General features: G+C 48.1%; 46 protein-coding genes and 2 tRNA genes. 19 read left to right on the top strand and 29 right to left on the bottom strand.

The window, feature by feature from the left end:
• Positions 1–249: 249 nt before the first annotated feature.
• Both hemB and R6242_RS17810 read right to left on the bottom strand, forming a co-directional pair.
• Positions 250–1,254, bottom strand: a complete 1,005-nt coding sequence (gene hemB / locus R6242_RS17815; protein ID WP_318429408.1) for a porphobilinogen synthase — start codon at positions 1,252–1,254, stop codon at positions 250–252.
• Between the two features lie 175 nt (positions 1,255–1,429).
• Entirely contained in the window at positions 1,430–2,683 is a 1,254-nt protein-coding gene (locus R6242_RS17810; protein WP_318429405.1) for a D-amino acid dehydrogenase, read from the bottom strand.
• A gap of 315 nt (positions 2,684–2,998) precedes the next feature.
• On the opposite strand from R6242_RS17810, the gene R6242_RS17805 reads away from it, so the two are divergent.
• Together R6242_RS17805 and R6242_RS17800 are read left to right on the top strand one after the other, a co-directional pair.
• Complete coding sequence (locus tag R6242_RS17805) at positions 2,999–3,547, top strand: TetR/AcrR family transcriptional regulator (RefSeq protein WP_318429402.1); 549 nt, start codon at positions 2,999–3,001, stop codon at positions 3,545–3,547.
• A gap of 71 nt (positions 3,548–3,618) precedes the next feature.
• Positions 3,619–4,092 (top strand): HPP family protein, encoded by a 474-nt coding sequence (locus tag R6242_RS17800; protein WP_293937422.1) that lies wholly within the window; start codon positions 3,619–3,621, stop codon positions 4,090–4,092.
• Here R6242_RS17800 and R6242_RS17795 read toward each other — a convergent pair.
• Positions 4,089–4,544, bottom strand: coding sequence for a GNAT family N-acetyltransferase (locus R6242_RS17795; RefSeq protein ID WP_318429399.1), 456 nt, complete (start codon positions 4,542–4,544; stop codon positions 4,089–4,091). The two genes, R6242_RS17800 and R6242_RS17795, sit on opposite strands and share 4 nt — an antisense overlap.
• 109 nt (positions 4,545–4,653) lie before the next feature.
• Positions 4,654–6,042, bottom strand: coding sequence for an argininosuccinate lyase (gene argH / locus R6242_RS17790; RefSeq protein ID WP_293937418.1), 1,389 nt, complete (start codon positions 6,040–6,042; stop codon positions 4,654–4,656).
• Between the two features lie 493 nt (positions 6,043–6,535).
• Here argH and R6242_RS17785 point away from each other — a divergent pair, with 493 nt between their 5' ends.
• The 3 genes from R6242_RS17785 to ltaE all read left to right on the top strand — a co-directional run bounded on the left by R6242_RS17785 (position 6,536) and on the right by ltaE (position 9,159).
• The gene (locus tag R6242_RS17785) at positions 6,536–7,192 is read left to right on the top strand and encodes an SPOR domain-containing protein (RefSeq protein ID WP_293937416.1); all 657 of its coding nucleotides are present in this window, start codon (positions 6,536–6,538) and stop codon (positions 7,190–7,192) included.
• A gap of 116 nt (positions 7,193–7,308) precedes the next feature.
• Positions 7,309–7,959: a thiol:disulfide interchange protein DsbA/DsbL gene (locus R6242_RS17780; protein WP_318429391.1), complete on the top strand. Its 651-nt coding sequence runs from the start codon at positions 7,309–7,311 to the stop codon at positions 7,957–7,959.
• Between the two features lie 168 nt (positions 7,960–8,127).
• A complete protein-coding gene (gene ltaE / locus R6242_RS17775) occupies positions 8,128–9,159 on the top strand; it encodes a low-specificity L-threonine aldolase (RefSeq protein ID WP_318429389.1) in 1,032 nt (343 codons plus the stop codon).
• Between the two features lie 48 nt (positions 9,160–9,207).
• Here ltaE and R6242_RS17770 read toward each other — a convergent pair whose 3' ends face one another.
• The 7 genes from R6242_RS17770 to R6242_RS17740 form a co-directional block, all read right to left on the bottom strand.
• Positions 9,208–10,341 carry a M14-type cytosolic carboxypeptidase gene (locus tag R6242_RS17770; protein ID WP_293937409.1) on the bottom strand — a complete coding sequence of 378 codons (1,134 nt, stop codon included), beginning with the start codon at positions 10,339–10,341 and terminating at the stop codon, positions 9,208–9,210.
• 211 nt (positions 10,342–10,552) lie between these two features.
• A complete protein-coding gene (locus tag R6242_RS17765; protein WP_318429384.1) occupies positions 10,553–11,530 on the bottom strand; it encodes a Gfo/Idh/MocA family oxidoreductase in 978 nt (325 codons plus the stop codon).
• 165 nt (positions 11,531–11,695) lie between these two features.
• On the bottom strand, positions 11,696–12,295 hold the full coding sequence (metW, locus tag R6242_RS17760; protein ID WP_318429382.1) for a methionine biosynthesis protein MetW: 600 nt from the start codon (positions 12,293–12,295) through the stop codon (positions 11,696–11,698).
• Entirely contained in the window at positions 12,292–13,431 is a 1,140-nt protein-coding gene (gene metX, locus R6242_RS17755) for a homoserine O-succinyltransferase MetX (RefSeq protein ID WP_318429380.1), read from the bottom strand. The genes metW and metX overlap by 4 nt, the downstream gene beginning before the upstream one ends.
• Before the next feature lie 178 nt (positions 13,432–13,609).
• Positions 13,610–14,425, bottom strand: a complete 816-nt coding sequence (locus R6242_RS17750; protein ID WP_318429377.1) for a glycosyltransferase family 2 protein — start codon at positions 14,423–14,425, stop codon at positions 13,610–13,612.
• Positions 14,422–15,621 (bottom strand): O-antigen ligase family protein, encoded by a 1,200-nt coding sequence (locus R6242_RS17745; RefSeq protein WP_318429374.1) that lies wholly within the window; start codon positions 15,619–15,621, stop codon positions 14,422–14,424. The genes R6242_RS17750 and R6242_RS17745 overlap by 4 nt, the downstream gene beginning before the upstream one ends.
• Positions 15,618–16,484, bottom strand: coding sequence for a glycosyltransferase family 2 protein (locus R6242_RS17740; RefSeq protein ID WP_318429371.1), 867 nt, complete (start codon positions 16,482–16,484; stop codon positions 15,618–15,620). The genes R6242_RS17745 and R6242_RS17740 overlap by 4 nt, the downstream gene beginning before the upstream one ends.
• Before the next feature lie 139 nt (positions 16,485–16,623).
• Here R6242_RS17740 and R6242_RS17735 point away from each other — a divergent pair, with 139 nt between their 5' ends.
• Positions 16,624–17,376 (top strand): glycosyltransferase family 2 protein, encoded by a 753-nt coding sequence (locus R6242_RS17735; RefSeq protein ID WP_318429368.1) that lies wholly within the window; start codon positions 16,624–16,626, stop codon positions 17,374–17,376.
• A 140-nt stretch (positions 17,377–17,516) separates the two neighbouring features.
• Here R6242_RS17735 and R6242_RS17730 read toward each other — a convergent pair whose 3' ends face one another.
• From R6242_RS17730 to R6242_RS17695, 8 genes are all read right to left on the bottom strand, one after another.
• On the bottom strand, positions 17,517–18,542 hold the full coding sequence (locus tag R6242_RS17730) for a CobW family GTP-binding protein (protein ID WP_318429366.1): 1,026 nt from the start codon (positions 18,540–18,542) through the stop codon (positions 17,517–17,519).
• A 197-nt stretch (positions 18,543–18,739) separates the two neighbouring features.
• Positions 18,740–19,360 (bottom strand): aminoacyl-tRNA hydrolase, encoded by a 621-nt coding sequence (pth, locus tag R6242_RS17725; RefSeq protein ID WP_318429363.1) that lies wholly within the window; start codon positions 19,358–19,360, stop codon positions 18,740–18,742.
• A gap of 315 nt (positions 19,361–19,675) precedes the next feature.
• Complete coding sequence (locus tag R6242_RS17720; RefSeq protein ID WP_318429360.1) at positions 19,676–20,257, bottom strand: 50S ribosomal protein L25/general stress protein Ctc; 582 nt, start codon at positions 20,255–20,257, stop codon at positions 19,676–19,678.
• A gap of 109 nt (positions 20,258–20,366) precedes the next feature.
• Positions 20,367–21,317, bottom strand: a complete 951-nt coding sequence (locus R6242_RS17715) for a ribose-phosphate pyrophosphokinase (protein ID WP_099396806.1) — start codon at positions 21,315–21,317, stop codon at positions 20,367–20,369.
• 64 nt (positions 21,318–21,381) lie between these two features.
• A tRNA-Gln gene (locus R6242_RS17710) sits at positions 21,382–21,458 on the bottom strand.
• A gap of 17 nt (positions 21,459–21,475) precedes the next feature.
• Positions 21,476–22,339, bottom strand: a complete 864-nt coding sequence (gene ispE, locus R6242_RS17705; protein WP_318429352.1) for a 4-(cytidine 5'-diphospho)-2-C-methyl-D-erythritol kinase — start codon at positions 22,337–22,339, stop codon at positions 21,476–21,478.
• Complete coding sequence (gene lolB, locus R6242_RS17700; RefSeq protein ID WP_318429348.1) at positions 22,321–22,845, bottom strand: lipoprotein insertase outer membrane protein LolB; 525 nt, start codon at positions 22,843–22,845, stop codon at positions 22,321–22,323. Before lolB ends, ispE begins: the two co-directional genes overlap by 19 nt.
• Positions 22,845–24,623: a tetratricopeptide repeat protein gene (locus R6242_RS17695; protein WP_318429345.1), complete on the bottom strand. Its 1,779-nt coding sequence runs from the start codon at positions 24,621–24,623 to the stop codon at positions 22,845–22,847. The genes lolB and R6242_RS17695 overlap by 1 nt, the downstream gene beginning before the upstream one ends.
• A gap of 254 nt (positions 24,624–24,877) precedes the next feature.
• On the opposite strand from R6242_RS17695, the gene mutM reads away from it, so the two are divergent.
• The 5 genes from mutM (at position 24,878) to cysN (ending at position 32,173) form a co-directional block, all read left to right on the top strand.
• Positions 24,878–25,693 (top strand): bifunctional DNA-formamidopyrimidine glycosylase/DNA-(apurinic or apyrimidinic site) lyase, encoded by an 816-nt coding sequence (mutM, locus tag R6242_RS17690; RefSeq protein ID WP_318429342.1) that lies wholly within the window; start codon positions 24,878–24,880, stop codon positions 25,691–25,693.
• A gap of 395 nt (positions 25,694–26,088) precedes the next feature.
• Positions 26,089–28,095, top strand: a complete 2,007-nt coding sequence (locus tag R6242_RS17685) for a dynamin family protein (protein WP_318429340.1) — start codon at positions 26,089–26,091, stop codon at positions 28,093–28,095.
• Between the two features lie 202 nt (positions 28,096–28,297).
• Complete coding sequence (locus R6242_RS17680) at positions 28,298–29,035, top strand: copper homeostasis protein CutC (protein ID WP_318429338.1); 738 nt, start codon at positions 28,298–28,300, stop codon at positions 29,033–29,035.
• A gap of 517 nt (positions 29,036–29,552) precedes the next feature.
• Entirely contained in the window at positions 29,553–30,470 is a 918-nt protein-coding gene (gene cysD / locus R6242_RS17675; protein ID WP_318429336.1) for a sulfate adenylyltransferase subunit CysD, read from the top strand.
• Between the two features lie 266 nt (positions 30,471–30,736).
• On the top strand, positions 30,737–32,173 hold the full coding sequence (gene cysN / locus R6242_RS17670; RefSeq protein WP_318429333.1) for a sulfate adenylyltransferase subunit CysN: 1,437 nt from the start codon (positions 30,737–30,739) through the stop codon (positions 32,171–32,173).
• A gap of 235 nt (positions 32,174–32,408) precedes the next feature.
• Here cysN and R6242_RS17665 read toward each other — a convergent pair whose 3' ends face one another.
• From R6242_RS17665 to R6242_RS17650, 4 genes are all read right to left on the bottom strand, one after another.
• Positions 32,409–32,939 carry an REP-associated tyrosine transposase gene (locus R6242_RS17665; RefSeq protein WP_318429330.1) on the bottom strand — a complete coding sequence of 177 codons (531 nt, stop codon included), beginning with the start codon at positions 32,937–32,939 and terminating at the stop codon, positions 32,409–32,411.
• 433 nt (positions 32,940–33,372) lie between these two features.
• Positions 33,373–33,798, bottom strand: coding sequence for a pilin (locus R6242_RS17660; protein WP_318429328.1), 426 nt, complete (start codon positions 33,796–33,798; stop codon positions 33,373–33,375).
• Positions 33,799–34,042: 244 nt separating this feature from the next.
• Complete coding sequence (locus R6242_RS17655) at positions 34,043–34,477, bottom strand: pilin (protein WP_318429325.1); 435 nt, start codon at positions 34,475–34,477, stop codon at positions 34,043–34,045.
• 332 nt (positions 34,478–34,809) lie between these two features.
• Positions 34,810–35,232, bottom strand: a complete 423-nt coding sequence (locus R6242_RS17650) for a pilin (RefSeq protein ID WP_318429323.1) — start codon at positions 35,230–35,232, stop codon at positions 34,810–34,812.
• Between the two features lie 174 nt (positions 35,233–35,406).
• Here R6242_RS17650 and R6242_RS17645 point away from each other — a divergent pair.
• Positions 35,407–35,482, top strand: a tRNA-Thr gene (locus tag R6242_RS17645).
• Positions 35,483–35,677: 195 nt separating this feature from the next.
• Here R6242_RS17645 and R6242_RS17640 read toward each other — a convergent pair.
• From R6242_RS17640 to R6242_RS17630, 3 genes are all read right to left on the bottom strand, one after another.
• Positions 35,678–36,274: a Maf family protein gene (locus R6242_RS17640; protein WP_318429320.1), complete on the bottom strand. Its 597-nt coding sequence runs from the start codon at positions 36,272–36,274 to the stop codon at positions 35,678–35,680.
• Positions 36,275–36,399: 125 nt separating this feature from the next.
• Positions 36,400–36,870 carry a 23S rRNA (pseudouridine(1915)-N(3))-methyltransferase RlmH gene (gene rlmH / locus R6242_RS17635; protein WP_318429317.1) on the bottom strand — a complete coding sequence of 157 codons (471 nt, stop codon included), beginning with the start codon at positions 36,868–36,870 and terminating at the stop codon, positions 36,400–36,402.
• Positions 36,867–38,414 (bottom strand): EAL domain-containing protein, encoded by a 1,548-nt coding sequence (locus tag R6242_RS17630; protein ID WP_318429316.1) that lies wholly within the window; start codon positions 38,412–38,414, stop codon positions 36,867–36,869. Before R6242_RS17630 ends, rlmH begins: the two co-directional genes overlap by 4 nt.
• A 71-nt stretch (positions 38,415–38,485) precedes the next feature.
• Between R6242_RS17630 and R6242_RS17625 the strand changes: the two genes are divergently transcribed.
• Positions 38,486–39,160, top strand: coding sequence for a TIGR01621 family pseudouridine synthase (locus R6242_RS17625; protein ID WP_318429313.1), 675 nt, complete (start codon positions 38,486–38,488; stop codon positions 39,158–39,160).
• 18 nt (positions 39,161–39,178) lie between these two features.
• Here R6242_RS17625 and R6242_RS17620 read toward each other — a convergent pair whose 3' ends face one another.
• Positions 39,179–39,946 carry a LytR/AlgR family response regulator transcription factor gene (locus R6242_RS17620; RefSeq protein ID WP_293931132.1) on the bottom strand — a complete coding sequence of 256 codons (768 nt, stop codon included), beginning with the start codon at positions 39,944–39,946 and terminating at the stop codon, positions 39,179–39,181.
• Positions 39,915–40,958 carry a sensor histidine kinase gene (locus R6242_RS17615; protein WP_318429309.1) on the bottom strand — a complete coding sequence of 348 codons (1,044 nt, stop codon included), beginning with the start codon at positions 40,956–40,958 and terminating at the stop codon, positions 39,915–39,917. The genes R6242_RS17620 and R6242_RS17615 overlap by 32 nt, the downstream gene beginning before the upstream one ends.
• A gap of 106 nt (positions 40,959–41,064) precedes the next feature.
• Between R6242_RS17615 and R6242_RS17610 the strand changes: the two genes are divergently transcribed.
• Entirely contained in the window at positions 41,065–42,561 is a 1,497-nt protein-coding gene (locus R6242_RS17610) for a YifB family Mg chelatase-like AAA ATPase (RefSeq protein WP_318429306.1), read from the top strand.
• Positions 42,562–42,751: 190 nt separating this feature from the next.
• Positions 42,752–44,728, top strand: coding sequence for a DNA topoisomerase IV subunit B (gene parE / locus R6242_RS17605; RefSeq protein ID WP_293931140.1), 1,977 nt, complete (start codon positions 42,752–42,754; stop codon positions 44,726–44,728).
• Between the two features lie 60 nt (positions 44,729–44,788).
• Here the strand turns inward: parE and R6242_RS17600 are convergent, their stop codons facing one another.
• A complete protein-coding gene (locus R6242_RS17600) occupies positions 44,789–46,129 on the bottom strand; it encodes a M48 family metallopeptidase (protein WP_318429304.1) in 1,341 nt (446 codons plus the stop codon).
• 214 nt (positions 46,130–46,343) lie between these two features.
• On the opposite strand from R6242_RS17600, the gene R6242_RS17595 reads away from it, so the two are divergent.
• The 4 genes from R6242_RS17595 (at position 46,344) to R6242_RS17580 (ending at position 49,491) form a co-directional block, all read left to right on the top strand.
• Entirely contained in the window at positions 46,344–46,871 is a 528-nt protein-coding gene (locus R6242_RS17595) for a hemerythrin domain-containing protein (RefSeq protein WP_318429301.1), read from the top strand.
• A complete protein-coding gene (locus tag R6242_RS17590; RefSeq protein WP_318429299.1) occupies positions 46,868–48,052 on the top strand; it encodes an NnrS family protein in 1,185 nt (394 codons plus the stop codon). The genes R6242_RS17595 and R6242_RS17590 overlap by 4 nt, the downstream gene beginning before the upstream one ends.
• An 88-nt stretch (positions 48,053–48,140) precedes the next feature.
• On the top strand, positions 48,141–48,761 hold the full coding sequence (locus R6242_RS17585; protein WP_318429296.1) for a 4'-phosphopantetheinyl transferase family protein: 621 nt from the start codon (positions 48,141–48,143) through the stop codon (positions 48,759–48,761).
• Between the two features lie 265 nt (positions 48,762–49,026).
• On the top strand, positions 49,027–49,491 hold the full coding sequence (locus R6242_RS17580; protein ID WP_293931153.1) for a ProQ/FINO family protein: 465 nt from the start codon (positions 49,027–49,029) through the stop codon (positions 49,489–49,491).
• Positions 49,492–50,008 lie beyond the last annotated feature (517 nt).

Genomic DNA, 50,008 nt, shown 5'->3' with positions numbered 1-50,008 from the left:
CGGCTTGCTTTAAAATCGCCATAATTTGGCTGTCGGAATAGCGTGCTGCTTTCATGTAGAGCTCCTCAAACACTGCGAGAAAATTCTACTTAAAAATGAGCTGGTTTTGTGGGGGGATTACCATTCCTCGCTTCGGCGTGCTTCAAGGGGATTTTTAAGCCCTACGCCAAGATTGTGGATAGTATGTTTTCTTTGTTTGCCAAGAACAAAACAAACCAATTATCTCGTACTGGGCATCCCCCTAAGCAATCACTTCCCCGCCAGCCACCGCGCCGCATCCAATGCAAAGTAAGTCAGAATCCCATCTGCACCAGCGCGTTTAAAGCCCATTAAGCTTTCCAGCACCACAGCTTCTTCATTTAACCAGCCGTTTTGTGCGGCGGCTTTGAGCATGGCGTATTCGCCTGACACTTGATAAACAAAAGTCGGTGCGGCGAATTCGTCTTTTACTCGGCGTACCACATCCAAGTAAGGCATACCCGGCTTCACCATCACCATATCTGCGCCCTCGGCCAGATCCAGCGCCACTTCATGCAAGGCTTCGTTCAGATTAGCTGGGTCCATTTGGTAAGTCTTTTTATCGGCCTTACCCAGATTCGCTGCCGAGCCAACGGCATCGCGGAAAGGGCCATAAAAGGCCGATGCGTACTTAGCCGAGTAGGCCATGATGCGGGTGTGGATAAAATCTTGGGCATCCAAAGCCTTACGAATCGCGCCAATCCGCCCATCCATCATGTCTGACGGCGCAATAATATCGACACCCGCCTCAGCATGGCAAAGTGCTTGCTTAACCAGCGCAGCCACGGTTTCTTCATTTAGAACATAACCATTGGCATCAATAATGCCGTCCTGACCGTGAATGGTATACGGGTCGAGTGCACCATCTGTGATCAGACCCAGCTCCGGAAAACGTGCTTTTAACTCACGCACTACGCGTGGTACCAAGCCATTTGGGCTCCATGCCTCTGCCGCATCCAGTGTTTTTAAGTCTTGCTCAATCACGGGGAACAATGCCAAAGCAGGTACGCCTAGCTTAACCGCCTGCTCAGCCGTATAAAACAGCTGATCCAGACTCTGACGGCTCACACCAGGCATAGATGCAATCGCCTCTGTGCGATTTTCGCCATCTAAAACAAACACCGGCAAAATCAGATTACTGGCAGTGAGATGATTTTCGCGCATCATGCGGCGGGAAAAATCATCGTGTCGCATACGGCGTAAACGGGTAGTAGGGAACGAGCGATTGCTATGCATAAGGCGCCACCAAACAAATAAGTGCGCTTATTTTAGCGAAGATTCAGAAAGGAAGATTGAGCAATGCTGACAAAACATGAAAAAAATACATACTGTAGCGTGAGCACGACCTTGTGCCCACGCATTATTAATCTATGCGTGGGCATAAAAACTTGCCCACCCTACATTTAAATAATCAATACCGTGCTAAAGCCAAACCACTGCTTTCAATCTCAGGGGTTTTCTTAGTAATCAAATCAGCCAGTACGCGGCCAGAGCCGCAGGCCATGGTCCAGCCGAGTGTACCGTGGCCTGTATTCAGCCACAGATTGGGATACCTTGTACCCCCAACCAGCGGCGTGCCATCCGGTGTCATTGGACGTAAACCCGTCCAAGGCTCGCCCTTACTGGTGTCACCGGCATCAGGGAATAGGTCATTGGTGACCATAGCCAGCGTGGCAACGCGGCCCATATCCAGATGCCTATCGTAACCCGCTACTTCAGCCATGCCACCTACACGCAGGCGCGAATCAAAACGGGTCAGCGCAATTTTATAGCTCTCATCCAGCACGGTAGAGCGTGGTGCAGCGTCGGCATTTTTCAAAGGAATAGTGAGTGAATAGCCCTTTACCGGATAAACCGGCAAATCCAAACCAAGTGGCAAGGCCAAGGCGCGTGATGTGCAGCCTGCGGCCAACACCACATGATCAGCATTCAGTACCTCACCACCCTTCAGCTGTACTTGCTTAATCTGCTGATTAGCCGCAATCAGACGCTCAACCGTTACGCCGTAGCGGAACACTACACCCGCTGCTTCACAACGCGCCGCCAGCTTATCGGTAAACATTTTGCAGTCGCCGGTTTCATCATTTGGCAATTGCAAAGCACCCACTAATTTGCTCGGCACCCGTGCCAAGGCTGGCTCTACATTGACTAAGCCTTGTGCATCCAGCAAATGATTTGGCACGCCAATCGCGCTTAAGATATCTGAATCGCGTTGTGCCGCTTCTAACTGCTTAGCGGTGCGAAACACCTGCAAAGTGCCAAGGCTGCGCTGCTCATATTGCAGATCCAGCTCTTCACGTAAATCACGCAAGCAATCACGGCTATATTCTGCCAAGGGCACCATGCGGCCTTTATTACGCTCGTAAGCACTATGTGTGCAATTGGCCAACATTCTTGCCATCCACGACAGCTGAAACAAGCTGCCATCAGGGCGAATTTTGAGCGGGGAATGCGGCTGGGTCAGCCACTTAACAGCTTTCCACGGAATGCCCGGCGCAGCCCAAGGTGCAGCGTATCCAGGGGATACTTGGCCCGCATTGGCAAAGCTCGTTTCGGTTGCAGGCCCGTCTAGTTGTTCTAGTACGGTGACTTCGCATCCTGCTGCGCGCAGGTAGTGCGCAGTTGCTACGCCGACAACGCCAGCTCCGATTACAATGACTTGCATAGTATTTAATCCTTAACCCACTGGGTGATTTCTGTTTGCAGCTTACCGCTGGGGGATAGGTTCAGCGATAGGTGATTCCCCTTGCATAAGTATATTTGGGTATTTATTCCTTAATCAAATAAATAAAGAAACGATAAACCCTATTTTTATACATATCAGCAATTTAATTGCCAATAAAAATGATTAGTTAGCATAAGCTTTACACCTAAACGAGCTTGATCCGTTTATAAAGGCTTTATGCCTATTATCTGCCAATCACTTGCCAAAAATAAAAACATACCGTACGATTGGTTTGTATTTTTAGCAGAGCATCCCATGGCAAAGCCCGTCACTAGGCAACAACTCGTCGAGCAAGCCACCGCCCTTTTTAGGATGAAAGGCTATGCGGCGACCAGCATCGGTGAAATTGTCCAAGCCTGCGGCATTAGCAAAGGCAGTCTCTACCATCACTTTGCCAGCAAAGAAGCACTGGGCTTAGCCACCTTGCTAGAGCTAGAAGCCTATTTTGATGAGCATATCTTTGCCCAAATAAACTCTCATCAGCCAGCCACCAGTCTTGCTGCGTTTAATTTGGCAATTGAGGAGTTTTTTTGGCAGCACCCTAATGGTTGTTTACTCGCCAATTTAAGCTTGGAAATAACTGCGGGGGAAGGGCCTTTTAAGCAGGGTATTCTAGATTTTTTCAGTAAGTGGCAAAGCTGCTACTACCAAGCTTTTAATGCTTTTTACCCTAGCAATAAAGCTAAAGCACTTAGCGAAGATGCGCTCGCCATCGTACAAGGCTGCATTTTAATGTATCGCATTAACGGCAATATCGAGCCACTACAGCGCCAGCAGCAAGCGCTACTAAGGCTCTGTGCTTAAACCCTTGCGGCAAAGCTAATATTTAACTACAAAAAACATACCAATCGTTTGGTATCTTCAAAGTGATAAACATGGATAAACAGACTATAAAGCATGCGCTACTAGCTGGATCAGGTGGATTTTTAGCCATTCTGCTACTCGCTAGCCTTAGCCAATTTGGCATGGCAGCTTTAATCATGGCGCCGTTTGGCGCTTCTTGCGTACTGCTTTTTGCACTGCCAGACGCGCCACTATCGCAGCCGCGAAACGTGATTGGTGGGCATTTAATCAGCGCCAGCCTAGGGTTTATTTTTTATACATTTGCCCCCAACACGCCTTTATTTGCAGCAATGGCCGTTGGGGTTGCCATTGCTGCCATGGTGCTGAGCAAAACCACTCACCCACCCGCAGGGGCCAATCCGCTGCTATTTTTTCTAGCAGCCAAGCCATTAAGTGCGTGGTTTTTACTCACCCCCGTTGCCAGCGGAGCCATTCTACTGGTGCTGATGGCCACGCTTTACCACCGTGCAACAGGGAAGCCTTATCCCACCGTACGTAAAATTTAAGCCGCCGCAATCAGCATATCGATATGCGGAATATCGTCTTCCAAATATTCCTGCCCAATCGTCACAAAGCCAAACAAGGCATAAAAAGCTTGTAAATGCGCTTGCGCACCAATGCGGTGGCCTTGCTGTGGATAAAGCTGGCTAGACATCCGCAAGCCCTCAGCCACCAACTTAGACCCCGTGCCACCACGCCTTGCATCTGGGTGAGTAATCACGCGGCCTATCGATGGCTCGGCATATTTAAGGCCCGGTGGCACTAGGCGCAAGCTGGCTAAAACGCGGCCCTGTTCATCCAAACCGAGTAAATGTTGAGAAACGGCATCGTATTGATCCATATCGGGATACACGCAGTTTTGCTCAACAATAAACACGTCTTGACGCAATTTTAAATAAGCATAAAGAGTCAGCGGATCAAAATCTGCCAAACCAAACCAACGCCATTGCAGTTCCATAATGAACCCCCTAAAAAAAAGGCTGCCGAAGCAGCCTATTTGTACTCATTCCACACAAGTTTTTCCATCAAAAAAACTTCAAACCTGTAGACACAGAGATTAATGAAAACTAGCAGCCTAGTTTTTCACGCCATTTAGCAATTTGCACTAGTACTTGGAATGGCGCAGTGCCGCCCACGTGGTTACGTGCATTTAAAGAGCCTTCTAGCGTCAGCACTTCAAAGATATCTTCACCAATCAGCGGTGAAAAGCTTTGCAGCTCGACCAATTGCAAATCGCCAAGGTCTTTATGCTTTTGCTCGGCATATCGCACGGCCAAAGCCACGGCCTCATGCGCATCACGGAAAGGAATACCACGCTTAACCAGATAATCCGCCAGATCGGTTGCGGTAGAGAAGCCCTGCTTCACCGCACGCACCATCGCTTCTGGTTTTACGGTAATACCGCGCATCATGTCCGCATAAATTCTGAGAGTATCAGTCAAGGTATCTACCGTATCAAACAGCGGTTCTTTATCTTCCTGATTGTCTTTATTGTAAGCCAGTGGCTGGCCTTTCATTAAAGTCAGCAAAGAAATCAAGCTACCATTAACTCGGCCCGTTTTGCCGCGCACCAACTCTGGCACATCGGGGTTTTTCTTTTGCGGCATGATGGAGCTGCCAGTGCAAAAGCGATCGGCAATATCAATAAAGCCATAGCGTGGGCTCATCCACAGAATCAGCTCCTCAGATAAACGCGACAAATGCGTCATCACCAGTGCTGCAGCAGCAGTAAATTCAATCGCAAAATCACGGTCTGATACGGCATCCAGCGAGTTTTGGCAGACTTCATCAAAGCCCAGCAATTTAGCGGTGTATTCCCTATCAATCGGATAAGTAGTACCCGCCAATGCCGCCGAGCCAAGCGGCAGGCGATTCACACGCTTACGCGCATCAATAAAACGCTCGGAGTCGCGGCCCAGCATTTCTACATAAGCCATCATATGGTGGCCAAATGTAACGGGCTGCGCCACTTGCAAATGGGTAAAGCCTGGCATCACGGTAGAGGCGTTTTTTTCAGCCAGATCGATCAGCGATGCTTGTAACTCGTGAATCAAACCCACCAGCAAATCGATAGCGCCGCGCAGATACAGGCGAATATCGGTGGCAACCTGATCATTACGGCTACGGCCAGTGTGCAGGCGTTTACCCGCATCGCCGATCATTTGCGTCAGACGGCGCTCGATATTCATATGCACGTCTTCTAAATCTAGACTCCATTCAAACGTGCCTTCACGGATCTCATTCAGGATATCGGCCATGCCGCCCTGAATGGATTTCAGGTCTTCGATCGATAGCACACCCACTTTATTCAGCATGGTGGCGTGCGCTAAAGAGCCTTGAATATCCACTTCAGCCATGCGTTTATCAAAATCTACTGAGGCGGTATAACGCTTAACGAGTTCGGTAACCGGCTCGTTAAAACGGCCAGACCACATCTTTTTGCCCTGATCTTGCATGTTTGTTTCCTGATTGAATCTAGATTTAGAGCAAATTATATCTGCCCGCATCAACAATACGTAAAATTTCCGTTGAATAAAGGAACGACTCAAATTATTTATCAAGGATGGTATGTAGCGAGCCCAATAAGGAACCTATACTGAGTAAGCAACAGAAGCAAAGTAGATTATTACTTATGCCTTAAGGAATTACCCTGTAACAATGGGAATTAACTTATAAAAAACTAAGCACTACGACTGCTCCAAAAGGCTAAAGGGCCGTATAATCCGCAGCATATAGAAGTAGTGGTATAAAAAATGCTGTATAGATAAAAAAGCCGCGCTTTCATCATAAAAAAGACACTAAAATCTTCAAATAATATTAGCAATGTATCTTGTTAATTTACCCCGTTTAAGAATTGGAACCCGTGCCAAGCGCATAGGCCAATCTGCCCAATCATTATAAACACGGTGCAGCGCCACACCGGAGGCCCTAACAGCAATGTCTAGAGACATGAAAAAAACAACACGCAGCAGCAACAATCCTAACGGCCGCAAAAGCGGCGGTGGTGGATCCTTGCTCACGGGCTTACTCATAGGCTTATTTGGCGGTGTTGCAGTGGCCGTAGCGGTGGCCGTATTTTTAAACCGTAGTGCCAATCCTTTTGCAGGAAAAGCCAGCACAACGCCTGCAGATGCGATCTCCTCTGCGCCGCTCGGTGTTGCACCGCAGCAGCCAGAAGTCCTTTCGCCTGGTGGCAAAAATGATGTGGTGATTGTAACCCCAGTGCCAACCGCATCCGCAGCTAAAAGCGAGAATGGTGAACGATTCGATTTTTATAAGATGCTGCCGGAACTTGCAGACAAAAAACCTGCCGAAGTGGCTAAGCCGGTAGAACCTAAAAAACCAGAAGCCAGCCCACCGGTAAAAGTAGAAGTCCCCAAAGGGGCTTATTTACAAATTGGCGCATTCCAAAATGAGCAAGATGCAGATAATCTTAAGGCCAAGCTGGCATTACTTGGCGTTGAAGCCCGTATCCAAACCAGCGATATTCCAGGCAAAGGAATTTGGCACCGTGTTCGTCTTGGGCCATTTAACTCTAGCAATGAATTAGAAAGCGCCCGCTCACAACTCAAATCCAATGGCGTAGATAGCGCCGTGGTTAAATAATTTCAAAAACAGTTAGCAACGAGAACGACAAGGCAAGCAATACACAGGGCTCACGCTGCGTAGCCATGGAAGTGATCGTTTTTAAATGGTGTTGAAATAACTTTCAGGATCAGTTTATGTTGAATACTTGGCTCAAACGCTTACTTATCTCTACCACTCTTTTGGCAGCCAGCCTTGCGCATGCAGAAATCCGCGAAGGTGTGGAATACAAAAAAATGGCAAAGCCACAGGCAGTTGCAGTGGCTGGCAAAAGCGAAGTTATTGAGTTTTTCTGGTATGGCTGCCCACACTGCTTTACCGTTGCCCCCTATGTAGAAGACTGGGCAGGCAAATTACCCGCTAATGTTAATTTCCGCCGTATCCACGTCGCTTGGCCAGGCCGTAGCGATATGGAAGGCCACACCAAGATCTTTATCGCCCTACAAGCCATGGGCTTGGAAGCTAAGCAGCAGCTTGCGGTAATGACTGCGGTGCAAAAAGATCGTATTGAGCTACGTAAAGAAGATGTGTTATTTGACTGGATCAAAAAACAAGGCATTGATGTTGCAAAGTTCAAAGCTCAATACAACTCATTTAGCAGCAGTGCTCAGCTAAATAAGCTTGCGCAAATGACGCGTGATTACCAAGTAGATGGCGTACCCATGTTTGTAGTGAATGGCAAATACGTCACCAGCCCAGCGATGGTAGGCAAGGAAGACGGCACCATTACTCAAGTGATCGATCAACTGCTTGCGCTAGATAAGCCAGCGGCAGCAAAAAAGAAATAAGCTTGCTAAATACCAAAACGCCCCGAGCTAATTAATCGGGGCGTTTTTTACGCCTTGAATAATCAAATGGCTTGCACCAGATTTCCCTCTCCCCTAGCCCTTTCCCCAAATGGGAGAGGCAGACAAGCAGCGCCTGCGGCGCAATGCTGCTTTATATGGAGCTTTAACATGCAATGGATCGATCTGCGTAGTGATACCGTCACCCAGCCTACAAATGCAATGCGTACCGCCATGATGAATGCAGTGGTGGGCGATGATGTTTATGGCGATGACGAAACCGTGAACGAGCTTGAGCGCCTTGCCGCAGGCATACTGGGCTTTGAGGCGGCGCTATTTGTGCCCACCGGCACCTTTGGTAATCAGCTCGCACTGTTTACCCATTGCGAGCGCGGTGATGAAGTCATTTTAGGCGAAGACAGCCATATTGTTTGGCATGAAGTGGGCGGTGCAGCGGTGATTGCAGGGGTAAATCTGCGCCCTATTCCCACAGTAAATGGTGTGCTGGACGCAAGCCAAGTTCGCCGCCGTATTCGCCCCGAAGGCGATATCCATCTGCCACGCACTCGGCTCATTTGCATGGAAAACGCCCACTCTAGCGGTCGTGTTATTCCACTGGCTGCCATGCAAGAAATCTGGGAAACAGCACAAACATCGGGGCTAAAAGTCCACTTAGACGGCGCTCGGGTCTTTAATGCCGCCACCAGTTTGGGCGTGGATGTAAAGCAAATTACCCAATATGCGGATAGCGTGATGTGCTGCTTATCCAAGGGCTTGGCAGCGCCGGTAGGATCGATCCTAGCTGGGGACAAAACCTTTATTGAAATCGCCCGCAAAAAACGTAAATTACTGGGTGGCGGCTGGCGACAAGCAGGTGTGCTGGCCGCTCCTGCACTATTAGCACTCACAGAAATGACCCAGCGCTTAGGTGAAGACCACGCCAACGCCCAATATCTAGGCAAAAAACTGGCCGAGCTACCTAATGTGCAAGTCTGCACCGATCAGCTGCAAATCAATATGGTGTTTTTTGAGATCACTCAGCCAGTAGATGAAGCCAAAATACTGGCACATCTAAGCGAATGTGGCATTAAATCTAATGGCACAGAAGCGGGCCAATGGCGCTTTGTTTGCCACTGGCAAATCGGCAGGGCAGAGATTGATAGGGTCATTGCGGCCATGAAAGAAGCGCTAGCAGCAGCTTAATATTTCACTTTAAGAAGTGGGCACAATCTTGTGCCCACTTGATCTTAATTACCTTAACTTATCCACAACCGCTAGCAAAGGCAACAATACGCTAGCGCCAAATTGACGGCTACGCTCGCCGTTCCAGCCCACTTCGGGCAATGGGCGTTTTGCGGTGTCTTTAAATGGCATTTCAATGGTGTAAGCCAAGCAATCAAAGGCATCGCCTACCCAGTTAGTACCAATCGTCAGTGTTTCTGGGCCAAACTTGCCTTTTTCGTAGCCAAATTCAGTCTGAAAATCTGGGCAAGTCGCCAGCCATGAGGCTTTAAATGCCGTTTGCAGCGCGTCTTGGTGCTTAGAAAACGATGCGTTATCGTCACAGCCCGCCACAAAATTATGCGGAATCGCCTCATCGCCGTGCACATCCAAAAAGGCATCGATACCGGTTTCCAGCATCATCTGGCGCACCAAGAAGACTTCTGGGCTGCGCTCCATGCTTGGCGTTGACCATTCACGGTTCAAATTGGCCCCCGCCGCATTGGTACGCAAATTACCGCGCACGCTGCCATCTGGGTTCATGTTTGGCACAATATAGAACACGGCTTTTTCCAACAGTACACGGGCTACGCTATTTTCTGGGTCGAGCAGTGTTTCCAGTAGGCCTTCAACAAACCACTCTGCCATTGATTCACCAGGATGCTGGCGCGCCGTAATCCAGATCTTTTTCTTACCTGGCATTTCCACACCAACACGCAGCAAATCCATATCACGGCCATCCAGCGTGCTACCTAAATGCACCAGCTCGCACAGGGGAGAAGCTTCTACCGCCTCGCCAATCAAGCGCATATGGCGCTCCCAAGAGTAAGGCTCAAAGTAAGCGTAGAACACCGATTCACGCTCTGGGCGATGGTGGATGCGCAAAGTTTTGCCATCGTAATCACTGGCCACGCGGAACCAGTTCTCGGTGTCGTAACTGGCCACGGCATTATAATCAGGCCAGCCATCGGGATAAGCGCTGCTGGCTGCATTATCAAAATGAATCACACAGTCTTGGTCTTTAGCCCCAAGCAGCCGAAAGTGAAACCACTGGCTAAATGGCGAAGCATTATCACTACGGATATTCAGATGAATGTTTTGTGCATCAGCAAGGCTGACCACTTCAATCGCGCCAGAATCAAACTGGCTGGAAATTTTTAACATAATGCGATCCTAAAATAGAAAATATTGAAGCTAAAAAAACTCAAATCTTGAAACACGGAGTTAAGGAGAACACAGAGAGCCACGGAGAAAAGCAAACGTGAATGACGATTATTTAGCTTCTTCGTTTGGAATGAAATTGATTGGTTTTCTCCGTGAGACTCCGTGTTCTCTGTGCCCTCCGTGTTTCAAGATTTGGGTTTATTAATAAAGATTAGCGGCCTGTTACTTCAAACGGATAGACTAGGCCTAGCTCGGCTCTGGCTGCGTCCATCATGGCTATCATGGCTCTGGAATGAGCGTAAGGCATTAGCGGGCTTTCGCTTTGGCCTGTGGTCAGTAAATGGCAAAAATGAGCGGTTTCGTATTGCAGGCCCGAGCCTACAAGTGGCGCTTCCAGCCTGACTTTACGGCCATCTTTATAAAAAATGGTCGCGCCTGTCGGGTTCCACCATTTTTCATCCAATACCACATGCCCATCCGGCCCAGCCAGCATGGCCTCACCCGATCCGGCTAGATCCAGACCGCAGTAAAGCTGGCTGATGCCACCGCTGTGCTGACTATTGATGCTGGCAAAAGTATCCACCCCGCCATTCAGCCGCCCCAAAGCCTGCACTTCTTGCACGCCGCCCAGCCAATCTACCGCTAAAAACGCGCCATAAATGCCAATATCCAAAAGGCCACCACCTGCCATTTCGGGCTTGAGCACGGCATGATCTGCGGCCACATTGGGGCTGGCAAAGCCGCAACGCACAAAAGCAATCGGCCCGATCGGATCGTTTAATAAGTGCTCACGCAAACGCTGATACAGAGGATAAAACCCCGGCTTCATTGCCTCCATAAACAACTGGCCGGTTTGCGTCGCCACATCCAGCACGCGTTCCAGCTCGGCAAGGCTGGTCGCCGCAGGCTTCTCGCAAAGCACCGCCTTACCCGCCTTCATCGCAGCCATACTGTACTCAGTATGGCTGGTATGGGGCGTGGCGATATAGACCGCATCGATATCGCTGGCGAGCAAATCATCCACGCTTTGATGCACCACCCCACCGTACTGATCAGCAAAAGCAGCCGCCTTAGCTTGATTGCGGTTCCATACGGCAGCAAGCTGGGCCTCGCCCGAAATCAAAGCCAAACCCTGAGCAAAGCGATGAGCGATATGGCCAGTGCCGATAATCCCAAAACGAATAGTCATTGAGCGCCTTTATTAAGAGATGACACAAACTGTAGGGTGCAATAAGTCTGAGGCTTTATTCAGACGCATTGCACCTTGAGAGCCAAGCCATGCGGCGTAATGCAGCCAAGCAAAAAACGCTTGGCTTTATTAACGCCCTACAATTCTTCAAATCATCCAGCTCATCTATATCATTTTATTAAACCTAACCAAAGCCAAGCTACCTAATAAATTAGGTAAAAACTCAATTTTCTGGCCTTGATTTAATACCAGCTGATGATCAATTTTTAAGCCTAGTTTATTCAATAACTTTGCAAAATCATTCACGGTGCAAAAGTGAATATTAGGTGTGTTATACCACTCGAATGGAATCGTTTCTGATACCGGCATACGGCCCATTAGGATTTGCCAGCGGTTTTCCCAGAAACCAAAATTAGGAAAGGTGACGATACCGGTTTTACCCACCCGCAGCATTTCTTGCAAAATACCTTCAATATTGTGCATAGCCTGAATCGTGAGCGAAAGCACCACATAATCAAAGGAATGATCTTCAAAAGTGGATAAGCCACTTTCCATATCGCTTTGAATCACATTCACGCCATTGGCCACGCAGCCCACTACGCCATTGACATCAATTTCAACGCCATAGCCGCTGACTTGTTTTTTAGCCGCCAGCCAAGCCAGCAATTCACCGTCGCCACAACCTAAATCTAATACTCTGGATTGTTGGGGAATCCAATCGGCAATATATTGCAAATCAGGGCGTAAAGTTTTTAGCTCGCTCATTGGGCAATCTCCTTAGCAATCCGCTGCATATAGTTGCGCATAATCGAATGATAAGGAGCGTCTTCCATCAAAAATGCATCATGGCCGTGTTCTGATTCAATTTCTGCATAAGAAACCTGGCGCTTAGCTGCCAGCAAGGCTTTTACAATTTCTTTAGAGCGGGCAGGAGAAAAACGCCAATCGGTGGTAAATGAAACCACCAAGAATTGCGCCTTGGCTTCACTTAAAGCCGCCACTAAATCATTATTGTAATGACGGGCCGGATCAAAATAATCCAGCGCCTTGGTCATCAATAAATAAGTATTGGCATCAAATACTTCGGCAAATTTATCGCCCTGATAGCGCAAATAGGATTCGATTTCGAATTCCACTTCAAAGCCGTATTTATATTCACCCGAGCGCAATAGGCGGCCAAATTTCTCGCCCATGCCATCGTCGCTTAAATAGGTGATATGGCCCAGCATTCGCGCTAGGCGCAGGCCACGCCGTGGCAGGGTATTGTGCTGATAGTAATCGCCGCCATGAAAATCGGGGTCGGTTAGAATGGCTTGGCGGGCCACATCATTAAAGGCGATATTTTGCGCGGTTAATTTTGGCGCAGAGGCAATCACCAAGCAGTGGCGAATTCGCTCTGGATGAGTAATCGACCAACGCAATGCTTGCATCCCACCCAAGCTGCCGCCAATCACCGCAGCAAATTGCTGGATACCAAGCCGATCAGCCAGTCTTTTTTGCGTTTCTACCCAATCACGCACCAGCACCAGCGGGAAAGTTGAACCATAGGGTTGACCCGTAGCGGGGTTAATCGAGGAAGGCCCGGTTGAGCCATGACAGCCACCCAGATTATTTAAACCAATCACAAAGAATTTATCAGTATCGATGGGCTTACCCGGGCCAATCATGGTATCCCACCAACCTGGATTTTTATCATCAACCGTATAACGGCCAGCTACATGATGATTACCTGACAGGGCGTGGCAAACCAGAATGGCATTCGATGCATCGGCATTCAGCGTGCCATAGGTTTCATAAACCAACTCGTAATACGGCAGGATAGCGCTGGAAGCTAATGTAATTGGCTCGTCAAAAACCGCTTTTTGAGCGGTGACTAAACCAACGCTGCGAGGTAGCTGCATTGTTTTTCCCAAGTCTAAAAAGCCCAAACTACAGGCCACAAACCATAAACCTTCAACATGGAGCACACGGAGAAAGGCAAAAACGAGAGTGAAAAAATATAAATTTCTCTAAAGGTTTTCTCCGTGAAACTCCGTGCTCTCTGTGTGCTCCGTGGTTTAAGATTTGGGTTTTAAGCCCTTATTTATTTAATTGCTGTAATTGCGCCCGCTCAGCCTCGGTCCATTTATCTTCCAGACCAATCAGCTGATCACGGTCAGCAAATGGCGGATAGCCTGCTTTCATGGTGAGGCGAATATAGTGGTGGATAAAAACATCCAAGCAAACATGCATAGCGCGCATATCGCCCTCTTCTTGCTCACGCTTTTTAGTGCGCAAATATAAATCAAAATCTGCGGCCTGAATGCGCTCATCCCACAAGCCAATTTTAGCCAATGCACTACGGGCTATCATTACGGTATTGCCAACAAAACCTTCTTTTACCTGATGCTTAAACCGATTTTGTCTATCCAGACAAAAAGCCTCCCAGTTGCGATACATCAGCTTGTGCATCCAACTGAGCGTGCTGCGGTTAAAGCCAAATAAACCCAATATGTTTTTAATTTTCTGCCAGCGATGCTTTAGTTTTTTGGTGGCCTGGGCATTTTCAATTTGCTCAATTCCGCAAACCGTGGCGACTTCTAAACCATTAGCCTGCATGGATGCAATCAGCTTTGCGTCCCATTGGGGGGATACGATAATGTCATTATTTAGAAAAGCAAGCCAGTCATATTTTGCAATGCCAATCCCCTGATTCTGGCTGTGCGGATAGGCGTAATTAGCGTGATTACGAATCACGGTTGCGCCCACCGAATCAAAGAATTCAGCACTGCCGTCATTTGAGCCATTATCAATAATAATCAGCTCAAAAGGATGCTGGGTATAGCGCTGCAAATGCTCCCAAAATAGCTGATTTACAGCTAGCTGATTATGGATGGCGGTGATAACGCTAATCATAAAGAAACCTTACGCTGAAAACTGGGGCCAGCTAATAAAGCACAAGCCAATAGCACATAGGCTAGGCCCGTAATATTGTCGGTAAAAAATGAATTGGCTAAAGTAGATACGCCGTAAGAGCAAACTAACACCAAGCCCAACCAGCGCTCTGCTGAAACGCTATTCCATGCTTGCTTGGCTGTAGCGAGTAAAACTAAAACCAAGGACAACATCCCTACAATACCCAGCTCTACCCCTAGCCATAAATAATCATTATGCGGGTTTGCAAAAGAGCGGCGCACTTCTGAATCGCCTGCATTTTTTAAATAATTTTGCTTATAGCTACCGGTGCCGTGCCCTAAAACCGGTGCTTGTTTAATTAAATCTTTAGCCACTTTATGAAAAAACAGGCGCAGACCAACCGAGGTATCAATATCGCCTTTATCATAACTTTGCACATCGCTTTGCACAGTGCTCATCCCAGTGCGCAAGGAGCTAGAGCCTAAATAAAGCAAAGGCCCCATTACGGCAGCGGCAAGCAGCGCAATAAGAAAACCTCGTCTACCCTGCCATAACACCACCAGTAACCCCAATAACAGCAAGAGCAAGACTTGAGCAGTGCGCCCTTTCACCATAAAAAATACATCAAAAATACACAGGGCAATCGTGATCGCCGCAGGCCAGCGCCATTGCTTAGGCAAGCGGCCAGCCATCCAGTATGCCGCCAGCCCGCAGGCAAGAAAACTCACAAAAGTGCTGTGATAGGTATGTGTTCTAAAAACCGAATAATCACCTACAGCACCCTGAATAATCGGTACGCCACTTAAACCACTCGCCACCGAAAGCAGCAGGGTAATCATCGCCCCAAGGCCAAATCCGGCTAATAAATACTGGCGTACAGGGGCTAGCGTACACACGGCAAAAAACAAAGGCGCTAATAAATAGGCCCGCATTTTAAGCAACATGCCCAGCGCATCGCTAATTGAAGCGTCGGTCCACAATACGCCCAGCACAAATAAGCCATACATCAGCAAACTAGCTTGAATCAGCGGCTGGCGTAAAGCGTGTGCAATATGTGCGCGGATTTCTGGACTAAAAATGGCAAATAAAACCAATACCCCTGCGCTGATATTTTGCATGGCGGTTGAAACAGGAATGGCAAACCCCGCCAAAAAAGCAAACCACAGCAGAGGCTGCCGAGCAATATTTAGATTCATGCCACCACCAGACGATAATGTTTTTTAGTTAAATCGCGGCCCAGAAGTTTTTCTACTTTCATTTGCCAGCGATGACGTTTTTCGCGTTTAGATAGACGATATTGCGGATCCGCCGTGAATACTAATTCGGCATAATCTTGAAACCAAGGCTGCACAATCGCTGGATGCTTACCTTTAAACGGCTGCAAAATACTGGCATCAATCTGGCTGTAATCATGCGCCTTGGGCGTGTGATTCCAATAACGGGAAACCTGGCGAATTTTTTCATTCATTTTGGCGCTAGAGCGCACGTGGCCATAGTGATAAATCGGGCAGCCCACCAAAGCGGCATTTGGATAACGCCCACGCTTATTTTGATGCATTACCACCCAAAATAAGCCATCGGGGGCCCAGCTGCGAATGGTGTTACGAATAATCCTTGGCGCACGACGATACCAAGCAGGGCTTTTGGCCACTAAATCTGGGCAGCCATAAAAATGGTGGTAATCAAATACCAGCGCTTCAACTTCAGGATTGGCTAAATGCTTTTCCATTGCGGCGCGAATCTTGGGCGCATCTTCTTCGTGAATGACCTCGTCGCCTTCCAGATAAAATGCCCAATCCCCGCTGCAATTAAATTGCGCAATCATTTTTTGCTGGGCGTAGACATAACCACGGTCTTGCATATCCTCATTCCAGGTGGTTTCAATCACCCGAATCCGTGCATCGCCAATTGCACGCACCCGCTCCAAAGTATCATCATCACTTTTACCCACCGCCACGACCACTTCATCGCAAACGCTAAGTAAGCTGTTTAAACTTTCAATATAGGGATAGCCAAGCAGAGTGCCATTGCGTAGGAAGGTAAAACCGCTAACTTTCATAGGGAGTCCGTAAAATGGGGGATCTATTAAGCATTATTTATCTAATAATTATGTTAATAGAGCCTTGCGGGCAACAAGCCAATCGGGAGATTATAGCAGCCTCAATACAGCTATCTTGCGTCTTATACGCTCGCACAAAATGTTAAAAATAAGTGGTCTAATTATTACGTTTAATGAAGCGCACAATATTGTGGAATGTTTAGCTTCCATGAAACAAGTTTGCGATGACATTGTGGTGGTTGATTCTTGTAGTAGCGATAATACGGTGGAATTAGCAAGGCAAGCAGGTGCTACCGTCATTTCGCAGCCCTTTCTAGGTGATGGCCCGCAACGCAGCGTCGGTCTACCGCATTGCCGCCACGATTGGGTGCTTAATTTAGATGCCGATGAGCGCCTAGAAGACGATTTGGTGGCTTATTTAAAAAATACTGATTTAAGCCAGCAAAATGTCAGCGCCATTGAAACACGCCGCCGCAATTATATTGGCAATCAAACCACCCGCTTTGCTGGGCAATATCCGGATTATGTACGGCGCATATTTAATAAAACACAGGTGGATTTCTCACCAGTCAGCGCTCACACTAAAATTCAAAGCAATTCATTAAAACAAATACCCGCGCATATTACCCATTATTCTTATAAAGATTATCCAGATATCTTTAAACGAGCCTGCCTCTACGGCACATGGCAGGCGCAAACTATCGCAAAAACCAATAAAAAAATCGGCCCGCTCACACCAGGCTTTCACTGCCTGTTTTCATTTTTAAAACATTATGTGATTAAACTTGGCTTTCTGGCTGGGCACGATGGATTAGCAATATCGCTAGGCAAAGCCATCGCGTCTTACATCAAATACGCCCATGCGATTGAGTTACGCCGAAATAAAAACTAAAAAATCCAAATCTTAAACCACGGAGTTTAGGAGGGCACGGAGGATCACGGAGAAAACCAACAGAACAGAAGGTATTTCTCCGTGGCCCTCCGTGTTCTCTGTGTCCTCTGTGGTTCAAGATTTGGGTTTAGGTTTGGAATTCACATCATCGCAGCCAAGATGGCCGTCTCTATCGCCGCCCAATCAGGCACGGTTTCGCTGCTGACTATCACTTCAAACCGTGAATCCCGGCGGTAAGCCGTGGTGGTGGCGCCCGGCATGCCGTCTACCCAGTCGAATCGATACCAGTCCCGCTCGGTATGAAACACGCCTTTCGCACGCGATAGGCCGGTCAAACCCAAGCTTTGTGGTTGCGATAGCGCATCAAATAAATCGGCAAGTTTGGCGCTAAAAAACATTGTTTCCGGAGCAAAAATCCAGCCACAACTATGTGAGCCTAAGGCGGAATGGGATTTTTTAATCGGCCAAACCAACTCTTCTTCCACAGCAGCCACGGGTTTAACGCGTTTACGCAGATTATTACTATGCATGTTAGGCGTGCTGGCGACTGGCCAGCGTTCCGGATGCAGCTCTAAATCCAACAACGCGGGGTCGAACTCACCTTGCACGGCCTCCACAATGGCAAGCTTTGGCGGGAACATGGCTTGTGCCATTTTCCACGCTGCGGCCATTTGATCGACATCGGCCAGATCGGCCTTACTCAGCACAATCACATCGGCCAATTGCAATTGATCACGCCATGTTTCATGGCTGGTGTAGCGGCTATCTTGCAAGTGCCGCGCATCCAGCAGGGTGAGCACCGCCCGCACATCCAAGGCGGCGGCTAAAAATGGATCACGCAGCAAATCGATAATCCCCGCCGGATGCCCCAAACCAGATGGCTCGATCAGCAGGCGATCAGGGCGCTTACCTTTAAGTAATTTAGTCAGCGTAACGCGCAGCATGGGGCTGGTAGTACAGCAGATACAACCGCCGGGTACTTCGGCAACCTGCAAGCCATCCGCCGCCACCGACAGGCTTGCCCCATCGATACCCACTTCACCAAACTCATTCACCACCACCGCCCAGTACTCATCCTGAGGTTTAGTGGCAAGCAGCTTCATCATGGCGGTAGTCTTACCCACGCCTAAAAAACCACTGATTAAATTAACCGGAGTGCGATTCATAGATTGTCATTTGTCCTAAAACAGAGGATCTCAAAGTTCTTTTGGCACAAAACCCAAATCTTGAACCACGGAGGAAAAGGAGAACGCGGAGGGCCACGGAGAAAAGCATTACAAGGTTTTCTCCGTGTAACTCTGTGTCCTCTGTGCTATCCGTGGTTCAAGAATTGGGTTTTATGTGCAAGAAAAATTGCGGTGTTCTAGCTTATTGTGTCCGTATCTGGCTTAGGTTTATTAGGCCTTTGTACACCCGCATGCAAAGCTTGCATTGCCCCACCCATATCGCCTGCCAGCATTTTAGGCAGCACATGATGGGCTTTGATAAACACATCCATCATGCCTTCGAATTCTTCTTTGCGCGGTGGCTTCAATACAAAATTTGCCACCTCGGCTTTATTGCCAGGATGACCGATGCCGACGCGTAAACGCCAGAAGTTAGGCGTGCCCAGATGGGCTTGAATATCTTTTAAGCCGTTATGCCCGCCATTGCCACCGCCCTGCTTCAGTTTGATTTGTCCTGCGGGAATATCCAACTCGTCATGCACAACGAGGATTTCTTCAGGCAAGATTTTATAAAACTGCGCCAGCGCCACCACGGCTAAACCACTGCGGTTCATAAAGGTTTGCGGCTCTAGCAGCCATACATCGCTACCGTGCAGGCGGGCTTTGGCTGCCAAACCATGAAATTTATTATCGTGGCGTAAAGAAGCGCCAGCATCTTTGGCTAATTCATCCACCCACCAAAAGCCAGCGTTATGGCGAGTTGCTGCGTAATCGCTACCTGGATTACCCAAGCCTACAATCAGTTTAATATGCGGCATAGTCTTTCTAAAGCAAGCAAAAAGGGCTCTATGATACCGCTCTTTCTGCCCCAAACCCTGAGTTTAACGCGAGGGTCTGTTGACGTTTCATTCACAATTGCGCTGAGCGAGGAAAATCCCTCGCACGCAGAGGGTTTGACCCATTTTTGGGGCTGCACAGCGTTAAAAATCGCTAATGGTACTCGTGCCATGTCGCAATTTTTGCCTTGTTCAGCCCCAAAACTGGGCCAAACGCAGCAGTGAATGAAACGTCAACAGACCCTAGATATAGACGTAAAAAAACCCGCCGCAGCGGGTTTTTTAAGTACTTAAAACTTAAACAGCTTTTGCGCCGTTCAGGTTTACGATACCTAGGTCTTTACCAGCAGCCAACGATACCAATTCGATACCTTCAGGCAATTTGATGTCAGATAAGTGAACCGAAGTATTCATTGCAGACAAATCAGCAAGGTCAACAGTTACGAATTCTGGCAGCTTAGAAGCTACACAACGAATCATTACTTCGTTCAATACGGTGCTGATCGTACCGCCTTGCAACTTAACGCCCAAGCTAGCATCGCCGTTAACGAAGTGCAATGGCACTTTCAATTCAACAACAGTTGCTTCGTTTACGCGTTGTAAATCAACGTGCAGAACCAATTGCTTGAATGGGTGATATTGAACAGCGCGAACCAGAACTTGCTCAGCAGCAGCGCCTTCAACGTTCAATGTGATCAAAGCAGTGTGGAACGCTTCTTTTTGCAGAGCGTAGTACATGCTGTTGTGATCAAGTGTTACGGCTACAGGGGCTACATCGCCACCGTAAACGATTGCTGGCAAACGACCGTCACGACGCTGGCGGCGGCTCGCACCCGTACCTTGCGTGTCACGTGCTACTGCATTGATTTCAAATGTCATGATAAAACTCCATACGCACCGAAGTGCATTTTAATAAGCACTGTCCGCGACCAGACAGTGCAACAGAAAACCCAGATAAAATATCTGGGTTTTGAATTCTTAAGCCGATTTAATCGACAAATAACGAAGAAACAGACTCATCGTTATTGATGCGACGCATCGTTTCAGCCAAGAGGCCTGCAATCGATACCACGCGAACGCGGCCGCTATCTTGCGCTGCCTGGCTAACTGGAATGGTGTCAGTAACAACCACTTCGTCTAAGTCAGATTGCATAATGCGCTCAACCGCTGCACCAGAAAATACCGCGTGAGTGGCATAAGCCAATACGCGCTTGGCACCGTGTTGCTTCAACGCTTGCGCGGCTTTACACAGGGTGTTGGCGGTATCGATCATGTCATCGATAATCACACAGGTACGATCTTTTACATCGCCGATAATATGCATGACTTCGGCAACGCCAGCCTTAGGACGGCGTTTATCGATAATCGCCATATCCACGCCTAATTGCTTAGCCATAGCGCGAGCACGTAATACGCCGCCTACGTCTGGGCTAACTACCATTAGGTTTTCGTAGCGTTTTTCGCGGATATCCGACAGCAATACGGGTGTCGAGTAGATATTATCTACAGGGATATCAAAGAAGCCTTGGATTTGATCAGCGTGTACATCGACTGTAAGCACACGATCTACACCCGCCACGGTCAGCATATTTGCAACCACTTTAGCGGAGATCGGTACACGAGCAGAACGAGGACGGCGATCTTGACGGGAATACCCTAGGTAGGGGATTGCTGCAGTAATGCGGCCAGCCGATGCGCGTTTCAGCGAATCAACCATCAACATTACTTCCATCAAATTATCATTGGTCGGCACACAGGTGGACTGCAGAACAAACACATCGCGGCCGCGAACGTTTTCTAGCAGCTCAACGGTCACTTCGCCGTCAGAGAATCGACCAACCGTGGCACGGCCGATCGAGATGTCTAGGTGATTAACTACGCTATCAGCAAGCTTCGGGTTAGCGTTACCAGTGAACACCATGAGACTATCGTAAGCCATTTCTGTATTCCAGAAGGACGAAAAGCGCGTAATTTTTAAATTACACGCTTTTCTATTCGAATGATGGCAGGGGAAGAAGGATTCGAACCTTCGCATGTCGGAATCAAAATCCGATGCCTTAACCAACTTGGCGACTCCCCTAATGAAACTGCCCGCAACTACTCGGCAAATTCATGTAATGGATGCTTACTTAATGACCTTGCAACAAATCCGGTCATATTTTTTGGCAGGTCGTATATTACACTGTTTGCTTCGTTAGGTGAAGTAAAACTTGCAAAAACACAACTACCTGAGCCAGTCATCCTTGCGTTTGCATACTGGCTAAGCCACGTAATACTTTCAGCTATCTTTGGATGACTTTTACAGGCCACCGCTTCCAGATCATTTTGGGTGACGGCGCTACTGAGGAGCGGAACTGTAATCGGCGGCGTATTTCTTGTCAAGCTTGGATCGCGAAAAATCTGCGGCGTGGACACGTGTACTGCTGGATGCAAGATCACAAAATGGGTATCTGGCGTAGCAACCGGCGTCATTATTTCGCCAATCCCTTCAACAAAAGCCGACTCGCCAAAAATAAAAAACGGCACATCGGCCCCCAGACTTAAACCTAACTCCATCAGTTTGCTACGAGGTAAATTAAGCTGCCATAGGCGATTTAGCGCCAACATCACGGTAGCAGCATCAGAGCTACCACCACCCACGCCGCCACCCATCGGTAGGCGCTTATCTACACGGATATCCACCCCTAGCTTGCAGCCTGTGGCGTGCTGCAGCAAACGCGCAGCACGCACGGTGAGATCTGTATCGGCCGGAACACTAGGCAAAGGATTGTGATGAATCACCTCTCCACTGGCATTCACCCGTAAGCTAATCGTATCGCTTAAATCAATCAGCTGAAAAACCGATTGCAGCAGGTGATAGCCATCAGGGCGACGACCAACAATATGTAAGAAAAGATTAAGCTTGGCTGGAGCAGGAAAATCTTGCCAAACACTATTTGTACCTAGGGATTCCATTGCCATTCTGATATCACTACTTTAATTTCAAGATCGTCACGACTTAGCATCAGCCTATGTGGCAAGCTAGGCTGGCCGCGATAGTCTGTGCTCTCGATACGCCAACCTGCTTGCTCAAGCAGTTGGCCATTTTCAATTTTGCTTTGATGGCTTACGCTATCTGGATCGGCCTCGCCACGCAACCACCAGCGCAGGCCAGACACCGGTAGCGGCCAGCCCAGCGCTTCTTTGATCAACGCATCGGGGGATGCGGCCTTAATAACACGCTGATTAGCATCCTTAAAGCTCGCCAAGCCGGGGCTAAATCGCAGCTCTGCCACGGTTTGCCCAAGTGGGCCAGATAAAGATAACTCGCTTTGCTCGCCAAGCTGATGCCAATCAAACTGCGCATAATGCCTTTCATTTGCCACTTTTAAGGCCACTCGGCCACTGGCCGAATACCCAGAGCGGCTTACAGGAGGTGTGCTGGCGCAGCCCACTAAAAACAATACCGCAATTAACCATAAACGCATTAATGAATCCCTAAGCGTTTAATGGTTTCAACTAAAGTATCGTTTTTGGCATCAATCAAAGCTGCTGCATCAACCACTTTTTTTGCCTCAGCCTTTTCACCTAGCAGCCACAATACCTCGGCCAAATGTGCCGCCACGTCAGGCTCAGCAAGCTTGCTATACGCACGTTTCAGCAACACACTGGCTTCCTGCAACTTACCCTGCTTATAACGCAGCCAACCTAGGCTATCTAAAATCACGGGGCTATCTGGCTCTAGCGCAATCGCTTGCTCTAGCAATACCTCTGCCTCGCTTAATTTAGTGGTACGTGTCAGCAGGGTATAGCCAAGCGCATTCATTCCCTGTGCATTAGCTGGCATAAGCTCTACATACTTACGCAAATCGCTTTCAGCTAAGGCGTAATCACCTTGCATATCTGCAAGCAGTGCGCGGTCGTAAAGCAGATCGGTAGACTGTGGATAAGTCACTAGGCCCTTACTAAGAATTTCAACGCCTTTTTTATAGTTGCGAGCTTCACGGTACAACTGTGCTTCCATTTGGATACGCTCTACTTTTGCTTGCTCGGTATCACTAGGCAGAGCAGCAATAGCCTTACGTGCTTCTTCCGTGCGCCCTAAACGCGCCAAGACACGCGGTAGACGCTTTTTAGCCGAGACGGCAAAATCGCCGCCCACTTGGCTATACCAGCTCAGTGCCTCATCAAAGCGATAGCGCTCTTCAGAAATCTGCCCAAGGTAGTAGCGCAAATTATCCACATTGCGTGGGTTTTGTTTGATTGCGGCGCTGAGATTGCTATACGCCGTATCAAAATCACGCTGCTGAAGTGCAATTAAGCCAGAGCCAATCAAAGCATCCAGATTATTACTCTGTAGCTTTAAAATTTCTTGGTAAGCCTGTGATGCCTCAGGCAAACGCTGCGCCGCAACCAACTCACGCGCTAGGCTGTTTCTTAAGGTCAAAGACATTGGATTGTCTTTGATGGTTTTTTGTAGAAACTCGACGCTGGCTGCTGGCGATTGATTAGCCAATAGCTGCGCCTTGTACTGAATGGCGGTTTCCCAATTAGGCCTTGCTGCCAGCGCAATGCTTAACTCCGCCAGTGCATCATTAAACCGCTCTTGATTGGCCATTGCCACGGCACGGGCAAAATGCGCCTCAGGAAGCTGTGGATACTTTTGGGTTAGCTCATCGGTAAGCTTCCATGCCGCTTTTCTGTCAGTGGTCTTATCCCAAAGCAAATGCATTTGCATAAAGAATGCTGCCGCGTCTTCTGGTTTTGCCGCCAGCAGCGCTTCAATATGCGGCTTGGCATCTTCAATTCGATCAGCACGAATCAACAGAGTGAGCAATATTTGCCGTGCCCCCACCGAGTTTGGCGCAGCCGCTATCCATTGTTGGGCGGTTTCTTGTGCTAAACCCAGCTGTCCAGCGCCCACGGCCACTTCAGTCGCTCGGCGGGCCACTCGTGGATCATGGGTGCGATTAGCCAGATCATGCCAAGTTTGCGCAGAGAGCGCCGTGCGGCCTCGCTGTAATGAAACATCGGCGACTAAAAAGCGCAGCAATAAATCATTTGTCAGCGGCATGCGTGACAGTGTTTCTGGCGCAAAGCTTTCATCCCGAACCGTATCGGTTTCAGCAACCGCTTCTGCTGGCTCACTGGCTGCAGTGCTGGATGAGGATGTAGGAACAGCGGCGCATCCGCCCAAAAACAAGCCGCTAATAAGCAAGCATAGAGCTGAGTGTTTAAAAGTGGTGAGTCTGAATGGGACGGGCATGGCACAATCCAGTAACGTCATTAATGATTCCATATTAACTCGGATATTTCAGATAGTAATAGCACGTCTTACGCTTACTTATTTCAGAGCCACAGCGTAAGTCTAGCACCTTAACTATGCGGGCCTATTTAACTAAGCCTTATTTCCCTTACAAAACAGGGTATTGCATCAATATTTATTGGCCAATTACTCATATACCCACCATGAATAGGCAGCGTTTGACGCAAGTACAACACCGCTAATAGGATGAAAAAGTGCCAGAATTACCTGAAGTTGAAACCACAAAACGCGGCATTTCTCCCCATGTAGAAGGGCAAAGCATTAGTGAAGTCATTATTCGGCAAGCAAGGCTGCGCTGGCCTATTCCGGCAGATTTAGCTCAAATATTGGTGGGGCAAAAAGTACTTAGCGTGACGCGGCGGGCCAAATATCTGCTGATCGGTTTTGAGCATGGCACCTTACTGATTCATTTGGGCATGTCAGGTAATTTACGCGTATTAACCGAAGCCTTTCCCGCCGAAAAACACGATCATTTTGATCTAGTGCTCGCCAATGGCACACGACTACGCTACCGAGACCCACGCCGTTTTGGCGCATGCCTATGGCAGCCAATAGAAAATGGCCCCCATCCTTTATTGCTGCAACTCGGCCCCGAACCTTTATCGGATCAATTTAATGCCGACTATCTACTATTGGCCAACTCTAATCGGAAAATAGCCATTAAGCTCGCCATTATGGATAACCATACCGTAGTAGGTGTGGGTAATATCTATGCAGCAGAATCGCTATTTAGAGCAAAAATTAATCCGCAAAGAGCCGCAAATAGCCTGAGTTTGCAAGAAGCAGCGCAACTGGTTATTGCCATAAAAGCCACGCTCAGCGATGCAATTACGGCAGGGGGTAGTACGCTAAAAGATTATGTAGATAGCGATGGTAAGGCGGGATACTTTCAGCTCAGTGCCTTTGTTTACGCCCGTGCGGGTATGCCGTGCAGAATATGTAGCAGTGAAATTAAGCAAATACGCCAAGGCCAACGCAGCACCTTTTACTGCCCGCAATGCCAAGTTTAATTGATATATTTCAATATTTTTAATCAACAGCAAGCTAAATCAGTAAGTATGTTAGTAATCGCTTATTACTAAAATGATATTTATGCGATAAAGTGCTGAAAAATAGGCAGTAAAAGGCTAACTTTAAAATTAAATCATTAACTTCAAATTAATCACTGAATGTTAAGCAGGACATAAATAAAATGGTCCCTAACAAATTTAAAGGGACCACAAATACAGTAGGCATGCTGCTTGCAGCGCCCAATATTAAACAGAATGCAGCAAGCAACGCCCCTACATATATGCTTATAAATTTAGTTTTAGAAGTATGTTTGTGATTTTATGGGGCAAAACGTCAGCGAACACCCCAACAACAATTGATACTAAATCTTGGCGCAGTAAAGAGAGAGATCGCAATGAGCACCGATTACCTACATCAGCATGATTTAGCCGTAAATGACCCAAGTGGCAATGACCGCCTTGTGGGAGATTTTCAAGCCTACAGCAATTGGCGAGCTCAGCTCACCCAAACCATTAGCCAGCTATCACGCTGGTTAAATGAGCAAGATTTAGAAGACGCACAAAACGGCTTACGCATATCCCAGCTGATCGAAAAGCTACGCGACGACAAGCTTAATATCGCCTTTGTTGCCGAGTTTTCTCGCGGCAAATCAGAGCTAATCAATGCCATTTTCTTTGCCAACTATGGCAAGCGCATTTTGCCCTCCTCCGCTGGCCGCACCACCATGTGCCCCACTGAGCTGCTCTACGATGCATCGCGTGTGCCTTCCATTCAGCTATTGCCAATTGAAACCCGCGCCGAAAACGTCACCACCAGCGAATACCGCCGCTACCTAGAAGAATGGCGAACCATTGAGCTGGATATCAACGATTCCGACGCCATGCTCGAAGCCTTTCGCCATGTGGGCCTAACCCGCCGTGCTCCGGTAGAAGAAGCCACCCGCTACGGCCTCTATAACAGCGATGACCCTGATCAGCTGATTGCCGTAGATGCCGCAGGCACGATTGAGATTCCTTGCTGGCGACATGCGGTGATCAACTTCCCGCATCCACTGCTTAAGCAAGGCTTGGTAATTTTAGATACACCAGGGCTAAACGCCATTGGTACTGAGCCAGAACTAACGCTCAATTTGCTGCCTAATGCCCACGCCATTTTGTTTATTTTGGCGGCCGATACCGGTGTAACCCGCTCTGATATTGATATTTGGCGCACCCATATTGGCAAAGGTGGTAATCGTGGCCGCTTAGCGGTGCTGAATAAAATCGACAGCATGTGGGATGAATTAAAAACCCCAGAGCAAATTGAAGCAGAGATTAACCACCAAATCGCCACCACTGCCGAGCTATTAGGCGTGCCAACACAGCACGTTTACCCGATTTCGGCACAAAAAGCCTTAGTTGCCAAGGTAAATCACGACGTCGATTTACTCGCCCGCTCGCGCCTTACCATCTTAGAAGAAGCGCTTTCTAACGAGCTACTGCCTTCTAAGCAAGATATCGTGCGTGATAGCACCATGACCGAGGTCGAAGACATTGTGCAAGGCACCCGCGCAATTCTGTCGGCAAGACGCGATGGTGTACTGGAGCAATTAGACGAGCTCTCTAAACTGCACGGTAAGAATCAAGACGTAGTCGGGCAAATGATGGATAAAGTCCAAGCCGATAAGCGTAAGTTTGAACAGGGCCTGGTACGCTTTCAAGCCCTGCGCAGCATCTTTAGCCAGCAAACCAATAGCCTGCTTACCTTACTGGGCATTGATGCGCTGAAAGGCAATATTGAAGTTGTGCGCGGTCAAATGGACAACAGCAAGTTTTCGTTTGGCGAGGGCGGCTTGCGCGCCATCATGGATCAGTTCTTTAAAGACGTGAACGGCAATATCAGTAAATCCGCCGAACAAGTGGCCGAAATTCAAGCCATGATGGCGGCGATGTACAAAAAATTTAGCGAAGAGCACGGCTTAGGCACCGTTACCCCTCCGCCCTTTTCTACCCTGAAATATCACAAAGAAATTTCTCGGCTAGAAAAAGCTTTCCGTGAACATTTCAACACCATCAGCACCCTGCTGACCACCAGCAAGGGGCGGCTTTCGCATAAGTTCTTTGAAACCGTTGCCAGCCGTGTGCTGTACGTATTTGAAGTAGCCAACCGCGATATCGAAAACTGGCTAAAAGCGGTAATGGCCCCCATGGAAACGCAGGTGCGTGAGCATCAGCTGCAGCTACGCCGCCGCCTAGAAAGCATCAAACGTATCCACAAAGCCACCGATACCTTAGAAAGCCGTATCGAAGAACTAGAAGAAATGGATAGACAACTTGCGCTGCAACTCGCCGATTTAGATACGCGTTTACGCAGCATTTATGCCGCGCTCAATGCGGATATTTTTGAAGCTAAAGCAGCGTGAGATTTTCAAGAGAAACCACGTAGGACGGATGCAAGCCGCGTATTTTTCAGCATGACTCGCTGGTTGCTCCCGTCCTACAATACTTACACTAGCACCGTGTTTGAGACGAGTTACAGAACCTTTTAATCCCATACACGTCTTATTAATCCAGCTTAAACAACGCCGCCGCTTATTCTGGGCGGCGTTCTCTTTTGGAAACGTCATGTCTACTATTTTGCTAGAAATTTGTGCAGGATCGATTACTTCTTGTTTAGCAGCGCAAGAAGGTGGCGCGCATCGGGTTGAGTTTTGCGACAATCTGCTAGAAGGCGGCACCACGCCATCCTTCGGGCAAATCGCCGTGGCTAGAGAACGGCTTTGGATTGGCCTGAACGTGATTATCCGTCCACGTGGTGGCGATTTTTTATACACCGATCTGGAATACGAAGTCATGCAGCGCGACATCATCGCCTGCAAAAAGCTAGGCGTGGATGGCGTTGTGATTGGCATACTGACTGCAGATGGCGATGTCGATATCGCACGCTGCAAAGCCCTTGTAGAGCAGGCAACACCCATGCACGTTACCTTTCACCGTGCTTTTGATGTGGCGCGTGATCCCTTTAAAGCCCTAGAAGACGTGATTGCAACTGGTTGCAAGCGCCTGCTTAGCAGTGGCCAAGCGGCAACAGCCACAGCTGGGGCCGCCTTACTCAAAGAGCTACAGCAAGTCGCAGGCGAACGCCTAGTGGTAATGCCAGGCGCCGGAGTACGCAGTAATAATATCGCCGAATTAGTCGCCACCACCGGCTGCGTAGAATTCCATACCTCCGCCCGCCTGCCCTTTGCCAGCCAAATGCGTTATTCCAATCCCAATGTGCACATGGGCATCCCCGGCCAAGACGAATATGCCTTGGTTGAAACCAATGCAGATTTGGTAAAAGAAATTTTAGGCAAACTCTGATTAACTGATGTTACGCACCAAGACTATTTGTGCACGAAAAAAACGGATCAAACAGGGATAATCCCCCCTCTGCTTTTTTATTATGATGCGTAGATGAGTTACTTAATAACTATTTGATATTAAATATAATTATCCGAATCAATCAAAAAGTAATGGTCATACGGTATCTGCTCGTGCCTTTTGTGTTTTTAGTAGACTGCGTATTTTTTTATCTTGCTACGTAACATCAGTGATTAACTTCAACGCCTTATTCACACGTAGTTGGTAGCTTGGGTTAGCAGCTTTATCGCGTAACCCAGTACTCCTATTTATGCCGAAATATTGAAGTAGCTGGTTTTGTCGGCCTAAAAACTGCGAACCAACCCGCTCATTTCGGCATAAACCAAGCTTCCATATAGATATAACGATTAAATCCTTCGCTAAAGCAGATTACTTCGGTAAATTCACAGGGTTGCAGCGTCGCTCGAGCTTTTATCAGCCGGCAGCCTGACCCAATTATTTTTTGCCCGGATAAAGTATGACTACCCTCAGTGAAGCAAGGCTAACTCACCTTAAGCAACTCGAAGCCGAATCTATTCATATTATTCGTGAAGTGGCCGCGGAATTTGATAACCCGGTCATGCTTTATTCCATCGGTAAAGATTCTGCCGTGATGCTGCATCTGGCGCTTAAAGCCTTTGCACCAGGCAAAATGCCTTTTCCGCTACTGCATGTAGATACCACATGGAAATTCCGCGAAATGATTAAATTTCGCGATAAAATGCCGGAAAAATTTGGTTTTGATCTGATCGTGCATATCAACGAAGAAGGTGTAAAAGCGGGCATTAATCCATTTAGCGCAGGCTCGGCCAAACACACTGATGTGATGAAAACCGAAGGCTTAAAACAAGCGCTGAATAAATATAAATTTGATGCCGCTTTTGGTGGTGCACGCCGCGACGAAGAAAAATCCCGCGCCAAAGAGCGTGTGTATTCATTCCGCGATAAAAACCATCGCTGGGATCCAAAAGTACAGCGCCCAGAATTATGGAATATCTACAATTCCAAAATCGACCAAGGCGAAAGCATTCGCGTGTTTCCGCTGTCTAATTGGACAGAGCTGGATATTTGGCAATATATCTACCTAGAAAACATCGATATCGTACCGCTCTACTTCGCCGACGTTCGCCCAGTAGTGGAGCGTAATGGCACCCTAATCATGGTAGATGACGACCGTATGCCGCTATTGCCGGGTGAAGTGCCAGAAATGAAATCGGTGCGCTTTAGAACGCTGGGCTGTTACCCGCTCACCGGCGCAGTGGAGTCCACCGCGCAAACGCTGCCAGAAATCATCCAAGAAATGCTACTGACCACCACCAGCGAGCGCCAAGGGCGCATGATCGACCACGATTCATCTGGCTCGATGGAAAAGAAAAAAATGGAAGGCTATTTCTAACCCCCCCTTGAACCACGGAGATCACAGAGAACACGGAGGTGCACGGAGGTGCACGGAGGTGCACGGAGGTGCACGGAGGTGCACGGAGGTGCACGGAGAAAACCCTGCCCCCCTCACTCTCTTCTGTTCAAACGGGACTTAGATTTAAACAACCGTACGCCTTATAAACCGAAACCTATAGCACACGTTAGCTCAGTTTTTCTCCGTGAAACTCCGCGCCCTCTGTGTCCTCTGTGTTTCAAGATTTAGGTTTAAAGAGATAAAACATGTCACACCAATCTGATCTGATCGCCAGCGATATCGAAGCCTATTTAAAGCAGCACGAGAACAAAGACCTGCTGCGTTTTATCACCTGTGGCAATGTGGACGACGGTAAATCCACCTTGATTGGCCGGCTGCTGCACGATTCAAAACTGATTTTTGAAGACCAGCTCGCCGCCATCCAAAAAGACAGCAAAAAGTTTAACACCACCGATCAGGAAATCGATCTGGCCCTGCTGGTGGATGGCCTGCAAGCCGAGCGTGAGCAAGGCATTACTATCGACGTGGCCTACCGCTACTTCAGCACCGAAAAACGCAAATTCATCATTGCCGATTGCCCAGGCCACGAGCAATACACCCGCAATATGGCCACCGGCGCATCTACCTGTGATCTGGCCGTGATTCTGATCGACGCGCGTTACGGCGTGCAAACGCAAACCCGCCGCCACAGCTATATCGTGAGCCTGCTAGGCATTAAGCACGTGATTATCGCCATCAATAAAATGGATTTAGTTGAATTCAGCGAAGCGCGCTTTAATGAAATTCGCGCACAATACCTAGAGCTGGCTAAATCCTTAAATATTGCTGACATTCAGTTTGTGCCGATCTCCGCCCTGCGCGGCGATAATGTGGTGACACCAAGCGAGCAATCATCTTGGTACAGCGGCCTTACCTTTATGCAGCATTTAGAAGCAGTACAAATCAACCGCGATAGCCGTCTAGAAGCTTTCCGCCTACCGGTGCAATACGTCAACCGCCCTAACCTAGACTTTCGTGGGTTTTGCGGCAGCATTGCTGCGGGCCGAGTCTTCCCTGGCGACGAAATCATCGCCCTGCCTTCAGGCAAAAGCGCCAAAGTGAAAGCAATTGTGACTTATGAAGGCGAATTAGACACCGCCTTTGCAGGCCAGGCCATTACGCTGACATTGGATAGAGAAATCGACATCAGCCGTGGCGATATGCTGGTTAAAACCAGCGAAACTCCCCCGCAAATCGGCCAGTCTTTTGACGCGCACATCGTATGGATGAACGAAGCACCGCTCACCGTTGGCAAAGAATATGGCTTTAAACTGGCTGGCAAAAACGTCTTTGGCCGCATTAATCAAATCGCCCACCGTGTAGACGTTAACAGCATGGAGCACGTAGCAGCCGCCGAGTTAAAACTCAACGAAATCGGCCTCTGCCGCATCATCCTCAACGCCCCAGTGGTGTTTGATAGCTACCACGATTGCAAAGGCACCGGCAGCTTCATCATCATCGACCGCCTCAGCAACGCCACCGCCGGCGCAGGCATGATCGAACAAGCCGCCGCCCACTCCGCCAGCGACGAGCAAGATGAACTCGCTAAATGGCGCGCTTTTGAAGTGGATTTAAATACACTAGTGCGCAAACACTTCCCAGAATGGGGCGCAAGGGATGTGAGGGAGATTTTTAAGGGGTGAGGATTGCTAAAGAGGGTACTTAGCCAGGGGCTTGTTGTGGCATCAATCAACAGTGCAATGCGCTATCGCTTATTGACACCCTACGAAACCATACGCATTGCCTTTGTAGGATGTTAATAAAACTCTGCGTATGACGTTTACACCAATTGTAGGGTGCGAATAAGCTCTGTATGCAACGTTTACGTCGCCCAGCGAGGGCGCATTGCACCTTGTGCCATCAAAACAGAAAAACAAACTACGCTTTATAGCTAATTTGCTCTTCACCCCCTCCTGCCCAATTTGCAGGATAAACACCTTGCTTTACCAATAAATGAAATGTTGAATAAGGCCAATCCAACACCTTATTCACTAAACCATGCTTGAGCGGATTGATGTGCACATAATCCATATGCGCCATAAAATCTCGCTCATCCCGAATTAAATGTTCCCAATAACGACGTTGCCAAATTCCACGTTCACCACGCTGAATACGCGACTCTGAACGCCATTCCGTTTTTGGCAAAGATTTTGAAAAAATGATTTTAATTAAACGCCAGCGCACATCAAAATTAAAATCATTAGCGGGCAGCTCAATAATACAGTGCAAATGCTCAGGCAACACCACCCAAGCATGAATCACAAAAGGATGAGATAAACGCACATGCCGCACCGCATTACGCAACAAATCAATATGGCGTACCAATAAATCATTATTTGCTCTTTGCAGCAAATTCAACGTAAAAAAATAAGTGCCGCCTAGATGCCAAGCGCGTCGATAATTAGGCATCTTATTAATCTAGTACAGAATTAACCCAACATACGCCTAATCACATGGCTCATTTACTAGCTGCCGCCTTGGTAGGGTGTCAATAAGCGATAGCGCATTGCACCGTGCGCACAAATCCCACAAAAAACAAAACCCCATATCCATATTAGATACGGGGCTTTTGCAGTATCAATCAGCAGCATATGGTGCAATGCGCTTCGCTTATTGACACCCTACGAAACCTTGCGCCTTACGGCCTTCCCAAAGGCGCGGCCCCACTAAAACAAAGTCTACAGGGACAGACCATGTCTATTTCGCAGAGGAAATAGAAGCTGCGCAGGGGCGAAGAGCCATGTGTGGTAGAGCAGGACGACCAAGCAAATAAAAAGGACAGGCCACGTTTCAAATTAAGCGTGTTTATTTTCGGCACAATGCACCACAACCTATTAAATGCCTATGCCTGTTTACACGTTTTAGGTGCTAAATCCTCGAAACCCGCCACAATGCCTGTCGTCGCACAAGTCCACTCACCACCAACAGCACGTGTCCATGTAATCTTTGCCGCAGAAATTTTCCCTGGCGCATTAGCCATTAAGCATGAAATAAATACAATACCTGTATTCGCAACTTCTGCAGTGATTGTGCAATTATGGGTAGTCGCTGCTAAGCCAATAGCTGCTGCATTTGCAATGCTCTCACCGTTATTCAACTTTACCTCTACCACTGTTTTTCCCGGTGTAATTTCAGCCAGGCCTGCAGCTATCTTTGCTTTAGCTTGGTAATTTGCATACGAAGGAATCGCTACTGCAGCCAATATGCCGATAATTGCCACAATAATCATCAATTCAATTAGAGAAAAACCTTTTTGTACGTTTTTCATATTGCGCTCCAACAACTATCTCTAAAAGTAGAGGAAAATTTCAGCACTCACAAATAGCACTGGATCATATTTTTTGGTTTTATTTTATTCAAAATAAAAAGCCTGATCTCAATGGCCCTATAGCATAAGGAGCACGGAACGATAGAGACAATGAAAGGATAATATTTTGAGGAAGTTTTATACTAAAGATAAAAAATGGCCTACTGCTTGGTAGGCCATTTAATTTATATGATATAAATCCTAATTAGCTATTTTTGCAACCCTTAGGCAACGCTTTCAAAGCCTCATCTGCCCATACTGCTGTAGTCTGACATTCCCACTCGCCAGAAGCTGAACGAGTCATTTGCAATACCTTACCAGCAAGAACTTTAGGCTGGTTAAGCATTGTGCAAAGGATACCGCCATCTTTAGTAACTGTACTTAATGTGCAATGCGCCGTAGTTATCTTACCAACATAACCAACAGCAGCTGGATCTGCACCAAATATAGGCGTTTCACCATCAGAAAGCTTGCTGTCATATGGAGTTCTGAAAGCATCAATTTCTGCCAACGACGCAGCAGCAAAAGATTTTGCAACGTAATTTTGATACGAAGGAATCGCTACAGCAGCCAAAATACCGATAATCGCTACAACGATCATCAATTCAATCAATGTAAAACCTTTTTGCATGCTTTTCATAATTTTATCCCTGAATCATTAAGAAACACTGCCCCTGCTGTGCTTTACTTATGATTTTTGTGTGTGGCAAGGTATAAGCAATAGCCGTGCCAATGGTTCAATAAAAATTAGAAGTTTATTATATATTGTATATCTAATGCATTGTTAGCGAGTGAAAACAGCGATAAGCCTGCAAGTAAAAATGCCCAAGAGTTCTCTTAGGTAAGCTAGGTAAATCGGCCATTTTTTAAAGAATTTAAGATAATTTTCAAGGATATATTGATCCTGCAATAAAAAAGACCACATATATTTAATGTGGTCTTTTCGTATTAAGCCATTGATTTTTAAATAATTTAGTTTTTACACGCCTTTGCTGCTAAACAAGTTCCTGTTTGAGTCCAAACAATTTGCGTTCCACCTGCTGGTACAGTAGGTGTATTAATATATGTATACCCTCCCGAACCAGCGTTCCCTGTTGCAGTAATCGCTGCAGTAACCGCTGTAATTGCCAAAGCAGTGGCCGCTTCTTTTGAATTGGTAATTGCGGTTAAACCTACTTTAGTTGCTGTATCACATAGAGTTGCATCGCCGCCATTTTCACTTAAACACAAACTAATTGAAGTACGAACAGATTCTGCTGCAGAAACAATATCTTGGAACTTCGCTTTCTTGGTGTAATCCTGATAAGACGGAATCGCAACTGCGGCCAAAATACCGATAATGGCGACCACAATCATCAGTTCGATCAGGGTAAAACCCTTTTGTATGTTTTTCATCTCTTGCTCCTAAGTCTTTAATTAAAAAGCCTTTTTCCCTGAGCATTATTTAGCGAGGTCTTTGCTTCGCTTGAATATGACATAGCAATATAGGTGCCCAGCTATGCCACTTTTACTGCAAAGCTGATTAACGGCAGATTTTTAACTGAAGCTGCCATATACTTGATTGATGATGCCGTTGTAGCTCAGTTGGTAGAGCAACTGACCCGTAATCAGTAGGTCGGGTGTTCGATTCACCCCAACGGCACCAGCTGATTTAAATATAAAAAAAGCCCCATTGGGGCTTTTTTATTGCGATGGCTAGCAGCAATGTGACAAAAATGGTCAGGTAGCGCCCATTTTTGACATCAGGTAGACCATTTATTCTAAATGTCATACTGTAAGCACAATGTGAACAAGCTTAGAGTTAGCCTAGTTTTTAGCTAAAAATTAACGTTTTATAAGGTTAAGCAGCTAAAAAGCCTAAGCCATGACGGGCAAGTAGGGCAGCTGTATCGTGCAAGGGCAGGCCCATGACGCCGCTAAAGCTGCCTTGCAGGTCTGAAATAAACATGCCTGCCGTGCCTTGAATGCCGTAGCTGCCTGCTTTATCCATAGGCTCGCCACTGGCAACATAGGCGGCGATTTGGGCGGGGCTAAGTGGCATAAAGGTGACGGTGCTAACCGATAGCACGACTTCTGTGCCGGTATCGGTGCGTAAACCCAAACTAGTAAACACTTCGTGGCTGCGACCAGATAGCTGCTCTAGCATGGCGATGGCATCCAAGGCATCGATCGGCTTGCCTAAAATTTGCCCATCCAGCACCACGGTAGTGTCTGCGGCTAAAACGGGGAGGGCAGCTAAGCCTTGCTCCAGCATGGCTTGCCAGCCTGCCTCGGCTTTTAGCTTGGCTAGCCGTAGCACATAATCCTTGGCACTTTCATTCAGTAGCGGCGTTTCGTCGATAGGGGCGGAGATGCGCGTAAATTGCACGCCAATCTGCGCTAGTAATTCTTTGCGGCGTGGGCTGCCAGAGGCAAGGTAGAGTTGGGTTGTGGGCATAGGTATCTGACGTGTAGGGCGGGTGAAACCCGCGCTGTGAATAATATGGCAATGGAATGATGGATCGCATTAAAAAGTCCGCGGGTTTCACCCGCCCTACATTTTCAAGCAAGATAACGATGCCATCACTCGCGGTGATAAGGATGATTATTGATAATGGATACGGCGCGATACAGCTGCTCGGCCAAAATCACCCGCACCATGCCGTGGGGCAAGGTCATGGCGGAGAGTTGTAATAGTTGATCGGCACGCTTTTTAACGCTTGGATCTAGGCCATCGGTGCCGCCGATGATAAACACCGTTTCACGGCCATCAATCTGCCAAGTCTTCATTTTGTCTGCCAGCTGCATGGTGGTCCAATTGGCACCGTGCTCGTCCAGAGCCAGCACGCGGGCGTCTTGAGGAATAGCGGCTAGGATGCGCTCTGCCTCGTCCACCATAACCTGCTGCGCTGTTTTGCCGCTGCCACGCTTATCGGGCTTTAGCTCTAATAGCTGCAGCGGAAAATCGCGCGGCATCCGTTTGGCAAATTCTTTATAACCGGCGTCTATCCAGTCTGGCATTTTATGCCCAACAGCAATGAGGGTAAGTTTCATACAGCGTCTGGCAAAGGGCTGGAGCTTAGCGGTTTAAGGGGAGTAGGGGTAGGTGCTTGCAAGAATTTACACAAGTCATCGAAAGGCATGGCTTTGGCATAAAGCCAGCCTTGGCCCCACTCAACCCCCATTTCTTTAAGTATCTCGGCCTGATCGCTCGTTTCGATTCCTTCTGCCACCACACTTAAGCCAAGGGCCGTCGCCATTTGCACAATATGCGAGGCCACATGGTGCGTAGCAGCACCACTACCTAGCGCTTGTACAAAACTCTTGTCGATTTTTAGTAGATCAACCGGCAGATTATGCAAATAGCTCAGGCTTGAATAACCCGTACCAAAATCATCAATCAAAATAAGGTGCCCAGCACCCCGCAAGCGGCTTATGGTGTCAATCGCGCTTGGGCCTAGCACTAAGCTACGCTCGGTAATTTCTAGCTCGATACGGTTAGGTGCAATATGATGTTTTTTACAGAGCGCAGCCAAGTTTTCTACAAATAGAGGCGAGGCTAAATCCGCTCCTGCTAAATTAACCGAAACCGATATATCCAGATTACTCAGCTTGCTTAAGTCCGTAATCACTTTTTCTAGCACAAACTGCGTCAGTAGGCTGATTTGGCCATTTTCTTCGGCATAGGCAATAAAAATATCCGGGCTAATTTTTGAGCCATTTTGCCGCTGCCAACGTAATAGCGCCTCAGCACAACACACTTTTCCATTAGCCAGTGCAACCATAGGTTGGTAATGCACCACAAACTCACCCAATTGCAGGCCTTCGATAATTTCCACGCCAAGGGTAAAGCTACGGCGAGTAAGCCAAGCAATAATGCCGATGAGTAGCACGCAAATAATAAAACCGAGCGGTAGCAAATCTTTAAAGGAAGCTAACCAAGCACGCTGCAGCTCTTTGGGGGGCAAGTAGGCGGTCATTTTATAATTAGGATTAGTTGGGCTAACCCTAGATTGCTGCAACCATGATTGATCGTATGCTTTCACACCCTTCGTTTTCGCCAACACTCGATGATTCAGCACGGCTTCGATATAAAGCTCGCGTTTTTTAACTGGCAAAATATCTACTAAATATTGTGAATCCATCACCACATAATGCGGGCCGGAGCCATATAAAACAGAGGGCCGAGGTAAATCCCCTTTAAATGCAAACCAAAGCGAGCGCCCCAATACAGTTTGCTGATCGCGTGGCGGTAAAGAATAAACGATGTGGCTAGACTGCGAGCACTGTACCTGTTGATTGGGCGCATACAATACATCACGTATAAACAGCTCTTTAAAGGTAAAATCACGGAGCTGCCGTTGATGGGCGTCACTACAGTCCTTTAGATCTAAGCGATCTAATTTAGCCAAAATATCGCCACTCACCGTAAATGCACGACTACTACGCAACATGGCTTGCTCAACCACATCGGTAAGATAAGTCTGCAACTCTTCTTTTGCCTGCTCCCTAGCCAGCCACGCAGCAAACAACGTCACCGTTATGCAGGCTAGGATAGAGATTAGAATAGCCTGCCAAAATAGTTTTTTTTTGAGCATATATTTATGCTTACGCCCTATATTAATTTGCTATCTCAACAACCTTACACTAAATTAGATTATGCTTATATATGAGTAACTTTGTTGTTTACGATCACCCAGACTTTTTAGTGGCGATTAAGCCAGCTGGCTTATCTTTTCACAAAGAAGAGGATGAGTTGGGCTTTGTTGAGGTATTACGCCAAACACTAGGCGGAATGCCACTTTGGCCCGTGCATCGGCTCGATAAACTCACCTCTGGTTTACTGCTTTTTGCCAAAAGTGCTGCAGCCGCTCGCTACTTTGGAACCGCCTTTGCCGAGCATCGTATTCATAAATATTACCTAGCCATCTCTGACAAAAAACCATCCAAAAAACAAGGTTGGGTCAAGGGTGCAATGGAAAAAGGCAGGGGAGGCTCTTGGCGCTTAAGTCGTGATGGTGAGTTAAAAGCGGCCACACAATTTTTTAGTTATGGAGATATGCAAACGGGCCAACGATTGTTTGTACTTAGACCACTCAGTGGTCGCACTCATCAATTACGCGTTGCCCTGAAAAGCTTGGGCAGCCCTATTTTGGGCGATGAGCGCTATGGCGGCACACCAGCAGATCGTGGCTATTTACACGCTTGGGCTTTAGATTTTGATTATCAAGGAGAACAGCAGCGAATTTTACTGGCTCCAGAATCAGGATCTGCCTTTCAAGGGCTAGAAGCGCAACTCGCCACCATCGACTCGCCTTGGGATTTACCTTGGCCAAGCAAGTGACTCTAGCAAACGGTGCTTTTAACGGCCTTCGCTTTCTAATTTTTTAAGTTCTTTAATCACGTGCTGCTGCCTACGGCTCACTGCCAAGCGCTCTGGTAAATCGCGTAAAATCACTTGCCAGTGTGCTTCGCTGCCGCCTATGGCGGATTTTTCAAAGCCAGACATCATATCGCGCGCCACCAAGCAATTACGGTGTATGCGTACAAAGTGATTGCCAAACTCTTCTTCTAATCGGGTCAGAGAATCTTCCAGCAAATACTCACGATCCCTTGTGCGCAGCGTGATGTATTTTTGCTCAGCTTTAAGATAATAAGCATCAGAAACAGGGATTAAATGCACTCGGCCCCGTTCTGTAACGCTGAAATGGCTGCGAGCATGGCTAGCAGGCTCGGCTTGAACTCGAGCAGAACGCATATCCTGTACCCGCTTCAAAGCAGAAAGTAGCCGTTCCTTACGGATAGGCTTTAATAAGTAATCCACGGCACGCACTTCAAAGGCGGCAACGCCGTACTCTTCAAATGCGGTAGCAAAAATAACCGCAGGAGGGTGCGAGAAATGGCTTAGCTCTCTGGCCAGCTCAATACCACTCATTTGTGGCATTTGAATATCCACAATCACCGCATCTGCATCGGCTTCTGCCAGCGCGGCAAGGGCTGCCATGCCACTAGTAGCGGTGCCTACAACATCGTGCGGGCATTCATCAGCCACATCAGCCAACACATCTTGTAACCTGCGCAAGGCAGGGATTTCGTCATCAACAAGGAAAAGGCGCAATGGTGTTCCCATGGGGAATCTCCCGGTAAGGCAAGACAATATGTATTTGATAATAGTCGTTATTCGCGTAAGTGCTTAAATTGGCTTCAGCATCAAAGTGAAGCAATAAGCGCTGGCGGATATTGTCTAGCGCCATGCCATTGCCTCGATGCTGGCTTACCGTACCTACGGGTGGTAACGCATTTTTAATGACTAGATGCACTTGCGTATCTTTCTGATAAATTCGAACCTGAACTGGGCTTGGTTCCAATATAGGTTCTACGCCGTAATAAATTGCATTTTCTAACAAGGGCTGCAATAGCAAAGGGGGCAGGGCGGCCATCAAGGGCGCATCGCTGATATCCCATTCCACCTTCAACCTATCGCCTAAGCGCACGGCTTCAATATTTAAATAACGCCGAGCAATTTCAAGTTCACACTTCAAACTAGCCAGCTGCTGCTTATCCACCATCACCACTCTGAATAAATCAGCCAAGTCTTCTAGCACTTGCTCTGCCCGCCGTGGCTCACGACGAATCAATGACAACACCGCATTTAAGCTATTAAAAAAGAAATGTGGCCGGATCCTTGCTTGCAGCGCCGCCAATCTTGCTTCAGTGAGCCTTGGTGACAAAGATTTCCAGCGCAAACGCATGTAAAGCATTAAAGACACTACCAACATCATGGTAAACAGCAGCGCAGGAAGCAAGCCAGTCTGAGGTAGCAGCAAAGAAGTAAGTACTTTTCTTTGCCCGTACACCAGCAACATCGCCAGCAAATTAACCAAGACAATGCCAGTCCGGAAAGAAAGCGGCTTTAAGTAAGGCGCCGCTAAGGCCAAGCCTAATAAAGTACCTAATAGCGGCAGCTCCACCCACATTGCCGCCTCACCCAGCCTTAATGGCCACTCTTCCCAACGTGATAGACCCAATAATACGTAAGCCAACATCCCCAAATGCACCACGACTAAAATACGCAAAATAACGCCAAAATTACGAAAATCTGGCAAAGGGACGGGCTCTTCGCTTAATTGCTCTAGCAGCATACGGTTCATCCATGGGATACATCTGCGGTGTAAACGCCGATGATCTGTCTCAGAAACATCTGAAAACAGAGCCTACACTATAAGGATCTTATTACGGGCTTGCTGAATGTCACTCGCCATTATCCATAGCCGCGCCATGATTGGTATTGAAGCGAGTGCCGTGCTGGTAGAAATCCACTTGGCAAACGGTTTACCGGCTTTTAACTTGGTAGGCTTACCCGATTTAGAAGTCAAAGAAAGCCGTGAACGGGTTCGGGCGGCCCTCGCCGTGTGCGGTTTTGAATTTCCCAACCAACGTATCACAGTCAATCTGGCCCCTGCCGATTTACCTAAATCATCAGGCCTCTTTGACTTACCCATTGCCATAGGCATTTTGGCAGCAAGTGGTCAGCTTCCTTTAGAGCAGCTTAATCATTTTGAATTCGCTGGCGAGTTAGGGCTATCGGGTGAACTACGCTCTATTCGTGGTGCGCTAGGTATGGCTTGGGCTGCCCAAGCGGCAAATAGAACGCTTATTTTACCCGCCGCCAGCGCCGCAGAAGCCGCCTTACTCAGCAGCGCCAGCGTGCTTTCGGCGACTCATCTGATGCAAGTTTGCCGTCATTTACTAGGCAGTGATCCACTGCCTATCGCCCAGCCACTGGCGATAGAAGCGCCACCAGCCATGCTCGATTTAAGCGAGGTAAAAGGGCAGCAACAGGCCAAACGCGCACTAGAAATTGCCGCAGCAGGTAGGCACAGCCTGCTCTTAATTGGCCCTCCCGGCACAGGAAAATCCATGCTGGCGCAGCGTTTGCCTAGCTTGCTTCCCAAGATGAATGAGCTGGAAGCGCTAGAAGCCGCCAGAATTCAATCACTAGGTAGAGAGCGTCTAGATGCCAGCCGCTTTGGAGTTCGCGCTTACCGAGCGCCCCATCACACCGCATCTGCGGTGGCTTTAGTGGGCGGAGGAAGTGTGCCGCAGCCAGGCGAAATCTCCTTAGCCCATCACGGCGTATTATTTTTAGATGAATTACCCGAGTTTGATCGTAAGGTGTTAGAGGTTTTACGCGAGCCACTAGAAAGCCAAAAAATTCATATTGCTCGTGCCGCGCATTCAACCATCTTCCCTGCCGATTTCCAATTGATCGCCGCCATGAATCCCTGCCCATGCGGCTTTTTGGGCCACCCAAAGAAAGCCTGCCGCTGCACGCCCGATCAAGTTGCCCGCTACCGAAGCAAATTATCCGGCCCCTTTATGGATAGAATTGACCTAGTGATCGAAGTGCCATTATTACCAGAAAGTACGCTGCTGGCCGCGGCCACAGGGGAATTATCCAGCGTAGTAAGGCAACGTGTGGCAGCGGCTCACCTCAAACAAGAAGCGCGGCAACAAACGCCCAATGCGCGGCTTAGCGGCAAATTACTAGAACAACATTGCCCCTTAAACAACGAGGCCCGAGGCCTACTGCAAACCGCGATCCAAAAACTATCGCTCTCCGCCCGCGCCACCCACCGCGTGTTGAAAGTAGCCAGAACCATTGCCGATCTAGCCGGAGAAGACGGCATTAGCACCAGCCATATTGCCGAAGCAATTCAATATCGGCGAGGCTTGGGCGGGTGATGAAGGATAGGTAATGTAGGGTGGGCCCCCGTGTCCACGTATTTATTTGCATGATTTTTAACCATCGCCCGCGTGGGCACGATAAAGCCTTGTGCCCACCCTAGATTTTTTATATCTAGCCTTGTGGTAGTTAATTTTGTCTCAGCTTGCTAGACTCCGAGGCACTTTAGTAATCGGTTTCACGTGAAACATGGCAACTCCTAAATACGACGAATCCTCCGTTAAGGTCTTAAAGGGCCTTGATCCTGTCCGGCACCGCCCGGGTATGTACACTCGCACCGATAACCCACTGCACATCTGCCAAGAAGTCATCGACAACGCGGCCGATGAGGCTTTGGGCGGCTACGCCACCAAAATTGATGTGGTGCTGTATCGCAATCAAAGCGTGCGCGTTTCTGACAATGGCCGTGGCATTCCGGTTGGAATACACCCAGAAGAAGGCGTACCAACAGTGCAGGTGGTGTTTACCCAGCTGCACGCTGGCGGTAAGTTCGATAAAAAAGACGGCGGTGCTTATGCGTTTTCTGGCGGCTTGCATGGCGTTGGCGTATCAGTCACCAATGCGCTATCCACGCGTTTAGAGGTTGAAGTCAAACGCGATGGTCAGTTGCACCGCTTAGTATTTGGTAGCGGCGATGTGATTGAGCCGCTAGTGGTGCTAGGCAGCTGCGCTAAAAAAGACAGTGGAACCAGCGTTTATGTTGAGCCTGATCCTAAATACTTTGATTCGCCGCTGATTCCGCAAGCAGATTTAGAACATCAGCTCAAATCCAAGGCCGTGCTCTTGCCTGGCCTTGTGGTCAATCTAGCTATTGAGCAAGCCAATGGCGAAATGATCAATAAGAGCTGGTGCTACCCTGATGGCTTAACCGGTTATTTATCTGAAAAAGTAGCGGGTTACACCCAGCTCATCCCTATTTTTGAGGGTGAGAAATATATCGAGCAGGTTGACGATACCTTTTCGCTAGGTGAAGGTTGCGCTTGGGCGCTAACTTGGACCGATGAAGGCCCTGTTAACCGCGAATCTTACGTTAATCTGATCACCACGCCTTCCGGCGGCACCCATGAGTCAGGCTTACGTGATGGCGTGTTTCAGGCGGTTAAAACCTTTATTGAATTTCACAGCCTGCTGCCTAAGGGCGTAAAAGTACTGCCAGAAGACTTATTTGGCCGCTGCTCGTTTGTGCTATCTGCCAAAATTCTAGACCCACAGTTTCAAGGCCAAACTAAAGATAAGCTAACCAGCCGTGATGGCTTAAAGCTGGTTTCTACCGTGGTGCGCTCACCATTTGAAATTTGGCTAAATCAACACGTTGATCTAGCTAAAAAACTAGCTGAGCTGTGCATCCGTGCAGCGCAAGCGCGGCAAAAAAACTCGCAAAAAGTAGAAAAGAAAAAATCCTCTGGCGTGGCGGTTTTACCCGGCAAGCTTACCGATTGCGCATCGGATGAAACCGAGCGCTGCGAGTTATTTTTAGTTGAGGGTGATTCGGCGGGGGGCTCAGCCAAGCAAGGCCGTGATAAGGATTTTCAAGCCATTCTGCCGCTGCGCGGTAAGGTGCTGAATACTTGGGAAGTCGATCGCGACCAGATTTTTGCCAATAATGAAGTACACGATATGGCGGTTGCCATTGGGGTTGATCCGCATACGCTAGGGGATAGCAAGGCGGATTTATCTGGCCTGCGCTACGGAAAAATCATCATCATGTCGGATGCGGACGTAGATGGCAGCCATATTCAGGTGCTGCTACTCACGCTGTTTTATCGCCATTTTCCGCAGCTGATTGCAGCGGGGCATATTCATGTGGCCCAGCCACCGTTATACCGTGTAGACGTGGCTGGCAGTGGCAAGGCCAAGCCACCGCGTAAATTTTATGCGCTAGATGAGGGCGAGTTAACGGCTATTTTAGACAAGCTTCGCGTCGAAAAAGTGCGTGAAAATGCATGGAGCATTAGCCGCTTTAAAGGGCTTGGTGAAATGAATGCCGAGCAATTATTCGACACCACCATGAACCCTGATACCCGCCGCATGCTGCGCGTGGGCATTAACGACGATGTAGCGCTCAATACCCGTGAGCTGATGCATATGCTGATGGGCAAGACCGAGGCCAGCAGCCGCAAAGCTTGGCTAGAGGCGCGTGGTAATGAAGCTGAAGCAGATATTTAAATAGCTTTAAGTATAAAAGAAGGGCCGCTAAACAATATGTCTAGTGGCCCTTTTTTATGCTTACTTAAGCTTGCGGAATAGCTTGCCTAACAATGTTGAATCTTCTGTGTGCTCTGTATCATTTTCATCAGGAATAAGTTCGCAATGATCTGGCAGCGCATCAGCGTTAACCTTGCCAGCAACAAGGCAGCTCCAGCTAATCTGGCCATTCTCATTGGCCGATGGGCTCAGAATAATTTTCTTATCCTGATGCGGCGCATTCAATGTCACCGTTACTTCAACGGATTCGGAATCCAGTTCAACATCTTTAACAATGCCATTAGCTGGTTTTTTAAAGCCCAAAGCTTCTAAATCAGCAGGAGCATATTCATTTTCTGCGTAGAACTGACCAACTAAATTTGCCGCAGTATGGCCAGCAGCATAAGCTTGGCTTAACTCAACACGGGTTTTAGCATTCAGTGCTTTAGTTTGATATGTGCTATAGGCAGAAATAGAGATCGGTACCAGAATCAGCAGCAGATAAAGATAAACTACCATCGCTCCGATCAGACCAAAACCGGTATTGGGGATGGTGGCAGAAATCAGCCAAGCAAAAATATTGCGCCGTGGAAATACGGTTTCTTCGCCTTTTTCAATTCGCGCCACGCGCTTGCACAGCCATGGATAATCAGCAGTCAGCTCATTAACCGCCATCCAGAAGCCATCGGTATCCTTAGTCTGAGCGATATAGGCTTGGGTATTCAGTGTTTTCCAACGGGTGCTCCCCGCAGCGAGTACTGCCAACGCATGTACTGCGCTTTGCTTATTACTGCTGCAAGCTAAGCCATACTGATCACAGCTGTATTCTCTGGCCCGCGAATAAGCCGTGCCTAGCAGAGGAATCCACGTTGCAAACACCAGCCACCAGTGATGAACCAGATGCTTTTGTGCAATATGACCTAATTCATGGCCGATATAAAAGTTAAGCGCTTCAGGATCATCCTGCAATGCATCCACAATATCGCTTAATAAAACCACGTAATAACGGCGTAAAAAACGTGTTGCAAAGGCATTTAAAGCACCATTGCCGGTCATTAAATAAAACTCTGGCAACTTGCTTACACCGGTAATCTGGCAGCAGGCTACAAAGCGATCATGTAAATCTGGGAATTGCTCTGCGGTAACGCGTACGCCATTACCCCGCACATAAGAAATAAAATATGAAAAACCAAATAAGCCGATGAGATACAGCACCAGCATAATGATCCAGATAATTCCCAAAGTAGCGATGGTTAGCCCTAGCCAACACAAGCCAGAAATCAGCGCCATAATTATAAACAGCCGCTGCTCATTCGCATAAGGCTTGATATTTGCTCGCTGGATTGCATTGCCCTGCAGCGGTACTGCGCCCTGCTCTTCCATAATGCCTCAATGTGTATTTTTACAAGGCGGTGATTATAGCTTGTAAACGTGCATGTACTTACTTGAATCTTGTACTTGTCAATTAACTACATAAGTATTTCTACCAACATACGTAAGATTGTAAATTATTAATAATTTGCCGTGGATCAACAGAATTTCAGCTTTACTCAAGTAGAATCCGACTAAATTAGTCGGGAATTATTAGGAGCTACAGATGATGTTGTTTTCATCCGAATCGGTCACATTTGAAACACCCATTGCCATGCTGACCGCCTGTCATGACAGGGTGCGTCAGTACGCGGCTCTAACACACAAGCTTGCTCTGCACCTGCTTAAAAACGGCGCAGATGCCAAAGCTCAAGAGGCAGCAGCAAGCATCCTGCGTTATTTTGATATCGCAGCCCCCTTGCACCACGATGACGAAGATCTCGATTTATTCCCACTATTAAGCCAGCACGGCCAACCAGAGCTGCAAGCCATCATTGCGGCCACCAGCGCCGAACACGCCACGCTAGGCCTGCTCTGGCAAGAAGTACGACGCTATTTAGTACCGCTAGCGGCTAGCAAGGGCGGGGTATTACCACTGGCTTTAGCAGAGGACTTTGCTAATCGCTACTCAGCCCATGCCCAGCTAGAAGAAACAGCCATCTACCCCTATGCCGCACAATTACTCGATACGGCCACCTTGGCAACCATGGGCCAGAAAATGGCAAACCGACGTATGCAAGGTACTGAAAAATGAAAACCTTCCTTAGTGCCCCACATCGCATCGGCTTTTTTAGCGGCACGCTTTTACTGATCCTCAGCCTTGCTTGGTGGGCTAGCGAGATGCTACTCAGAGCCAAGGGCAGCACGCTGGCAAGCAGCATTGCGCCGATTTTTTTACACGGCTATCTGATGCTGTATGGTTTTTTTCCGCTGTTTATGTTGGGCTTTATTTATACGGCAGGACCAAAGTGGCTAAACGTTGCCAGCCCAAGCGCACCGCTGTATGTGCCAATTATCTTGGGCTACGCCCTAGGCAGCGCCTTGCTGATTGCAGCGCTGGCATGGCCCTCATTGCTAATCTTAGGCATTGCGCTACATTTCCTTAGCTGGGGAGCCGCCTGCTGGGTATGGTTTAGCCGAATCTTAGCCAGCCATGCCACAGATCGCAGCCATGCCATCGCTATTGCCCTTGCCTTTGGCTTAGGTTGGCTAGGGCAAGGATTTGCGCTGTTTTGGGCGGCATTTTCCTCGACCAATAGCTGGCTCAGCATGGTAGAAATCGGCCTGTGGGGATTCTTATTACCGGTTTTTTTAACCGTAAGCCATAGAATGCTGCCGTTTTTCTCCGCCAACGCGCTCGCTAATTACACCGCTTGGCGGCCGCGCTGGCTGCTTAACGCCATGCTTGCGCTGGCTTGGGCCCATGCAGCGTTTAAGCTGGCTGGGCATAATAGTATTGGTGTGGATACGCTGTTTGCAGGCCTGCTGCTTTATACCAGCTGGCGCTGGCGGCTATTTGCATCGCTGCAAAACCGCTTATTAGCTATGCTGCATCTGGCGTTTGCTTGGGCAGGCATCGCCATGCTGCTCTACACCGTGCAAGACGCTGCCGCCTTAGCCGGCTGGGCTATTTTAGGATTTGCTCCGCTACATGCACTGACCATTGGCTTTTTTGGCACCATGCTGCTGGGCTTTGCTACCCGAGTCAGCCTTGGCCACGCCGGCCTGCCACTACTTCTTAGCCGCATGGCTTGGACGCTCTACTGCCTACTCCACGGTGTTACTCTGGCCCGTGTCCTTGCCGATATTATTGGCCAATGGCAAACACCGCTGCTCTGCACTGCAGCCTTAGGTGCTTTAGCCGCTTTTCTTATCTGGGGCAGCCGCTTTATGCCAGTCTATTTAAAGCCAAGGGCGGATGGCAAGGCAGGTTAATCGGCTAACGATAGGGCGCAGCGCAAAGCGCTCTATAAATTTCCAGCAAAGCGCTTATCATAAGCAGCCTACCATCTCGAGTTTTAGCATGCTGCACGCCGAAGTCCTGCTTACCCTCATTCACTCAGTTGATCTCGTCGCCAGTAACTCCCTATCGGCGAGTAGCCAAGCTAAGCTCGCCACCATCCATTCCCCCTTGCGCGCTCAGCAATTTATTTTGGGCCGGATGATGTTGGCCAAAGCAGCAGAGCGCATATTGGGCGACAGCTATGCCGTGAGCGATATTGAGGAGGGCGAGTTTTTCCCTTATTTGCTTAAAGCACCTGATTTACACGGCAGTATTTCGCATAGCGGGGATTATCTAGGCGTAACTGTGAACGCCGAAAGGGTGGGCTTAGATCTAGAAAGCTGCCGCTATAAAAAAAATATCGCCAAACTTGCTGAATTTGCCTTAGCCGAGGCCGAAGCAAACTGGGTAAATGCCTTGCCAGATGAATCTCAAGAACGTTTTTACCTGCTTTGGACTTTACGTGAAGCGGCGTTTAAAGCAGATTTACGCGAGCAAGTCATACGCGGTAGCAGCTTAATTATTGATGAAAATATCAAGGTAGATTGGCACTGGGCCAGCGTAAGAGAGCCTAAACAGCGGGTAAGTATCGCCTCCGCCACGGCCTGCTCTTTGGTTTTAATCCACAATCTGGCGCTGTAATTGCCAAATAACGATGCATTCCATCAAATATTGCACTCTTTACCCTTAGCGCCCAAAACCGAACAAAGTGGCCTTAAAAGACAAAAAATAGCCAAAATAATGGGTTTACTAAGCGAAAATAATGATTTTTAGCCGTTTTTTGCTAGAGAATGCAAAATATGCAGCCGTTTTGCAAAGGACTGATAAGCGACACTTTGCGATAGTACGGTATATGCAAACGCAGAGTTAAGGTAAGCTACCCCTTCATACCAACCCTAGTTTTCTAATGATGACCGATCAAAATTCAGCTTTAGCTCAAGCATTTCAATCTGCGATTGGCGAGAAATCTGCCCGTCAGCAGCAAATTATGATTATTGAATTACTTTATCAGCGCTATCCGGTGATGAAGCAATTTAAGCCTTTAATGATCGGTGTTCACAAAGAGCTAGAAAAAGCACTGCCACAGTTTGGTGCCAATCATGTGCACCGCGCCATTGCCGCTCACTGTCGCAAAGTGCGCTACCTTAAATCGGTAGCCCGTGGCGGCAAGCGTTTTGATCTGAATGGCAAGCCAGTAGGCGATGTAACTGTTGAAGAAAAAACAGCCGCAGCTAAATTCGTACAAAATATCGAAGATCGCAAAAAGCCACAAACCGCTACCGTAGCAGAAGAAGTGGCTGTTGATCCGATGATCACGAGCGAAGTCATTGCTGAACCAGCAGTTACAGACGCAGAGAGCAAAGCAGAGTAAATCGCTTTAGCTCCATATAAAAAGGCCGCTGCTGCGGCCTTTTTTATTGCTTATCCAGAGCAAATCTATCTAACTTGCAAGCACCGAATCATCTTAGGGCGGATAAAACCCGCATACTTTTTAGTATTGCCCGCGGGTTTCACCCGCCCTACAAAAAAAGCTGTAGCACCAGCCCACGCAGCGAGTCCAGAATGCGTAGGCATAAACACTTGCCCACCCTACATTATTGCTGCTTTATAAGTCACAGCACCACTATCCTTCGCCATAAAAAACATCATATATCGTAGCGCTACATAGCCCACAATCACCGTAGCAACCGCTAATTCAAACTGTGCCAACCACTGCACCTGCGCCACGTATTCAGCGGCAAACTCCCACTGCCCAAGTAAATGGCTACCTGATTATGTCTCTTGCTCAATTAAGGCTTGAAATACCCCTCTTGGACAAGGTTTAGCCTGCATCACGGCTTTGAGTAATCGAGGAATCAGAGCGCACAGGTCTGCTCGACGATTGAAAC

The sequence above is a fragment of the Iodobacter sp. CM08 genome (genome assembly GCF_033446605.1).
Lineage (GTDB): Bacteria > Pseudomonadota > Gammaproteobacteria > Burkholderiales > Chitinibacteraceae > Iodobacter.
This window is presented reverse-complemented; position numbering and strand designations above follow the sequence as displayed.

Coding starts and splice junctions, on each gene's coding strand:
- R6242_RS17735 (WP_318429368.1), top strand. CDS start 16,624: ATGTTAAAAATAAGTGGTCTAATTATTACGTTTAATGAAGCGCACAAT.
- R6242_RS17610 (WP_318429306.1), top strand. CDS start 41,065: ATGTCACTCGCCATTATCCATAGCCGCGCCATGATTGGTATTGAAGCG.
- R6242_RS17715 (WP_099396806.1), bottom strand. CDS start 21,317: ATGGCTTACGATAGTCTCATGGTGTTCACTGGTAACGCTAACCCGAAG.
- R6242_RS17665 (WP_318429330.1), bottom strand. CDS start 32,939: ATGCCTAATTATCGACGCGCTTGGCATCTAGGCGGCACTTATTTTTTT.
- parE (WP_293931140.1), top strand. CDS start 42,752: ATGGCAACTCCTAAATACGACGAATCCTCCGTTAAGGTCTTAAAGGGC.
- R6242_RS17650 (WP_318429323.1), bottom strand. CDS start 35,232: ATGAAAAACATACAAAAGGGTTTTACCCTGATCGAACTGATGATTGTG.
- R6242_RS17770 (WP_293937409.1), bottom strand. CDS start 10,341: ATGTTAAAAATTTCCAGCCAGTTTGATTCTGGCGCGATTGAAGTGGTC.
- R6242_RS17580 (WP_293931153.1), top strand. CDS start 49,027: ATGATGACCGATCAAAATTCAGCTTTAGCTCAAGCATTTCAATCTGCG.
- R6242_RS17660 (WP_318429328.1), bottom strand. CDS start 33,798: ATGAAAAACGTACAAAAAGGTTTTTCTCTAATTGAATTGATGATTATT.
- R6242_RS17720 (WP_318429360.1), bottom strand. CDS start 20,257: ATGACATTTGAAATCAATGCAGTAGCACGTGACACGCAAGGTACGGGT.
- R6242_RS17810 (WP_318429405.1), bottom strand. CDS start 2,683: ATGCAAGTCATTGTAATCGGAGCTGGCGTTGTCGGCGTAGCAACTGCG.
- R6242_RS17640 (WP_318429320.1), bottom strand. CDS start 36,274: ATGCCCACAACCCAACTCTACCTTGCCTCTGGCAGCCCACGCCGCAAA.
- R6242_RS17655 (WP_318429325.1), bottom strand. CDS start 34,477: ATGAAAAGCATGCAAAAAGGTTTTACATTGATTGAATTGATGATCGTT.
- R6242_RS17780 (WP_318429391.1), top strand. CDS start 7,309: ATGTTGAATACTTGGCTCAAACGCTTACTTATCTCTACCACTCTTTTG.
- R6242_RS17685 (WP_318429340.1), top strand. CDS start 26,089: ATGAGCACCGATTACCTACATCAGCATGATTTAGCCGTAAATGACCCA.
- R6242_RS17585 (WP_318429296.1), top strand. CDS start 48,141: ATGCTGCACGCCGAAGTCCTGCTTACCCTCATTCACTCAGTTGATCTC.
- R6242_RS17620 (WP_293931132.1), bottom strand. CDS start 39,946: ATGGGAACACCATTGCGCCTTTTCCTTGTTGATGACGAAATCCCTGCC.
- R6242_RS17595 (WP_318429301.1), top strand. CDS start 46,344: ATGATGTTGTTTTCATCCGAATCGGTCACATTTGAAACACCCATTGCC.
- R6242_RS17740 (WP_318429371.1), bottom strand. CDS start 16,484: ATGAAAGTTAGCGGTTTTACCTTCCTACGCAATGGCACTCTGCTTGGC.
- ltaE (WP_318429389.1), top strand. CDS start 8,128: ATGCAATGGATCGATCTGCGTAGTGATACCGTCACCCAGCCTACAAAT.
- metX (WP_318429380.1), bottom strand. CDS start 13,431: ATGCAGCTACCTCGCAGCGTTGGTTTAGTCACCGCTCAAAAAGCGGTT.
- R6242_RS17590 (WP_318429299.1), top strand. CDS start 46,868: ATGAAAACCTTCCTTAGTGCCCCACATCGCATCGGCTTTTTTAGCGGC.
- R6242_RS17680 (WP_318429338.1), top strand. CDS start 28,298: ATGTCTACTATTTTGCTAGAAATTTGTGCAGGATCGATTACTTCTTGT.
- argH (WP_293937418.1), bottom strand. CDS start 6,042: ATGCAAGATCAGGGCAAAAAGATGTGGTCTGGCCGTTTTAACGAGCCG.
- R6242_RS17615 (WP_318429309.1), bottom strand. CDS start 40,958: ATGCTGCTAGAGCAATTAAGCGAAGAGCCCGTCCCTTTGCCAGATTTT.
- R6242_RS17745 (WP_318429374.1), bottom strand. CDS start 15,621: ATGAATCTAAATATTGCTCGGCAGCCTCTGCTGTGGTTTGCTTTTTTG.
- R6242_RS17625 (WP_318429313.1), top strand. CDS start 38,486: ATGAGTAACTTTGTTGTTTACGATCACCCAGACTTTTTAGTGGCGATT.
- metW (WP_318429382.1), bottom strand. CDS start 12,295: ATGAGCGAGCTAAAAACTTTACGCCCTGATTTGCAATATATTGCCGAT.
- cysN (WP_318429333.1), top strand. CDS start 30,737: ATGTCACACCAATCTGATCTGATCGCCAGCGATATCGAAGCCTATTTA.
- R6242_RS17805 (WP_318429402.1), top strand. CDS start 2,999: ATGGCAAAGCCCGTCACTAGGCAACAACTCGTCGAGCAAGCCACCGCC.
- pth (WP_318429363.1), bottom strand. CDS start 19,360: ATGCCGCATATTAAACTGATTGTAGGCTTGGGTAATCCAGGTAGCGAT.
- ispE (WP_318429352.1), bottom strand. CDS start 22,339: ATGGCAATGGAATCCCTAGGTACAAATAGTGTTTGGCAAGATTTTCCT.
- R6242_RS17765 (WP_318429384.1), bottom strand. CDS start 11,530: ATGACTATTCGTTTTGGGATTATCGGCACTGGCCATATCGCTCATCGC.
- R6242_RS17630 (WP_318429316.1), bottom strand. CDS start 38,414: ATGCTCAAAAAAAAACTATTTTGGCAGGCTATTCTAATCTCTATCCTA.
- R6242_RS17795 (WP_318429399.1), bottom strand. CDS start 4,544: ATGGAACTGCAATGGCGTTGGTTTGGTTTGGCAGATTTTGATCCGCTG.
- R6242_RS17730 (WP_318429366.1), bottom strand. CDS start 18,542: ATGAATCGCACTCCGGTTAATTTAATCAGTGGTTTTTTAGGCGTGGGT.
- rlmH (WP_318429317.1), bottom strand. CDS start 36,870: ATGAAACTTACCCTCATTGCTGTTGGGCATAAAATGCCAGACTGGATA.
- cysD (WP_318429336.1), top strand. CDS start 29,553: ATGACTACCCTCAGTGAAGCAAGGCTAACTCACCTTAAGCAACTCGAA.
- lolB (WP_318429348.1), bottom strand. CDS start 22,845: ATGCGTTTATGGTTAATTGCGGTATTGTTTTTAGTGGGCTGCGCCAGC.
- R6242_RS17750 (WP_318429377.1), bottom strand. CDS start 14,425: ATGATTAGCGTTATCACCGCCATCCATAATCAGCTAGCTGTAAATCAG.
- R6242_RS17785 (WP_293937416.1), top strand. CDS start 6,536: ATGAAAAAAACAACACGCAGCAGCAACAATCCTAACGGCCGCAAAAGC.
- R6242_RS17695 (WP_318429345.1), bottom strand. CDS start 24,623: ATGCCCGTCCCATTCAGACTCACCACTTTTAAACACTCAGCTCTATGC.
- hemB (WP_318429408.1), bottom strand. CDS start 1,254: ATGCATAGCAATCGCTCGTTCCCTACTACCCGTTTACGCCGTATGCGA.
- R6242_RS17600 (WP_318429304.1), bottom strand. CDS start 46,129: ATGGAAGAGCAGGGCGCAGTACCGCTGCAGGGCAATGCAATCCAGCGA.
- R6242_RS17800 (WP_293937422.1), top strand. CDS start 3,619: ATGGATAAACAGACTATAAAGCATGCGCTACTAGCTGGATCAGGTGGA.